Origin of the sequence: Dialister succinatiphilus (genome assembly GCF_928721695.1) — a bacterium.
Taxonomy (GTDB): domain Bacteria; phylum Bacillota; class Negativicutes; order Veillonellales; family Dialisteraceae; genus Dialister; species Dialister succinatiphilus.
Map to the genome: position 1 here is coordinate 62,672 of NZ_OV788641.1, position 57,671 is coordinate 120,342.

Here is a 57,671-nt window from a genome sequence, read left to right on the forward strand (position 1 = left end):
GCCTCATAATGCTCCCAGGCGGCATGGTAAATGTGTCCTATTTCTTCTAAAGTAAACTCATCCTGCAGAAAATGGCGCACTTCCTCTGCCAGGGCCTCCGAAAGGGCTTCTTTTTTCTCATACTTTTTAAAGGAAAGCATCACCGACGCCAGGATGGCAGCCCAGTCGATGGCAGGCAGCAGGGCGGAAAAGCTCTTTCCTGCCATCTGCCACAGCCATTCTTCATGGAGGGAGGAAAAAGCAGTTTCCAGACCGTCGGTCAGAATGCGGCTGAGTTCCTGCCGATGCTCCTTCAGCCAGCGCTCCACTACTGCTGACGGCACATGGTTCACCAGCAGCCTCTTCAGCCGCCGTTCAGAGAGGATTTCCTCCGTCACCATGTCTTTGGCCATGGCCACGATTTTATCCCGGCTTTTGGAGATGAGGCTGGTCCGAAAAGGTACGCCCAGGGGCTTTCTGAAAAGAGAAGTGACGCCAAACCAGTCTGCAAAGCCGCCTACGGAAGCGGCAAAGGAAAGGTGAAACAGGGCTCCTGCAGCCAGACTGCTTTCCTGGAAAGGCGCCGATGCCAGGGCGGCGGCAATGGAAATGCCCAGTATGCCGTCAGCCATCGTTTTTTTACGCATAAATCCTCCTTTCAGGAATCCAAAGTAAACACAGATGTATCCATAAATGAGCCAAGAGAAGAAACCCCATGCTCCAATGGCACCAGCGTCACCCACTCTCTTGTCATTTCGACCGCAGCCGGTCAGCCACCAATAGGAAAGCCTTTTATTGGGTAGGCTGGAGGCCAGCTTCGGCTGCCTTGGAGACTCCATGCAGAGTCTCCACAGAGTGGAGAAATCTCCCGCCCCCAATGACACCAGTGCCTCCCCAGGGCCTCCATGTTTCAATCAGCCCTTTCCTCGATTTCTTCCATGATGTTCCGGATTCTTTCCGCATTATCCCGATTCCCGGCGGCCCTGTTCAGCGCCAGGCACACAGAAAGATTGGCCAGGATATAGTCCTTTTCCGTCATAAAGGCGCGAAACCTTTTTTCATACATGACTTTCGTATGGCAGATAGCGGGACGGCTGTCATAGATACGGCATTTTCTGCTTTTCCTGTCATAAAAGGAGCACTGTCCTTTTTCATCAAGAAAGGGCCTCAGTTCTTTCACGTACCGGGCCTTTTCGCAGCAGAGGCCGCAGGCCAGGCAGGGGAAATCCATTATCCCTCTACCTTCGGCAGGAAGGCCTCCACCTTTTTATAGGCCGTAAGAGACTCCTCTGTCACCGCCCCCTCTTTGGTAAGAATAGGCGTATCAAGCACCGCCTTCACAGCACCGGCAGTGGCAAGGGTCATGGCAATGGTCTTTCTTTCCTCTTCACCGTAGTCCCGATAGTCTGTCCCCTTTTCCTTCACCACCGCTTCCATCTTTTCAATGAGCGGCCTGAAAAGCGTGTCTACCTGGGAAATCAGATCTCTGAACATATCCGCCCGTTTTCCGATGGCCCTGCAGGCGTCTCCTGCCAGTTTCATCTGCTCCTCCGCTTCCCGGGCTTTGGCCCGGTTGCTCCTGGCCATATCCAGATTCTTATCAGCCCTGGAATCCATCATGAACCCCATCACCGCAATGGCAGGGCCTGCCACCAGACCGCCCAGCACAGCGGTGCCTCCTGCAATGCCAAGACCTCCGGCCGCCAGAGTGCCGCCGCCTAAGAGGGCCAGGGTAGCATTGGTGGCCGCTGCTCCCGAAAGGCCTGCAATGGCAGCTCCCGTGCCGGCAGTGCCCAGAAGACCGGCAGCACTGTAGGCGCCAAAGGCCATGAGCCCTCCTGCCGCCAGTCCTTCCACGGTGCCCGAAGCCATCTTTGCAGCCAGGCTTCCCAGCTCTCCCATTTCCTTCAATGTATCCTCATTCACTTCAAACTCCGACAGCTCGTCCATGCCGACGGAATCTGCAAGTTCCACGTGATGAATCTTTCCGAAGGTGTCCACGAAACGGGTGACACTGCCATGAAGGATATCCACCTTCGCCTGGCCCAGATTTTCCAGGGCCTTTCCTGCCTCGTCCCGGGCAGCCAGGAGCTCCTTCTTTGCATTTTCAAAGGTCTCCTGGGCCCTGCGATTCATCCGTCTGGCCCGGGCATTTTTATCACTGGCATCCAGTGCCTTCTTCGCCCCCACAAGACCTGCCGCCACAGCAATACCGCCAAGAATGAATGGAATAGGCATAATAAACCTCCTTATAACTTAATAATGTCATCACTCTTCATTAAATCATCGAACTCATCCATATTTCTGAAGGAAACCTTCCCGCCCAGCCGGCGGGTGATTTGATTCGCCCCATGGATATAGCCGTCGGCATCCCCCAGTTTCAGGCCGGACACCATATTTCCCAGAGCTTCATCAAAGGCCTTCCAGTTTTCTTTGAAATATTTCTCCGTGATTTCATCCAGCTCCCGCCGGTACTCCTGTATCCGGCGAATGGATTCCCCGCATTCCTTTTCGATGCGGATGCGCTCCTTTCGGGCCAGCTTTGCCGAAGACAGGGCGCCGCTCAATGCGGTAAACACCTTTCCCGACAGCATATACCCCACCATGCCGCCGATGAGTGAACCGATGACAGGAAGCGGTATCAACACAGCTCCCGCATACATGCCGGCCGCCGCGGTGGACGTGGCAATCCCCGTTTCCCCCAGCTGGGCAATACACTCGGAAGCGGTGATATTTCCATAGATATAATTTTTAATAATCCCCGCCGTGGCAAGAACCGCCGCCACCACCTTTCCCGGCACACCTGCCTGTCCCAGCATGCGGGCCAGAGAATTGGAAGATGCCGAAAGGCTATGGGAAATGACACTCACTGCGCCGCCGGCGAAATAGGAAAGGGCTGCCGCCTTGCCCGTCGCCTTCACCAGGTCTTTGATGGCTTCACCGGGCTCCTTCTTCCCTTCAATCACTGCCACCATATTATCCACCGCCGCCATGGCACCCGAAAACACCGCTGCTCCGGCAGCGGCCTTTACACCGGCGTCATGAAACTCGGCGGCCAGATTTCCTGCTCCCTTCAAAGCAAGGGACCGGTCCACATGGCTGCGCGCCTGCCGGCCGTCCTCCAAGGCCCGCTTCTTCGCCTCTTTGGAAAGGTGGATATCCTTATCCGCTAGATACCTGTCATCGCCGTAGAAATCGGAATTTCTCCGATCCCGTTTCGCATTATTCAGCTTCCGGGAAATAGTCTTCAGATTCTCCGGGCTGTTCACCGCGTCCTTGATGTCGCTATTGGTGACCCAGGCATCGTCCTTATGGGCCTCAAAAATCCGGTGCACCGGTTCCACATGGTCCGCCTCCGCCAGATGCTCCGTCCACTTCTTCCCATAGGCCAGCTTCGCCTCCTGCTTCCGAAGAAACAGCTTCTTTCCTGTATAGGGATCCTTCACCGCCTTCCCCGAAGCAAAGAGATTCTCCTTCGCCAGCCGCTTCGCCATGCCGTCGTCAAAGAGCTTCCGGTTTCCCCTATACTCCAAAGGCTTCCGATATACCTCAGCCAGCCGCCGCACCGATTCATCCACCGAAACCCCCGCTGCCAGAGCCCCCAATGCATTCTCCGCCTGCCGCCGGCGCCTTTCCTCCTCGTCCATACCTGACCTCCCCATGAAATCAAAGACTGTGAGTATTGCGTATTGCGTGTAATGTGTTTTCTTCATTATAACCTATTTTCAAGGAGAAAGGTTCTTAAGATGGACTAGCCGTAAGTGGGATAGGAAGCGGTGGTGTTGGAATAAAATAAAACCGGATACATGCCGCTGTGTCCGGTTTTTGATTTCTGAGCCGTCTGGAAAGGGAATGCCTTAGACAGCGGAGGATAAGGGCGTCAGCTCTTTGCTTATTTTCGGTGTTCCTCAGGGCTCCGCCCAGCTCCTTTCTGAGAAAGGAGCCTGCGTTGCGGGACTGGCTTTCCTGTATCATATAGCATGATACACATTCTGCTGATTGGCTCACTTCGTTCGCCCCCCTATCCCGCTTCGCCGGACTTCCACCTAAAGGTGAAACGACTCACAATGATTTGTGCGTCGCTGGCGCTCCTTCAAATCATGTTCGCTGTGCATCCACGGGAAAGCATGTCACAGGATTCTCAGGTCGCTACGCTCCCCTACGAATCGTGTTCCCTTGCCACCCTATTCAGGAGAACAGAATAAATCGCTCTACGCTTTTCCATGGTATCATGTGGCACAATGCTGAGCACCCATAGTGCCACCGGGGCAAAGGTGTTGGCGCCAGCCGCCAAAAGGAGATATCGCCATTATCTGATAAATCTCATAAGCATCACAAGGCATAGTGCCGCTAAAAGGGGTGTATTTCTATCGCCCGACAGGGCGGTTGCAGGGTTTTATAATAACTGGCGGCGAAGCCCCCACCACCAGCGGTCAGCCTAATCTCTTCCATCTGGCACCTTTTTAGTACAGATGTCCAAACATTTCCTCATTGTGACGATTTTCACTTCCAAGTATAATAGGAGTAGAGAAAGGCGGTGCTCCAATAAACGAACAGACCTTATCGAATTTGCAGAAACGGCGGCATACGCTTGCCCTGCAGAATATCAATCGAATCATCGAAGAATTAAGCCGTCCCTTTAATGATGGAGAACATATCATTTATGTAAATGGAGACTATGGCGGATCCGATAATATAGGAAAACTGATGAATGATTTTCGTTCTTCCAAAGTGGATGATATGATTCTGGAACCGTTAAAGGAAACAGTCAATCGTTATAAAAACACCCCCAAGGAGGTGGCTGCCATGTGTGCCGATTTGGAAAAATGGAGTATGGATGAGCGTTCTGAAGGACGCGCTGAAGGACGTGCCGAAGGCGCTGAACTGCTTGCCCGGCTTTTGAAGCTGCTGCAGGCAGAGGGCCGCACCGATGATGTCCGGCTGGCTTTGGAAGATAAGGAAGCCCGGGAAAGGCTGTATAAGGAATATCATCTGGAATAAATCAGAACCGGACAAGGCTTGAGCCCTGTCCGGTTTTTGCTTTCCCTGCTGCATGTACGCAGGAAGGGGCTTAAGTTCGCTTACCATTGAATTGACATCATAGCCCTTTGTCCAGCATTGGAAGGCTCCTGGGTTATGGCTTTTCTGACAAATAAAAAAAGCGTCGAATCATCGACGCTTTTTTATGGCGGAGTGAGGGAGATTCGAACTCCCGCACCGGTCACCCGGTCTAACGATTTAGCAAACCGTCCTCTTCAGCCACTTGAGTATCACTCCACATAGCTGACTTGTATAAGGATACACTATGAAGGGCCTCATTGTCAAGGACTTATTTTTTATTCTCTCCTTTTACTGCCTGCTGCCTGTATTTTCATTAGCTTTCGCTTCCATGGTTCCATCAATGGTATGACTCATATTATCAGTAACGTTTTTAACAGCAGTAACCGTATTTTCTTTTCTTTTTCAGCATTTCTCCTTCATGTGACATCAGCGGCAGTTCATATCCCGGCTTCCTGCGTTTCTGTAGGCGGTCCCATATAGAAAAGAAAAGACCGGAAGCCCGGTCTTTTCTTATCGAATCAGATATACATTCACTTTGGGTTTCATACCCCATTTGTAGGCCTGGTCGTAGTTATCCACGCCCACATCGATAATATTTCCATGAATGGCGCCGCCTATATCATCGCAGATGGCATAGCCATAGCCTTCGATGTAGACTTCACTGCCCAGAGGGATAATATTGGGATCCACCGCTGCATGGCCTTTGCCTGCATAGGCACCCATGGCTGTCATCCCTCTTCCATCTCCGTCATTAGGCGTGTAGGCAGTAGCTTCCATACGGAATACTTTTTTATAGTTTCCTGTAAAGCGGGGTGCGCTGTCCAGTCTGTCCCATACATCACCGTCGGCAATGCCGGTTCTGGCCAGATTTTCTTCTGCCTGGAGCTGGCGCACTGCCTCAGCAGTCCCCTCCCCGTAAATACCATCGACACTGCCGGGATTATAACCGTGAAGGAGAAGTTTGTTCTGAAGACGGATAACTTTCTTCCCGGAGTCTCCCGGGGAAAGCACGGTTTCACCGCTCTGGGCCGCATACTCGGAGGTAATGCGGGACAGGGTGTCTCCATTCACCATGCCGGTGACGGAAAGGCCTTCGTCGCTCTGGAAGGCCTTCACTGCAGAAGCGGTATCGCCGCCGTAAATACCGTCTACCGCTCCATCCAGGTATCCCATTTTCTTCAGCTTCCGCTGAATCGATGAAACATCACTGCCGCTGTCACCGATACTGTAAAGGGAGGATCCTCTGTCGCCGCTTTCTTCCTCTTCCCTCTCTCCTTCGTAGGAAACAGAAGAGGTATCTTCATTTCTCAGGGCGCCATAGGTCATTTCATCAATGACACCGGAAACAGGAATGCCTTTGGCTTTCTGAAAAGCCCTTACGGCATTGGTAGTATCTTCACCGTATACGCCGTCAATGCCGCCTTTCAGATAACCTGCGGCCTGGAGCCGTACCTGCATGTCACTGATCATGCTGCCCCGGTTGCCCTCGGCGTAAACTACGCCGCCGCCGGGACGATAGCCCGCTCCGGCGGCCCGTTCAATCGCTGCCCGGGTATCATCATCAGCCCTGCCGGTAACAGGCAGGCCTTTGGCCTTCTGGAATAAGGCCACTGCTTCTTTTGTGGTGGAGCCGTAATCTCCATCTACTGTACGTGCAAGATAGCCTGCCGCTACCAGGTCGTTCTGCAGGGAAGAGACTTCACTTCCCGACATGCCGATAGACAGGGTCTGGGCAGACGCGGTAAGAGACGCCACCAGCCAGATGGCTGCGGCGCATCCCCATGTATATAAAGCACGCATTCATATCACCTCCATAGACTCCTGTATTTTACCATTTTCTGCCGATTTTGTAAAAAAAAGAGTAAAACCCTCATATTTCATACTGCAAATGATTCGTTTTTGAGGCTTGCTTAACCGGGCAGAAATACTGATTTTTTCGGTGGGAAATATCCTCTGAAAATACCGGAAATCGGGGGATTTCAGCCCAAGAGGAGAGCTGTTTTATCGGGGAATTGCATTTGAACAAATCTTTGGTATAAATGCCAAAAACCTCAAGGCGCCTTTTGCCTCCCCAAAGAGTCGGCCCCTTTTTATTTTCCCCTTTCCCGTCATATTTTTTGAATTGTCTAAATCTGGAAATCATATTATAATAATTATGTATGCATAACTTTCATTTCAAGGAGGAAATATGGAATCACTGAATCAACTGATTTCCACCATTAACGGATTTTTATGGTCATCTGTTATCATCGCCCTGCTGGTGGGAGCAGGCTTCTATTTTACTGTCCGCACCAGGGCTGTACAGATTCGTTACTTCGGACGGATGTTCCAGCTCATAGCCCATACGGCCGGCCGGAAGACCGAGGGAAATGAGGTTTCTCCTTTCCAGGCTTTCTGCGTCAGCACTGCTTCCCGAGTAGGTGTAGGCAACATTGCAGGCATCGCTATTGCCATCGTATCCGGCGGTCCCGGCGCTATTTTCTGGATGTGGTTTATTGCGGTTATCGGTTCTGCCACGGGCTTTGTGGAATCTACCCTGGCCCAGCTTTATAAGGTGCCAAGAGAAGACGGTAACGGCTTCCGCGGCGGCCCTGCCTATTATCTGAAAAACGGCCTCGGCCACCGTATCTGGGCTGCCCTCTTTGCTGTTCTGATTTCCGTCACCTACGGTATGATTTATAATTCCGTACAGTCCAATACCATTTCCCTGGCCCTGAACCATGCACTGGGTCTGGACCGTATGATGGTAGGCGGCGTGGTTACTGTGCTGGCTATGCTGGTCATCTGCGGCGGCATGGGCCGGGTGGCCCGGGTGACAGAATGGATGGTGCCTATTATGGCAGGCATTTACATCGTGGTTGCTCTGGGCATTATGCTCTATAATATTACCGAAATGCCCCATGTGTTCTACATTATCCTCCGGGATGCCTTCGACTGGCAGGCAGTATTTGGCGGCGGCATGGGCGCTGCTGTGCTCACCGGATTCAAGAGAGGCCTTTTCTCCAACGAAGCCGGCGAAGGTTCCGTACCAAATGCAGCAGCCACTGCAGATGCCACCCATCCGGTGGTGCAGGGCCTCATCCAGGCCTTCGGCGTGTATGTAGATACCCTTTTCATCTGCTCCGCTTCCGCTTTCATCGTTCTTCTTACCGGAGACTACAGCGCCACCGGCCTGACCGGCATCGAACTGATTCAGTGGGACATGTCCCAGTACTTCGGCAGCGGCGCTCCAAAAGCCGTTTCCTTCCTCATTTTCCTCTTTGCCTTCACTTCCCTTATTGGAAATTATTATTATGGGGAAATCAACATTGGCCATCTCACCCATAAAAAATGGCCGCTGAACCTCTTCCGCCTTCTCATTGCTGTCATGATTTTCTGGGGTTCCATTGCGGATCTGCCCCTTGTGTGGAACCTGGCGGACCTCTTTATGGCCTTTATGGTCTTAACCAACGTAAGCGCCATTATTCTTCTTTTCCCCCAGGCCCGGGCCTGCCTTCTGGATTATGAAAAGCAGCTGAAAAAAGGCATCCGGGTACCTCTCTTCCACCGGAATGTGCTGTCCGATACGAAGGGTATCGTATGGTGGGATGATGAAAACAATTCCAATCATTTGAAACGGATGGAGAAATAAGGATTTCCAAAGAAAGCACGGACTCATTTACAAGTCTGTTCTTATCTATTGCTTCGTCATGGGATTTCCTAAACAGATGGCTGTTCACATCTAGTCATTCCCTGACAAAAGAAAACAATTGCTGCATCCATACTTGTCTAAAGGACTGTGAGGAAAGAGGGGCATCCCTTTTCCCCCACAGTCTTTTTTGCAAAGGAAGAAAAAACGAGCACCTATCCCTCTCCTCTGAAAGGATTTCTTATAGAATAAACCATTTTCCTGTTTTATATCATTTTATCAAGGAGGAAATATGATAATCAAAGCACCCTGCGGAGCCATGGAAGGCATGGAAATCCAGGGCATACATCAGTTTCTGGGTATTCCCTACGCCAAGCCGCCAACAGGTGCCCTTCGCTTTATGCCCACAGAACCGGCGGAACCCTGGACAGGAATCCGTTCCTGCAGAAAACTGGGCCACGCTGCGCCTCAGCTCTATGTACCGGGACTTACTTTTCTGAAAAAAGAAGAGACCCTGGATGAAGACTGTCTTTATTTAAATGTGACCACCCCTGATACGACAGGAAAGCTTCCTGTGCTCTGCTGGATTCACGGCGGCGCCTTTCAGAAAGGATCTGCCACAGCAGGCATCAATCCGCCTGCCTTTGCCAGAGAAGGCATGGTGGTTGTCAATATGAACTACCGTCTTGGGGCCCTGGGATTTATGGATATGTCCGGTTATCTGGGAGATGCATACCGACAGTCCGGAAACAGCGGCCTTCTGGATATTATCGAAGCCCTCCGCTGGGTGCGGAAGAACATTGCTTCCTTTGGCGGCGACCCGGATAATGTAACCATTATGGGCCAAAGCGCCGGTGCCAAGCTCTGCGGTGCCCTAACCATCATGAAAAAAGCCAGGGGACTGTTTCAAAAAGCCATCCTCTGCAGCGGCGCCGTGCAGTGCATTCGAGATGTACATACCGCCCGGTGCATAACAGAGCAGTTTATGTCCCATGCAGGTCTTACAAAAGACAGGGCCCATGAAATCCTCACCATGCCCTGGGAAGCCATTTTAAAAGCCCAGGCTCCCATGTTCCGCGGATTCAACCTGCATGCGTCAGGCCCTGTATTTGACGGCATCAATTTTGAAGGAAATGACGCCCTTGCCCTGATCCGGCAGCATGCAGGTCAACATATTTCCCTTCTCATGGGAACAAACAGAGATGAAACAAATCTCTACTGGCATATCTATCATGTGCATGACATGGATGAAGGGCTGGCAGAAAAACTCTTCGGCAATCGGGCACCCATCGTTATGAAAAACTACAGAATAATTCCCAAAGACGAAAACTTCCATCAGCGTTTCGTCCACTTCCTGACAGAATATATTTACCGCGCCGGCGATATAGACATGGCGGAAACCGCTTCTGACGCAGGGCAGGACGTCTATCTCTACCGGCTGGACTGGGACCGGCAGGCTTATAAAGCCTGCCATGCTTCTGAGACCCAGTTCCTCATGGGTATGGGCTCTGTCATCCACGATGTGGACCACTCGCCTGCCCATGAAGAGCTGAAGGAAGAGATGCACGGCGCCTTTACTGCCTTTATAAAAAAAGGCATGCCCGCTGCAGAGGGCATGCCGTCATGGCCGAAATTTGACAGAGAAAACCGCCGTATCATGGTCTTTGACCATCCCTGCCATGTAGAGAGAGCTGCTGCATCGGAAACAGACCCGGCCATGCCATTCCAGGTATTTGCTCTGTAAAATCTGTACATCGAAAAGGGGCTGTGAAGAAATGATTTACATTTCCTCGCAGCCCTTTTTTGGCTGAAACAAATTTAGAAAAGTAAAAAGCCACTGACCTTCGACAGGTCCTGAGCAGCAGGAAGCCTGTCAAAAGGTCTTATCCAGATGGCCTACTACTTTTTTATTTCCTTTTTTCTCATCCCGTTCTTCCAGTTTTTGCATAATGTCGTAAAGATCTACGCCGGCATTTTCCCAGAGGACGAAGAGATGGTAGAGGAGATCGCAGGATTCATCTATGATTTCTTCCTTATCTTCGTGCTGATCAGCAATAATGACTTCAGAAGCTTCCTCGCCTATTTTTTTGTCGATTTTATTCTTACCTTCCTTCTGGAGGTAATTGGTATAGGATCTTTCCTGGGGATGAATTCTGCGGTCTTTGATTTCTTCAAAGAGCGTATGAAGGATGGTGAGGCTTCCTTTCGCTTTTGTATTATCCCACTGCGCAAGGCTCCGATAGAAGCAGCTGCGGTTTCCTGTATGGCAGGCAGGGCCTTCCGGAATGGCCTCTACCACCAGGGTATCGGCATCACAGTCCACGTAAATCCGCTTCACCTGCTGGAAATGGCCTGATTCTTCGCCTTTATGCCACAGTTTCTGGCGGCTGCGGCTGAAGAACCAGGTTTCGCCGCTTTCCACCGTTTTAGCCAGAGATTCGGCATTCATATAGGCCACCATGAGCACTTCGCCGCTTCTGGCATCCTGCACCACTGCCGGCACCAGTCCTTTTTCATCAAATTTGATATTTCCGATGTCTACTGACTCCATAAATCCTCCTTATATCCGCACGGGAATGCCGTGGGCTGCCAAATACTTTTTTAAATCGGGAATGGCGATTTCGCTGAAGTGAAAGACTGACGCTGCCAGGGCCGCATCGGAGCCTGCTTCAAAGGCTTTCAGGAAATCTTCCATTTTCCCTGCACCACCGGAAGCAATGACAGGAATGGAAAGCTGCTCTGACAGGGTATGCATGAGTTCCAGGTCATACCCCTTTTTCTCTCCATCGGTGTCGATGGAGTTCATGCATATTTCTCCGGCCCCCAGCTCCATGCCTTTCCTAGCCCATTCCAATACGGAAATACCGGTGTTTTTCCGTCCGCCTTCGATGTACACGTCCCATCCGCCATGGTCATTCCGTTTACCGTCGATGGAAAGAACCACGCACTGGTTTCCAAAACGCTCGGCACTTTCCCTGATGATTTCCGGATGCATGACGGCGGCAGAGTTGACAGATACCTTGTCGGCACCAGCCAGCAGCATGGTGCGGAAATCGTCAGCTTTGCGAATGCCTCCTCCTACGGTAAAGGGGATGGTCAGCTCTTCCGCAATGGCTTTCACAGTGTCCACAAAGGTTTCTCGCCCTTCATGGGTTGCGGTAATGTCATAAAAGACAAGCTCATCGGCGCCGGAGTCGGAGTAGTACTTTCCTAAAGCCACAGGATCATCTACGTCCTGCAGGTGATGAAATTGTTTTCCCTTGACCACCCTGCCATGGTTCACGTCCAGACAGGGAATGATTCTTTTTGCAAGCATAGTATGCTCCTTTGCGTTTTAGAAAAACAGGGGATGCTTCGCAGCCCCGGATTCAAAGGGGGCTGGGAAAAGGTTCTTAAGATTGACCGGCCTGTGGCCGGAGGGTTCTTAGGTTTGACGGGCCCCTGGGGCCCGAAGGTTGTGGACTGCCCTGTCGAAAAATGAGTATAAATTTCGCAAAGCGGTTCCTTCCCGCCGACTACTGTTTAATGCCTTTTGATTCAAACGCTGCACGTACCAAGATTCTTCGCCTGCGGCTCAGAATGACTGTGAGGGCGGGAAGGTAAGGCCGTAACGCTGAATTTATACTCATTGCCCACAAAGCAATCCACAACCCTCGGCCCGGAGGGTCGTCAAACTTACGCCCCTTCATCCGCGCAGCGGATGTCAACCCTCGCCTGCGCAGCAGGCGTCAACCGGAGCCACGCAGTGGCTCCGGTTGCGGTTCCCTTATTCCTGGATTTCCCGAATTTCTTCCATAGTTACTTTTCCCTCATAGAGGGCTTTGCCTGTAATGGCTCCGTACACTCCCATGGCAGACAGTTTCCGGAGATCTTCTGCGCCGGAGACGCCGCCGGAAGCAATCAGGTGGATGCCTTCCAGAGCCTGAAGTTTTTTCATCATGTCGAAGTTCGGACCGGAAAGCATGCCGTCCCGGCTGATGTCCGTATAAATCAGCGTATTCACGCCGTGGGTCAGGAGTGTTTCTGCAAAGGTCATGACCTTGCGGCTGCTGCCGTCCACCCAGCCGTGGGTAGCCACTTCGTCTCCCTTGGCATCTATAGATACGGCAATATGATCAGCGCCAAAAGTTTTGGCGGCCTGAATGGCAAAGTAAGGGGAAGCAGCGGCTTTGGAGCCGATAATGACCCGGTACGCCCCCATGTCCAGGTAGTCTTTAATGGCCTTTTCATTGCGAATACCGCCGCCCACTTCCAGAGGGATGGTGAGGACTTCACACATTTTTCGGATGATTTCCTTATTGACGCCGTCCCCTTTGAAAGCACCGTCCAGATCCACCACATGAAGGGCTTTGGCCCCTTCTTCCTGCCATTTCAGCGCCATTTTCACCGGATCATCGCCGTAAACGGTAAGGTTTTCTTTTTTTCCCTGCTGCAGACGCACGCAGTGCCCATCTTCTATATCTATTGCTGGAAATATTTTCATTTCATCAACCACTTTGCTAAACGATCCCAGATGGTCATCCCTACAGAGCCCGATTTTTCAGGGTGGAACTGGAATCCCAATACATTGTCCTTCCCCACCACAGCCGGTACGGTGACACCATAATCGGCAGATGCAATGACGTCTTCCGTATCTCCCGGTGTCTTGTAGTAAGAATGGACGAAATATACATAGGAATGAAGGGGCAGGCCTTCCAGCACTTCGTGGGGCCGGTGAATGACCAGTTCATTCCATCCCATATGGGGCACTTTTAATTTCCCTTCCGGAAAATGGACAATCCGGCCGGGAAGAAGGCCCAGGGCAGGAATATGTCCATTCTCCTCAGAGACTTCATAGAGCGCCTGCATGCCCAGGCATATGCCGGCCAGCTTTTTTCCATTTTTCACTTCTTCCCGGATAAGGCCAGACAAACCGTAGCCATCCAGATGCTCCATAGCATCCTTCATGGCACCAACGCCAGGCAGGATGAGGGATTTGGCGCTTCGGATAACTTCCGGATTTCTTGTCACTTCCACAGAAAGGCCGGCCCTTTCCGCCGCCCGGACCACATTGGCCAGATTGCCTGCGTCATAATCGATAATGGCTGTTTTCATCAGAGCACTCCTTTGGTCGATAATACCCTGCCGCCTTCCACGGTAACCGCTTCCTTCAGTGCATGGCCCAGCCCTTTGAAAAGAGATTCTACGATATGATGGCCGTTTTCGCCGTAAAGGCAGGCCATGTGCAGGTTCATCATACCGTGCATGGCAAAGGCCAGGAAGAATTCTCTGGTCATTTCCGTTTCAAAGGTGCCGATCCGCTCCACCGGGATTTTCACATCGTACACGAAATAGGGCCGTCCGGAAAGGTCCAGCACAATGCGGGACAGTGTCTCATCCATGGGGCAGAAGAAGGCGCCGTAGCGGCGGATGCCCTTCTTATCTCCCAGCGCTTTGAGGAACACGCTGCCCAGGGCAATGCCCAGGTCTTCAATGGTGTGATGGTTGTCCACTTCCAGGTCCCCCTGGCAGGTTATGGAAATATCCATGCCGCTGTGACAGGCAAGGAGGTTCATCATGTGGTCGAAGAAACCGATACCCGTGGTTCCCTCAAAGCGCCCTTCTCCATCGATGACAAGGGAAATGGCAATGTCTGTCTCCCCTGTTTTTCTATGAATCTCTGCCTGTCTCATGAAAGCTCCTTCCGAAATACTTCAAGGAGGGCATCATCCACATCCCTGGTGGTCACAGTAATGCGGTAGGCATTGGGCAGCTCTCCGCTATTCCGGTAAATCTTCACCAGAATGTCTTTGGCTTTCAGGGCTTTGAAAATTTCTTCATGTTTGCTTTCCACCTGGACCAGAAGGAAATTGGTGCAGGATGGATATACGGTGAGGCCGGGAATTTTCACCAGTTCATCAAAAAGACGGTTCCGTTCCTTCACAATGTCATCTCTCACCCTAAGAATTTCCTCCCTGTGTTTCAGTACGATGGGCGCAAAGAGCTGGGTAAAGGCATTGAGGTTGTAGGGCGCCTTGATTTTGCCGATGGCATCGATGATTTCCTTATCAGCTGCCAGATAGCCGCAGCGCATGCCTGCCAGACCGAAGGCTTTGGACAGGGTGCGGAGCACTACCAGGTTCGGATATTTTTTGATTAAAGGCAGCACGCTTTCCTTCTGGGCAAATTCCATGTACGCTTCGTCCACGAAAACAAGATTGTCAGCCGCCTTCAGCACTTCTTCGATAAAGGAGGCCGGCAGCAGGTCGCCGGTAGGGTTATTGGGGTTGCAGATGACTGTGATTTTCGGCTGATATTTCTTAACCGCTTCCAGAATGCCTTCCTTGTCCCGGCGATAGCCTGCCAGGTCCCTCACTTTGATGGCGCGGGCCCCCAGGGTTTCTGCTCCCAGTTCGTACATGTCGAAGGTTGGCGTATGAACCAGGATCTGGTCTCCCGGGTTTAGAAATGTGCCCAGAAGGTAGGTAATCATTTCATCACCGCCGTTACCGCAGATGATGTTTTCCGGAGCCTGACCGGTGTATTCCGCCAGAGCTTTTCGAAGGTCATCAGCCATGGGTTTCGGGTAAATCTGGGGTTTAAAGGTATCCAGCGCTTCCACCAGTTCCTTTTTCAGGGATGGAATGGAAAGAACGTTAAAATAGTTTTCATTGGCATTAATCACGTATTTTTCTGCAATAGGAGCCACATAGTAGGGTTCAAAATCTTTAATTGTATTTCTAAGCCATTCAGTCTTCATCACGTACCTCCATCGCATGAGCATGAGCGGTGAGCCCTTCTGCTTTGGCAAAGAGCTGCACTTTTTTAGAAATTTTACGGAACGCTTCCTCACTGTAGCATTCCACACTGCTGTGTTTTACAAAATCATAAACCCCAAGGGGCGAGGAGAAAGCAGCGGTACCGGAGGTGGGCAGTGTATGGTTGGGGCCCGCCATGTAGTCCCCGATTGGTTCAGAAGTGTATTTGCCGAGGAAAATGGCACCGGCATTATAAATAAGGGGCAGGTATTTTTTCGGGTCCGGCAGCTCTACTTCCAGATGCTCCGGCGCAATCTTATTGACGATATCAAAGCACTGTTCTGCATCTTTGCAAAGGAAAGCCTTGGCGTACTGGTCCACGGAGGTCTTCATGATTTCATAGCGGGAAAGCTCTTTCATCTGTTTTTCCATTTCCTTCTGCACCGCCAGGCCGAAGTCCTTATCCGGTGTAATGAGGAATACGGCAGCCCGGGGATCATGTTCAGCCTGGGAGAGTAAATCGGCTGCAATCCACTTCGGATTGGCGCTGCCATCAGCCACGCAGCATACTTCTGAGGGGCCGGCAATCATATCAATGCCTACCGTACCGAAAACAAGGCGTTTGGCCATGGCTACGAAAGCGTTGCCGGGTCCTACGATTTTAAATACAGGCTCCACCGTTTCCGTGCCGTAAGCCAGCATGCCGATGCCCTGGGCACCGCCGACCTTATAAATTTCCTTCACCCCGGCCACATAGGCAGCAGCCAGGATATTGGGGTTCACTTTTCCGTCTTTACCGGGCGGAGTAGCCATGGCCACGGATGGGCAGCCTGCCACCATGGCCGGCACCGTATCCATAAGCACCGTGGAAGGATAGGCAGCCCGGCCGCCGGGAACGTAAACGCCTACCCGCTGGATGGGGAGGAACCGTTCTCCCAGTTCCACGCCGTCCCGGAAGGTTTTGGACCAAGATTTCCTGACCTGCTCACGGTGGAATGCTTCAATATTTTCCTTTGCTTCCTTTAATACGGCGAGGAATTCAGGACCTACAGCCTTGACTGCCTCTTCGATTTCCGACTCACTCACCCGGAAGTCCGTAAGGTCTACACCGTCAAATTTCTTTGTGAGTGCACGAATGGCTTCATCTCCCCCCTCCTTCACCTGAGCGAGGATGGCGGACACTGATTTTTCCAAATCATCAGAGAGATTCACATTTCTATTAGTCATGGTCCTCACTTCACGGAGGGTCAGCCCTTTTTCCGGTACTTCAATCCATTCCATTTCTATGCCTTCTTTCTGTGGTCAATCCTTTTTGACCACCTGTATGAACTGATTCAATTCATCCTGTTTCATCTTGAAGGAGACCTTGTTGCAGATGAGACGGGCGGAGAAATCCATAAAATAATCGTAGGCCTCCAAGCCATTTTCACGGAGGGTCGTGCCTGTTTCCACAATATCCACAATCACATCGGAGAGTCCCACCAGAGGAGCCAGCTCCACAGAGCCGTTCAGCTTGATGATATCAATGGGCTGGAAACGGCCGGCAAAGTACTTCCTTGCAATGGAGGGATATTTGGAAGCCACCGTGAGGATGCGTTTATTCATCACATCCCTTTTCCCCTTGATACCGGACACAGCCATGCGGCATTTGCCGATACCCAGGTCAAGGATTTCATAGACATCCTCTTCACCGTCTTCCATGAGTACATCCTTGCCAACAATGCCGGCATCAGCGGCACCCCGCCTGACATAGACCGCCACATCCGGTGACTTCACCAGAGTCACCCGGATGCGGCCTTCCTTATCGGTAAAAATTAATTTTCTGCTGTCATCGGAATAATCGGGGAACTGATATCCTCCATCAGACAGGCTTTTCATCACTTTCCTGGCAATACGCCCTTTGGCGAGAGCTATATGAAGCATATCAAAGTCCTCCCAGTTTTCTTTCCATTTCCTCTTTAGACAGTGCCTCTTCCCCTATAAGGAAAGAGCCTTTCTCATAGGAAGCTATCATGCGGTAATCGCTGGGGATAATGCGGTTCTTCCGGCTCACTCCAAGGACGGAGTATCCTTTATGCCTCCAGTCCATCAGAGTCAGTATCAAATTTCTGTCCGCCTCCTCATACACCACGGCCAGATCACAGGAAGGAACCATTTCTTCCAGCAGATCCTCTTCTGCCATGACCTCGTAGAGAAGGTTCATGTTAAGGCCAAAGCCGCAGGCCGGGCGGGGCACCTGGAACTGGGCGGCCAGCGAATCATAACGGCCGCCGCTGATCAGGGAATACAGGGCGCCATCAGCGTAAATCTTGAACACCATGTCCGTATAATAACCCATGTGGGAAGTAAAGGCAAAATCAAGCTGCACAGAATCACTGTAGCCTGCTACATCCAGGTATTCGTAGACCTTCTGAAGACGGCTGAGTGATTCCATCATGCCGTGATTCAGGCACAGCCCTTCTGCCCGCTTCAAAGTAGATTCATAATCCCCAAAGAGCCGCGGCAGCTCCAGCAGCACATCCCGCTGGATTTTCGTAATAGGAAGCCCGTCAACCAAACCATCAAAGGCCACCAGATTTCTCTTCTCCATATATTCCCGCACCTGGGACAGCTGCTCCTTTGTCAGATGGAGCTCATCGAAAAGGGCGTCCATATAGGCCACAGTGCCCAGGTCGATGCGCATATCCCGGATGTCCACGGACTTTAAAAACTCCGCTGCCATGACCATGACCTCGCCGTCACACTCCGGCGTCTCATCGCCCAGCACTTCCACGCCGCTCTGGAGAAAATATTTCCCATGGGTGGACTTTCCATAATATTCACGGAACACCATGGACACATAACCAAACTTCAAAAGCTGGGACGGATCCGGATACTCCCGGGCCACCGTCTTCACCAGAGGCACCGTCACATCCGGCCGCATGACCAGCACCTCGCCGTCGGGCCCTATGGTCTTTATCATCTCCCGCTGGAGCTGGGGAAAATAGGTGCCGTAGGTATCATAATCCTCAAAGGTGGGAGTCTGGATAATCTTGCACCCGTGCCGCCGCATGACGGAAACCACAGCGCTCTCAATGCGGTCGTAATTCTTCATTTCTTCTTCATGGACCATTTTCAGGTCATCCATTGTACGAGCCATTTGCGCCCTCCTCTCTTTCTTATGGTTAATACATTACCACGCTAAAGTAAGAAAGTAAAGAAGGAAGGCAGTAAAAATTGTAAAAAAGTAGAAAAAGCGTCCTCTCCGGTGTGGGATATGGCGTCAGAGGACTGGCATTTGTACCTGCTGTGCTGTATATCGCAAAATAAAAGAAGCTGTGAAAAAATGATTTACATTTTTCACAGCTCCATGAGTCTATAGCCAGGGTTACGTAATTTCTTTCTTTATCATCAGTGCTGGCCGTCTGACGTCTACCTTCTCTCCAGTATCTTCTCCGCCCTCTGTATATCCTTCTGAATCTGCGCCGCCAGTGCTTCCGGCGAGGGAAAGCGGATTTCGCCGCGGATTCTTTCCACCCATTCCAGGGTGAAGGATTTTCCGTAGATATTGCTGTCGAAGTGGAATATGAAGGTTTCTATGGTCCTTTGTTTCCCTTCAAAGGTAGGATTTTTCCCAATGTTGGTAATCGAAGGATACCTTCTCCCATCAATCAGGGCAAAGGTGGCATAGACACCGTCTTTGGGAAGCACCCGGTTTTCCGCAAAAGACAGGTTGGCCGTAGGAAAGCCGAGAATATCATGGCCCCGGTGAAAGCCGTGGACCACGCCGCCCTGAAGGGTATAGTTCCTTCCCAGAAGGCAGGCGGCTTCTTTCATCTGTCCCTGCTGGATGAGCTGCCTGATGGCAGTGCTGGAAACGGTTTTCCCCTCTTCCTCTGTAAGACCGGCCACAGAGACCGGTATCTTTTTGAAGAGGAACCATTCTTTCAACAGACGGCTGTTTCCTTTGGCCTGTCTGCCGAAGGTGAAGTTTTCCCCTGCCGCAAGGCCGGACAGGCCGGGAAGGCTTTCCAGCTTTTCCAAAAATTCTTCGGGCTCCTCTTTGAGGAATTTCTCATCAGGCCTGAGGAAGAGGGCAAAAGCCATGCCCGCTTTTTCCATGGATTTCGCCTTTTCTTCCCTGCTCTGGAGAAGAGGCACCTGCACCTTTGGTGCAAGGACGGCCATAGGATGGGGCCAGAAGGTAAGAACGCCGGGTATGGCGCCTTCCCTATCTGCCAGTTTCCGGGCCAGGCGCAGCACTTCCTCATGACCCCTGTGGCAGCCGTCGAAGAAGCCCATGGCCAGCACGAATTTTTTATTTGTGGGAAGTTCTTCCCATGAATGATAGATTTCCATAAAAGCCTCAGGAAAACACTTTCTTCGGATGAATGATGCCCCTGGAAACAGAAGCGATACCAAGGAAACGGGATCCCTGAAAAACGGCTGTCGCTTCCCGGTCCTCTTCCCAGCAGCGAAGTCTTTTCCCCTGAAGAAAATCGGCTCCTTCCTTTTCGGAAAGCTCCAGTGCCGGAAGTTGGGAAAGAATGGGATGGAGGTCTTTGATCACCGCTCCCTCCGGATCCTTTTCTATGTCTTCCAGCGTCCAGGCATCCTGCAGGATAAAAGGCCCCATTTCCGTTCTGTTAAGGCCGCTCATAGTCAAAAGGCAGCCTGCCTCCTTTCCCAAATCCCGCCCCAGTGCACGGATATAGGTACCGGCCGAGCAGGTGACGGTCATAGAAAGGAAAGGCGGAGCGATTTCTGTGATTTCCAGTTTATAAATTGTTACGGGACGGGCAGGAAGGTCCACCTTTTTCCCTTCCCTGGCCAGTTTATAGGCCCGCTCTCCTTTGATTTTAAGGGCAGAATAGCTGGAAGGTACCTGCATGATAGGCCCCCGGAATTTTTCCGCTGCCTTTTCAAAGACAGAAAGGTCTTCTGGCAGGGGCCCCTCTTCCACCACCTGTCCGGTCATGTCTTCCGTATCAGTGGCAAGACCCATGCGGAAGCTGGCCTCATAGGTTTTGGTATGGATGGGAGCGTATTCGATAAGTCTGGCAGCCCTTCCCAGAAATACGGGAAGCACTCCTTCCGCCATGGGGTCCAGCGTGCCGCCATGCCCTATTTTTTTCTGGTGATATATACGGCGCAGTTTGGCAATCACATCAAAGGAAGTCCAGTCCTTCGGCTTTACCACATTGATAACGCCGTCCATCAGAGATATTTCTCCGCTGCTTTCACAAAGAGGGGCTCTGTGTCAGAAAAGCTTTCATGAATGGTGCAGCCCGAAGCCTTCCAGTGGCCGCCACCGCCAAATTCAGCTGCCAGATCTCCCACATTGGCATGTTCTGTAGAGCGAAGGGAAATCCTTGTTTCCTTTTCCCCTTTGTACTTGAAGAGTGCCGCAATCTGGCAGCCTTTGATGCAGCGGGGAATGGAGGCATAGTAATCCGAATTTTCGCCGTCCAGTTCCATGGCTTCCTTTCCCATATAGGCGATGACGATTTTTCCATCATCATAGGAATGCACCGTACCTGCCACCAGCTGATAGCATTTCATGGCTTCCTCGGTCTTTTCATCCAGCCTGTTGGCAATATAGTCCGGCTTGGCTCCCATGGCCACCAGTTTGCTGGCCATCAGGAGGGTATGGGCAGAGGTGCAGGAGAATTTGAAGAAGCCGCTGTCGGTACCGATAGCCATGTACAGGGCATTGCAGGTATCCTCGTCCATGGAAATACCGGCATCGAAGAACATTTCTGCCAGCATTTCTGCCGTAGCAGCGTATTTGTACTGAATGTAGAGATAGTCGGTGTAATGCTCGTTGGACCGATGATGGTCGATGCAGAGGCTGTCCACATCAGGGAAATTGAAATGTCCGCCGCGTTCCAGATTTCCCAGATCCGTAAACACCAGGGCGTCATAGTCCTTTCCCTCCGGCATTTCCGTATGCACTAGGGCAGCCGTTTTGATAAGGCGGTACACATGGGGCACCGGGTCCGGCAGCAGCATATCCGCTTCCTTTCCCAGCTTAACCAGCACGTTGCGAAGGGCGCAGATGGATCCTACATCATCTCCATCGGGATGCTCATGACCTACCAGAAGGAAACGGTGATGGGACATGAGGAAATCCCAGGCTTCCTTCTTGCCGATTTCCTTTGCATGATTCAGGGCAAGGCTCATTTTTCTTCCTCCTTGTGAATTTTCTTCAAAAGGCCGTCAATGTGCATGCCATAATCCAGGGATGTATCTTCGGCGAAGGAAATTTCCGGCGTGTAATAGATCTTCAGCCGCTGTCCCAGTTCCCGACGTACAAAGCCCTTCCCTTTGTTCAGCGCTTCCAGGGAAGCCGCCTTTTCCTCATCACTTCCGAAGAGGGACACGAAGATTCTGGCTTCCCGGAGATCACCGGTCACTTCGACTCCCGTCACCGTCACAAAACCGATGCGGGGATCTTTTAAATCATGAAGGAGCATATTGCTCACTTCCTGCTTAATAAATTCCTGGATTTTTCGTACTCGTAATTCAGACATGGGTCTCACCTCACGTTTTTATAAAAATATCCGCCTTCTATGCAGTTGGATAAAGGCGGATACGATGAAATCATTATATGTGTGGGGCCTTGCGGCCCCGGGTTCAGAAGGGTCAGTTGACAGTTGACGGGGCTTCGCCCCGAGGGTTCTTAAGGTTCTTAAGTTTGACGGGCCCTGTGGGCCCGAGGGTTGAAGTATCGCCGCCAGAGGCGGCGATGAACTTTTTATATACCGCTTCGCGGTTGGCCTGCTTTTCCCGGATGAAACCCGGTTGCAGTTATTTTATTAAACCCGGCGGCGAAGCCGCCCACCACAACCCTCGCCCCTAAAGGGGAAACGACTCACTATGATTTGTGCGTCGCTTTGCTCCTTCAAATCATGTTCGCTGTGCACGCCAGAGGCGCGTCAAACTTAAGCCCCTTCGCCTGCGCAGCAGGCGTCAAACCTCAGGCCGCAAGGCCTGTCAATCCTCACGCCCGAAGGGCGTGTCCTTACTTCAGTTCAGCAGCTTCTTCCTTCAGTTCGAAGGCTTCCAGCTGGTCCCCTTCCTTCACATCACGGTAGCTGTCAATGGAAATGCCGCATTCAAAGCCGGCAGCCACTTCCTTCACATCATCCTTGAAACGGCGGAGGGAATTGATCTTGCCTTCGTGGATGACGATGCCGTCACGAATCAGGCGGAGCTGGCAGTTGCTGGTAATCTTGCCGTCCTGTACGTAGGAACCGGCAACAATGACTTTCGGTGTATGAATGACCTGACGTACTTCCGCATGGCCCAGGAGCACTTCGCGAATGGTAGGCGAAAGCATGCCGGCCATAGCAGCTTTCACGTCATCGATGCAGTCATAAATGACGCGGTAAAGCCTGATATCTACGCCGTCTTTTTCGGCCATAGCCCGGGCATTGGCATCAGGGCGGACATTGAAGCCGATAATGAGGGCGTGGGAAGCGGAAGCCAGCATGACATCGGATTCATTGATGGCACCTACGGCGGAATGAACGATGGAAATACGGACTTCTTCACTCTTAATGCCCTGGAGGGACTGTACCAGTGCTTCTACGGAACCCTGCACATCAGCCTTGATGATGATATCCAGTTCCTTCATTTCCCCTTCCTTAATCTTTTCAAAGATGTTGTCCAGGGTGACTTTCTGTACGTTCCGCTGTTCTTCTTCCTTGGCTCTGGAAGCCCGGAGTTCAGCAATGGCTCTGGCCTTCTTTTCATCCATTACATAGAAATGGTCCCCTGCTTCCGGCACGCTGTCCATACCCAGGATTTCAGCCGGTGCGGAAGGTTCTGCATTTTTCAGCTTCCTGCCGTTTTCATTGGTCATGGCGCGGACACGGCCCCAGCTCTTGCCTGCCAGGATGCCGTCGCCTACATGAAGGGTGCCGTTCTGTACCAGCACGCTCATCACAGGGCCGCGGCCCTTATCCAGCTGGGCTTCTACAACTACGCCGTAGGCTTCGCGGTTCGGGTTGGCTTTCAGTTCCTGCATTTCAGCCACCAGGAGGATGTTTTCCAGAAGGTCATCCAGGCCGATTTTCTTCTTGGCGGAAATAGGGGTCATAATGACATCGCCGCCCCAGTCTTCAGCCAGCAGGCCTTCCTTGGACAGTTCTTCCTTGATACGGTCGGGGTTGGCACCGGGCTTATCAATCTTGTTGATTGCTACCATAATGGGCACGCCTGCATTCTTGGCGTGGTGGATAGCTTCAATGGTCTGAGGCATAACGCCGTCATCTGCTGCTACGATAAGCACTGCAATATCCGTAATCTGGGCACCTCTGGAACGCATGGCCGTGAAAGCTTCATGACCCGGGGTATCGAGGAATGTAATCTTGTGTCCCTTGTAGCGAATCTGGTAAGCACCGATACGCTGGGTAATGCCGCCGGCTTCGTGCATGGCCACATTGGTCTGGCGCAGAGCATCCAGCAGGGTGGTCTTGCCGTGGTCTACGTGGCCCATAATGGTAACCACTGCCGGTCTGGGCTTCAGGAAACGGGGATCATCAGGAGCCGGGGTGTATTCGGTGGGATCTGCTGCCGCTTCTGCTTCCTTCAGGGTGACGCCGAATTCTTCTGCCAGAATTTCGATGGTATCCCGGTCCAGATTCTGGTTGATGGTAGCCATGACGCCGTCCATCATCAGATGTTTAATGATTTCACTGACTTCGCGGCCAAAGAGCTCTGCCAGTTCCTTCACTGTCACACTGGGCGGCAGTTCCACTTCTGTAGGATAGGAGGCAGCTTTCTTTTCAGCCATATGCTTTTTCTTTCTGGTCTGGTTCAGGGAACGGGCCATCAAAGAACCGCCTTCCTTTTCTCTGCGGCTTCTTTCCCAATCCTTCTTGGATTTCTTCTTGGCCGGTTTTTCTCTTCTCTGTACAGCAGCCGGTGCTTCTTCCACAGGAGCAGGGCGGCTGTTTCTTTCAGCCGGCTTCCTGTCCTGGCGGGAGCGGTCATTCCTGTCCCGTCTGTCATTTCTGTTCTCGCTGCGTTCCCCGTTTCGGGAAGGTCTTCCGTTTTCGCTGCGGTTTCTGCCGTCCCGTCCGCCATGGTCGTTTCTGTCATTTCTGCCCTGACGGTCGTTTCTGCCATCTCTCTGACGGTTCTGGCGGTCATCTCTCGGGCGGTTTTCCCGCTTTTCCGTCTTCGGTGCCTGTTTGGCTTCTTCCCGAGCCGGCGCTTTGACTTCTTTATTTTCTGCTTTGGGAGCAGCCTTTACGGGCGCTTCCGCCTTAGGAGCAGGAGCCGGTTTCGGTTCTTCCGGCACTTCAAAGGAAGAATAGGATTTCCGTCCTGTTTCCTGTTTCTTCCGGTCCGTAGGACGGCCCTCGTGATCAAAGCGGACAGTGCGCATAGGCGGCCTTTTAGCCGGTCTCTTCTTTGCAGCAAAGGCCTTTTCCAAAATGGCGCATCCATTGTCATCTACGCCGCTCAGTCTGCTGGTCACATCCACATTGTGACTTTTCAGTACATCCAGCACCTCTTTATCTGTTTTGCCATACTGTCTGGCTAATTCATAGACTCTCTTTTTCTTCTGCATAAGCAGCCTCCCAACCTTTATGATTTCCGGTGGTCAATTTTTTCTGCAATTGCCCTGCCGAATCCTTTATCTGTAATCAGTGCTGCCGTCCTGACCCCTTTGCCCAGGGCCTGTCCCAGTCTTTCCTTTTCTCCGAAGATTCTGGAGGAAATGTGGTATCTTTCAGCAGCTTTTATATATTCATCCTTTGTCCGCGGGGAGCTGTCTTCTGTAACAATCAGCAGGACACCCTGTCCTTTCTTAAGTCCTTCCGACACCTGTTCATTCCCGGAAAGCAGTCTGCCTGCTTTCATGCAAAGGCCAAGCATCCTGTAAATCGGCTCATCCATTTTCAATCTGTGCTTTCAGCGCTTCATACACATCCTTGGACACCGGACGCTTCAGGGATTTTTCCAGGCCGTGATTTTCATAGGCTTTGTTGAAACAGTCCATGCTGTCGCACACATACACGCCGCGGCCCGATTTCTTGCCTGTCCTGTCCACTTCGATCACCCCGGTAGGGAGTACTACGATGCGGAGGAGTTCTTTCTTCGGCTTTAATTCCTTGCAGCCCACGCACATGCGCATGGGAATCTTCTTTACCTTCATTCTTTGGTTTCCTCCTCAGCCTCGCCGCCGGCTTCAATATCTCCCAGGATATCATCATCTTCTTCCTCAGCGGCCTGTCCGAATCCTTCTTCCTTCGCCTGGGTTTCGCTCTTAATATCGATCTTCCAGTTTGTCAGCTTCGCTGCCAGCCTTGCATTCTGGCCTGCCTTACCAATGGCCAGGGACAGCTGGTAATCAGGAACAATGACGTAGGAGGACTTTTCTTCTTCCCACACGGAAACGGAAATGACTTTGGCCGGGGAAAGGGCATTGGCGATATACACGGCAGGATCTTCATCCCAGCGGACGATATCAATTTTTTCATCATGAAGCTCGTTTACAATGTTCTGTACCCTCTGGCCCTTGGGTCCTACGCAGGCACCAACGGGATCCACCTTGGGGTCCATGGCATAAACGGCAATTTTAGAGCGGGAGCCTGCTTCACGGACCACGCTCTTGATTTCCACAGTGCCGCTGTAAATTTCAGGAACCTCCAGTTCAAAGAGCCGTTTCAGAAGTCCCGGATGGGTTCTGGAAAGGATGATTTCCGGTCCCTTGGTGGTCTTTCTGACTTCCAGTACGTAGCATTTGATTTTATCATTGGGATGGAATTCTTCCCCTTCAATCTGTTCCGCATAGGGAAGGATGCCTTCCACGCGGCCCAGATCTACGAAAATAGTGCGGGATTCGCTCCATTTCACGGTGCCTGTAATCACATCGCCTTCGCGGCCGGAGAATTCATCATAAATAGATCCTCTTTCTGCTTCACGAAGTTTCTGAATCATCACCTGCTTGGCGGTCTGGGCGGCCACGCGGCCGAAGTTCTTCGGTGTCACTTCGATGCGGAGCATGTCTCCTGCTTCATAGGACTTATCAATCTTCTTGGCATCTTCCACGGAAATTTCATTCACTGCATTTTCAGAGTCGGGGTCAATTTCTTCTACCACCATTTTTTCTTCATAAATATGGTAATCCCCGGTTTCCCTGTTCAGTGTGACAGAGGACTTGGCATTGCTGCCGGTTTCCTTCTTGTAGGCAGTGAGCAGCACCATTTCCAGTGCGTCAAAAACGATTTTCTCATCGACCTTCTTTGCCTTCACCAGGCCCTTGATTGCTTCGATTAAATCTAAATTCACGATGTCCATTTCCTCCCGGAATCAAAATGAAAAATGCAGTCTAACCTGCGAAATTTTATCTCTGCTTAAAGAAATCTCTCCCTCTTCTGTTTTCAGAAGAAGAGCGCCGTCCTCAGCAAGACCCAGCAGTTTGGCCGTAAATGATTTCACGCCCTTCTTCCCTTCCAAGGGGGCAAAAAGCTTCACATCCACGTCCTCACCGGTATAACGGATAAAATCTTTATCCTTCTTCAGCACACGGTCAAGGCCGGGCGAAGAAACCTCCAGCATGTAATTATCAGGAATCAAATCCGCCTCATCCAGAAGCATGCCTGCTTTTTCGCTCACAGTCTGGCAGTCATTCAGATCCACGCCGCCTTCCTTGTCAATGTAAATGCGGAGAATCCAATTTCTCTCCCGCACATATTCCACATCCACAAGTTCCAGGCCCTCTCTCTCCAGGCCGGGCTCCAGCAGTTTTTCCACTGCTTCTTCCACATCCCTGCGCGCCATATGCCCTCCTTATCCTTAATATAAGAAAGAGTGAGCCGAAGCTCACTCTACAGGAAACTCTATACACACACTTACGGTTTGATTATACCACACTATGTAAAGGGTGGCAAATCATTGAGCTCTTCGTCTCTCCGAGTCGTGGCGACGGCTTCGCCGCCGTTTTTATCTCATTTCTCGAGCAAATACTGATTTCATCAAAGTCTGCCTTTATTCCTGAATTTATAATGCCCTGCAGGAAGCGGGATAAACAGGGATGCAGGCTATACAGGTAGTTCCATGACGAAGCAGTGCATATAATTCTTATGAGAAAACTTTCTGAATGAATCAGTGCTTTCTGACGCCTGAACACCTGATAGAGCTTTCATCATTTGTCGCTGCTTCCGCAGGAGAGGCGGACAGCCGCCTGGATAACCCGGGCAAAGGCAGGCGGAATCAGCTCTTTTCCCAGACTCTTGCCCAAAGTCCTTCCAATGATGACCCCTTTATTTCCATAAAGCCAGGCGAAATAGTAGAACTCCAGGGCCTCCCGATTTCTTGGATTGATATTTTTCAGTTTCACCGGAGGATAGTAGCCCTTGGGCAGGCCCAGCTTGGCGCCCGCTTTTTTAATGAGGGACGTATTTACCGCATCGCCGGCGTCCTCCATGTCACCGATGACCTGGTCCAGCGCCTTTCGTCCCCGATGGGCAAGACAGGACTTCACCACATCCATTTCATAGCAGATGAAATCAGTAAAAAAAACATAGGGCGACTGCCGGGTTGTCCCCATGACATCCCTGTCGTAAAGACATACTGCCGGTATATGGAAACGCCGTACCAGCTGGGCAATTTTGGAAATAGAACTTTCTCCCCGGGCATTGATGAGGCATATGCCATGATAGTCGAAATTAACGCCCAGAGTCTTGGCGAAATAGCCAAAGGAGCCGTATTCCGTCTCCCCTTCCACCAGGATGGTGCACTTGGAATAAAGAGCTTCCTTCACTTCGGGGAAATGCATGATCAGGTGCTTTTCGATTTCCCTGTCAAAGTGGAAAGAGGCCCCGCAGGCAGCCTGCACCTTTTTCCTGTCGTCCCAGTAAATGCGGATAATCTGCCGATAATCGTTGACCAGGGAGTCCGTAGAATGGGTGACCACAAAAAGCTGCCCCCTCAGCCCATCCACGCCCAGTATGGTCTGCACCAGTTTCAGGAAAAAAGGCTCTTCATTGTTCAGGATAGAGCGGCAGAAAGCCAGCATGGCCCGCTGCAGATAAGGATGGAGATGCAGCTCCGGTTCATCAATGCTCACAGTCACCGGAAGGAAACGGCGCCCTCTGCTGTCAGTCACAATCATGTTTTCAAAAGAAATAGCCCGGCTTTCCTTTTTCCGAATCATCTTGATAAGAAGCGATACCCCTACGGCAATCATGAGCTTCATGGTAGAATCATAGGACGTACCAATGGCAATGGAACGGAAAATTTCATTGAACAGGACCAGGGTAGCCTTGCGGGCATCCTCCTTGGGCAGGGAAAGATGGAAGCCCTTCTGGTTCAGCAGATTTTCCACCTCTTCAATCACCTCGGGCCCGCCGGAAAGGTACCCCTCAAAAATGGAAATGGTTTTTGCAATGTCTTCCTCGGAAATCATTTTTCTGGGTACTTCATCCAGGGCGAAATCGATATAAAAGAGGCACCGCGTATACTCCAGAGGCAGCTCTTCTCCATTATCCAGATTATAAAGACGGGGCACCACCTGCCGTACATGCTGCCGAAGCTCCAGATGGGCCGTATCCTTCAGCCCGTCATCCTCCGACGACAGGGTGATTTGTACTCTGATAGGCTTATCGGGCTCCAGAAAATCATTTTCTTTGAAACCGTACCCGTGGGTAATGAATTTCAGAAGTGTCAGAAAATTACTTTTCCCGATATTATTATCCCCCACAATATAATTTACCCGGCTGTCAAAGTGAAGCTCCACATGACGGAAAGTACGGTAATTTTCCACCAGCATATGGGATATAAACATGGCCCTGCCTCCTTCTCATGAAAATGTTCCTTTCCTTTATTATATCATGGTCAAAAGGGGCAGAGAGGGTTCAAGCGGAAGAGCAAAAGCAGCAGGCAGGCTGGGAATCTCATGAGACCGGTACATTAAATTCGTATCAAAGCAGGCTCCATCAAGTGCCCTGGTCCATTCAATACAAAAAGGGGCTCCTTTTAAGGAACACCCCTTTTTATATGGACGCCTATCCAATGGAAGGCTGGGCTTTTTTATTTTTTCTCGAAAGGATCATCTTCCGGATTCCGATTATTCAGGATTTCATCCAGTGTCTTCATGGGGCACATGGAACCGCACATGGTACAGGTAAATTCATCTTCCGGTTTGCTGCTTTCCCGATACCTTCTGGCCTTGGCAGGATCGATGGCCAGCGGAATCATTTCTTTGAAGTCCACCTTTCTTCTGGCCCAGGACATTTTTTCATCCCACAGGGCAGCACCCTTCACGCCCTTTGCCAGGTCAGCGGCATGGCAGGCGATTTTGGAAGCCACAATGCCTTCATGCACATCGTCTACATCAGGAAGACGGAGATGTTCTGCCGGAGTCACATAGCAGAGGAAATCAGCGCCGCAGGATGCAGAAAGAGCCCCGCCAATGGCAGCGGTAATGTGGTCATAGCCCGGTGCCACATCGGTAACAATGGGCCCCAGCACATAGAGCGGCGCCCCATGGGTCAGCTTCTTGGCCACTTCCACATTCATGCGCACATCAGAAATAGGCATATGGCCCGGGCCTTCCACCATGACCTGCACACCAGCCCTGCGGGCACGGAGCACCAGTTCACCTAGGTTAATCAATTCGGAAATCTGGATGGCATCGGTGGAATCATGGCCGCTGCCGCTGCGGCAGCCGTCTCCTAAAGACAGGGTCACATCGTATTTCCGCAGAAGTTCCAGAAGCCGGTCAAACTGTTCATAGAAAGGATTTTCCTTCCCGTGCATGTACATCCAGGCAAAAAGGATGGAACCGCCCCGGGAAACCAGATTGGTAATCCGCTTGTTCCGCATAATGTGCTTTGCAGTCTCCCGATTCAGTCCTGCATGGATGGTCATGAAATCCACGCCGTCTTTGGCATGCCGTTCCACCACGGAAAATAAATCATCAGCAGTCATGTCTTTCAGCCCCTTATGGAGCACGCCCTTTACATCATACATAGGTACCGTACCAATGGCGGCAGGGCTGTTCTTCACCAGCCATTCCCGGAAAGGTGCCGTCTCTCCATAGCAGGACAGGTCCATAATGGCTTCTGCCTTCATTTCCCACGCCAGCTTCGCCTTTGCCTGCTCCGTTTCATAATTGCACACATCTTCCGAAATGCCCAGATTCACATTCATCTTTGTGCGAAGTCCCTTGCCGATGGCATAGGGATGAAGAGATTTGTGGTATATATTGGCAGGAATGACAATGGTTCCTTCTGCCACTCCCTGCCGGATATATTCTGCCGGCACCCCTTCATCCCGGGCTGCCGTTTCCATTTCCTTCGTTATGATTCCCTGTCTTGCCGCTTCCAGCTGTGTCATGATTCCTCCCATGAAAAAAAGCCCGCCATAGCGGGCTTTGAACAAACAGATTTCCTGCTTCCTTACGTCGGTATAAACCGCATCAAGTTCAAAGGGTCGGATTTCATCCTCTCAGTCCACTGACTCCCCCAGCATGTATGTATTATACCATAGGAGGGAAAAAGTTCAAAAGATTCAGGTTCAGGGAAGCGGCAGGCAAAGCATCCGGCTGTCTTTCTTACTTCTCTCCCATCTCCAGACACTAAAAAAGCCGGAACCTGAAGTTCCAGCTGAATCATCATGTGGTGCCGAGGACCGGAATCGAACCGGTACGAATCTCACGATTCGAGGGATTTTAAGTCCCTTGCGTCTGCCAGTTCCGCCACCCCGGCAGGTATATATGAAGATTATAATAGTTAAAATATGGAGGCGGCACCCAGAATCGAACTGGGGATAAAGGTTTTGCAGACCTCTGCCTTACCGCTTGGCTATGCCGCCATATGGAGCGGAAAACGGGACTCGAACCCGCGACCCCAACCTTGGCAAGGTTGTGCTCTACCACTGAGCTACTTCCGCACTGGCGACCCGGATCAGATTTGAACTGACGATCTCCGCCGTGACAGGGCGGCATGTTAGACCACTACACCACCGGGCCGCACGTAAGTTACTTAATTAGTATACCCACCATCCGCCTTTTTGTCAAGGGAATGATGACTTTTGTCATTTATGGGTAAAAACGGGAGAAAATGAAAGAGAATCATAGTATACAGGCCGATTTTCCCAAACCCTTTTTGAAACTTTTCCCTTTTTTATGAAAAAAGTTTCCTGCGTAAAAGAGCCAGGAAGTCCAGGTCCATGAAATTGTCTTATGCCATGGACATCCTCCTTAATTAAAAGTTTGCAGGAAAAGAACCGGGCTTTACCTTTTCCCCCTTAGGAACCACAAAGAAATCGTCGTCAAAGGTTCCCTTAGCCATCTTCCGCAAAATACCATAACCGCCATGAACCATATGAAGATCTGCTTTGAGCAGGTCCACCATAGGCTCGATGTACTTCTTCACCGGCTCCACATCATAGCAGCCGGTATCAATAATATAAAAATCATGAATTGGCGCATAAAGCTTCTTCAGATACCCATGAGCTTCGTCTCGGCCCATCTTTTTCTCCAGCTTTTCCATATCAATGGAGGATTCCTTCATGAACTCCATCCAACTTTCCGTAAGAAAAACGCCATGCATATCCCGCTTCAAATCGGCCAGGCTGTCTCCGGAAAGAAGGATATCGATGCAATCCCTGGTTTTCGGATATACCAGAGGCGCCGAAGACGCGGCGATTCCTATATTTCCTCCGCCGCAGCCTGTGGTGCACACCACGATTTTTGATACATTGTAAAAATGATCGATCTTATCCTGCACATAATGATGAAGCACCTTGGGGTCCCGGTGAAGACCGGGCGGCATGAAATAGACCACACTGTCTGACTGAGCCTCTTTCATCGCTTCTTTCAGTTCTCCTGCCAGTGTAGGGCAGGCAAGAATGACCGTCTGATTTCCCATTTCATATCACCTCAGCATATAAACAAAAGCTGCCCACATAAGAACCGTGACAGCTGCACCCAAAAACAGAATCATGCCCTTTCCATTCCCCCATCTGCCATCAGACACCGCTCTGCCAAACCGGGATTTTGCGCCATCCAGAAAAAGGAGAATGGCAAAAGCGGCTGCCTGGGCATAGAGAAAAAGAGAAAGGTTTTGATTTTCCCCCTCAGAAACAGTAATCAGAATACAGGGCGCCAGAATCACTGCCATGCAGAAGAGCTGCAGGCCCCGATACCACAGGGGATAGTGCCGCTCAGGCGCCTTCTTTTTGACTGCCATCCAGCTCCAGATCGTCATGAGGAAGCCCAGGGCAAGAAAGATAAAGTTAAATTCATCCATAAAAATCGCTCATTCCGATATCGCTTTCAGAAAAGAAATCAACATAGAATTTCCTGTCCTTATTGTGGCATACACTAAAAGATTTGTAAATGACAATTCATCCATGCTTTTCTAATGAAATCAAAGAAGTCCTCTGTCTTCATCATCTGAGCAGGGTCTCAGATGTCCGAAAGCCAAAGTCTGCATGTAGAAATTCTGCTTTTGCTGTGGGAAGACGGACTGCTTCCGGCCCGGTAAAGTCCGGTTGAAAGAGGGTTCCTTCCATAAGAAATGTCTGCTTTAAAAGGACTGCTTTTTTCCCTTCAAATTTCCAGCACAAAAAACTTCCTGTCATCCCGCGATTCACGCGCCAATCTTCAAGGGGCTTCATGAGCCTGCCCCTCAAGGGATGTCAGGAAGTTTTTCATTTGAAATTCGGCCGGCCTTTGAGGGAAGAATCATATTAGAATCCATAGGCCTCCTGTCTTCCATGGATTCGCGCCGACAGGAGGAATCGCCCATGTTTTCCGGGCCTTTTGTTCCCTCTGCTCATATAGTCAGAGATAAAGGAAGAAATTTCATTTCTCATCTTCCTGCCGCCCGAAACTCTTCATTTGACACCTCCTGTCTCCTATGCTATAGTTAGACTTAATTACAGACATGCGATGAAGAGAAGAGTAGGCAGATGACAAGGCCAAAGAGAGCTCCCGGTGGTGAGAAGGGAGTGCCAAAGAGCTGCTGAAGATGGACTCTGAGCAGGGAAGGCCGAATGATGAGGCATCCCGGGTGCGCCCGATACAGCGCTCAAGTATCAAGGCCTTATGGCTGGCGTACCTATAGAGGTTCATGCAGCAATGCATGGATAAAATTGGGTGGTAACACGAATCTTTCGTCCCTTTAGGGATGGAAGATTTTTTTATTTTAAGGAGGTTTTATGCCTTTCTATAATGGAACTTTATTTGAAATAGACCGGAAGGAAATGCTCCGCTATGCAGGCATGAATCCCAAAGGTAAGAATTTTCCCGAAGAAGCCGTACAGAGTGCCATACAGGAGGCGCTGGCACTGGCGGAGCCTAAAGGCATCTGGCAGGTGATCCCCTATTCTCCTTCTGAAGGAAAGATTGAAGGAAATCCGCCTCTGGTGCTGTCCGGAAACAGCATCCGTCACCATCTGGCCAATTCCTGGTCCACTGCCGTGCTGGCGGTGACTGTGGGTGATGAAATCGAAAAAGCATCGGATGCTGCCTTCAAGTCGGGAGACTATGTACGGGGTCTTCTTCTGGATGCGGCAGCCACTACTGCCACCGAGCATCTGGCAGACCAGGTGGACCGGCTCATCCAAAAGGAAGCTGCAAAGGACGGGCAGAAAACGGTATGGCGCTTTTCTCCGGGCTACGGAGACTGGCCGGTAACCCAGCAGAAAGACTTCTGCCGCCTCATCGAAGCAGATAAAATCGGCATCCAGGTGACAGACCATTCCATGCTGTTCCCAAGGAAATCTGTGTCCGCCATCATCGGCATTTCTCAATGCAGCCAGCGCCCTGCGCCGGCCAAATGCCGGACCTGCTCTCTTCTCACCTGTCCCTTCAGGCATTAAGTTAGAATAGAAAGTCCAGCGCCTGTCACAGCACCGGGATTTCGAAAATTATTTCTTGAAAATATAACTTTCATATTCCATCATATAATATAGAAAAATCATATGTCACAGAAAAGGAGTGCTTTATGATACTATTTGACGGCGGCATGGGTACCATGCTGCAGAAATTCGGTCTTGAGGCAGGAAGCTGCCCCGATTATTACAATATTTCCCACCCTGACGTGGTACAGCAGATTCACAGGGCCTATATGGAAGCAGGGAGTCAGTTTATCACCACCAATACCTTCGGTTCTTCTCCGCTGAAGCTGGCCGATTACGATCTGTCAGACAAGGTGGAAGAAATCGCTGCAGCTGCAGTGCGGAATGTGCGGGCTGCCTGCGGAGATAAAGTGAAAGTGGCCGGCGACATGGGCCCCACCGGAAAGTTCATCAAACCCATCGGCGATTTGTCCTTTGACGAAACCTGCGAAAATTATTACCGGCTGGCCAAAGCGCTGGCCCAGGCAGGAGCAGACTGCCTCATCATTGAAACCATCATCGATATCCAGGAAATGAAGGCAGCCCTGATAGCAGCCAAAGAAGCGGCCAGCCTCCCTGTGATCTGCCAGATGACCTACTCCGAAGACGGCAGGACTATTCCAGGCACAGACCCCGTTACTGCCACCATCCTTCTGGATGCCATGGGTGCGGATGTCATCGGAGCCAACTGCTCTGTAGGTCCTGACAAGCTGCTGGAGGCCGCCCGCCAGATGGTTTCCGTCACCAATAAGCCTGTGATTATCCAGCCCAATGCAGGCATGCCGGTACTGGAAAACGGAGAAACCCGCTTCCCCCTGGGGCCGGAAGAATTTGCATCCTATGCTCCGGAATTTGCTAAAATCGGCGTATCCTACCTGGGCGGCTGCTGCGGCACCACGCCGGACCATATCCGGAAAGTGGCAGAGGTGCTAAAAGATGTCCCCCTGACTCTGCCGCCGAAAGTGAAGCCCTTCACCGCCCTCACTTCCCGGACAAAAACCGTATTCATCGGTGACGACTATGCTCCCGTCAAAATCGGGGAACGAATCAACCCCACGGGAAGAAAGAAAATGAGAGCAGATATCCAGAAGGGCAGCTTCGTTTCCGTCAAGAAGGAAGGGCTGGCAGAAGTAGCTGCCGGTGCTGATGTACTGGATGTAAATATGGGTGTTCCCGGTATCGACCAGAGAGAAGCCATGGAAACAGTCATTTCCCAGCTCTCCATGCTCTGCCCGGTACCTCTGTCCATAGACAGCACGGACCCGGCGGTGCTGGAAAGAGCTCTGAAAGTATACCCCGGCCGCCCGCTCATCAATTCCGTCAACGGCGCCGATGATGAAATTCTTGAAAAGGTGTTGAAACTGGCCAAAACCTATGGTGCCGCCGTACTCTGCCTCCCTCTGGAAAAGGGAAATCTGCCGAAAACGGCGGATGAACGGATACGCATTGCCGCTGCCATCATTGACAAAGCCCTCAAAGCAGGCCTTCGGAAGGAAGACCTCCTGCTGGACCCCCTGGTGCTGACCATCGGCTCCTCCGACACCGGTGCCAGAGAAACGCTGAAAACCATTTCTTTATATAAGAAGGAATTCGGTCTTCCCTGCGTTATGGGCACAAGCAACGTTTCCTTCGGCCTTCCTGCCCGGCCCCGGATTAATGCAGCCTTCCTCACCATGGCCTTTGCCTGCGGCATGAATGCCCCCATTATCAACCCCCTGGACAAGGATATCCAGGATGCTTTCATCAATGCCAGACTGCTTCTGGGCTTTGACCCCGGCGCCAGGGATTTCATCAGGGCCGCTGCCCTTTCTGAAGAGCCGAAAGCAAAGAGCGCCCCCTCTGAAGACCTGCCGCCGCTGGAAAAAATCAAAGCTGCAGTAAAGAACGGAGAAAAAGAAGAATCGGCCGCCCTCATCAAAACACTGCTGGACAATGGAATTTCTTCGGAAACCATTATCAAAGAAGGCCTTACCGCTGCCATGACGGAAATCGGAGACGGCTACGGTGCCGGAAAAGTATACCTGCCCCAGGTCATGATGGCGGCAGAAGCCATGCAGGCCGCTTTCAAAGAATTGAAGAAAATTCTTCCTGAAATGAACAGCTCCGCCAAGGGTACCCTGGTCATCGGCACCGTCAAAGGCGATATCCACGACCTGGGCAAAAACATTGTAGCCGCTCTCATGGAAAACAGCGGATACCGGGTCATTGACCTGGGAAAAGACGTGGATCCAGAGGTCTTCGTTCAAGCAGTCAAAGACCATCATGCAGATCTGGCAGGCCTCTGCTCCCTCATGACCACCACCCTGCCGGAAATGGAACATACCGTGAAAGCATTAAAAGAAGAAACCCCCGGCGTTAAAATTCTCGTAGGCGGCGCCGTGGTTACCCAGGATTATGCCAGTCGCATCGGCGCGCCGAACTACTGCAGAGACGGCATTGCCGCCGTTAAAATAGCAGACCGGCTGACAGGAAAAGAGGAATGATTGATGAGTACATTAAAAGAAAAACATAATCAGCATATATTTACCATCACTACGGAACTGGACCCGCCCAAAAGTGCCTCTTCCTCGGTCACAGAAGCGCAGGTAGTCAAAGTCGCCCCCTATGTGGACGCCGTAAACATTGCGGACTGCCCTATGGCTAAAATGCGCATGAGCCCCATTGCCCTTTCCTCCATCATCCAGAGCCGCTATCAGGTGGAATCCATTTTCCACCTCACCTGCCGGGACCGAAATGTCATCGGCCTGCAGGCGGAACTGCTGGGCGCCTACGCCCTGGGAGTCCATAACATTCTCACCCTCACAGGAGATCCGCCTTCCATAGGCGACCACCCCGATGCCAAGGGAGTCTTTGAAGTAGACTCCACGGGCCTCATCGAAATCGCCAAAGCCCTGAACGAAGGCCATGACATGATGGGCCATGAGCTGGGAGAAGCGGCTGACTTCTACATCGGCACCACTGCCAACCCCGGCGCCGATGATTTGGACAAGGAAATCCGGCGGCTGGAAGGAAAGAAGAAGGCCGGCGCCCAGTTTATCCAGACCCAGCCAATTTACGACATCCGACAGGCAGAAAATTTCCTTGCTGCCGCCAAAGACCTTTCCCTTCCCATCCTCTTCGGCATTGTCCCCTTAAAGAGCTTCAAAATGGCCAATTACCTGAACAGCCATGTGCCCGGCATCTTCATTCCGCCGGCGGTGATGAAGGCCATGGAAACGGGAGGCCGCGAAACGGGCATCGCCCTTTCCAGAGAGCTGGTACAGGCTTTAAGAGACATCCACGCCGACGGCGCCCATCTCATGCCGGTAAATGATGTGGATGCGGTGGCAGAAATCTGCCGAACCCATAAATAAAATATCCGTAAACCAGAAAAGCAGCATCTCCCAGGATGCTGCTTTTTCATATCCACCTCAAAGGTTCTTCTTTTTCTTCTTATTGTAATACCATATACCACCATAAATCAGCGTAATCATAATGATGAGAATCGTCAGGCGGAAAGCATGCTCCTCCATATTGACCACATCATGTCCCAGCACCACTTCCATAGCCGTGGATGGCAGCTTGCCGATGAGACAGCCCAGGGCGTAGGAGCGGAAATGCATGCTGGAAAGGGCCGCAATAGCCGTGACCAGACCATTGGGCATATAGGGAATGGCTCTGGCAGCCGCCATGGCCTGCCAGGAATCATAGGAATCCAGTTTTTTCAGCGTTTTACTCTTATTGATAATATTCATAGCCATGCCCCGGAAAAGAGTACGCATGACATAGAAGGAAATAAGGACTCCCACTGTTTCCGCCAGCCAGGAAATGATAACACCCCAGAAAAGGCCGAAAATCAGTCCATTCGCCGTGGAAATAAAAATGGATGGAAGAAATCCGACGATATTGATGACCACATCAATGAAAAAGCTCATGAAGGCAGCATAAATACCAAAGCTGTGCAGGTACGCAATGGTGCCTCTCAGATCTCCATCCTTTGACAAATGATAAATGGTAGGGTAAAAAGTAGGATCAAAGAAATGGATAGCCGCCAGCACCAGTATCAGCAGCGCAAGAACAGAGAGGCGGAATTTCCGCTCCCCCTTCTCATTCCAATTTCGATATCTCATAAAAGGCCTCTGTTATATACAGAATACGCAAAAAGCAGAAGGATAGCCAGCCTCTAAAGCAGAAGAGATTCACCTTGACAAATCCTCCTCTCCATAAAGGCAGAAAGCTCTTTCCCTATTTTTATATTATCTGCTGTTTTATAAATATATAATACCATTGTTTTAAATAAAATTAAATCCCAGGCTTCCGGTAAGACCCCTTCCATCATAGGGAAAAGCTCCCTGCACAGGCTCCCTTAGGGCAAAAGAAAAAGCAGACCTTTGGCGTCTGCTTTTTCACTGCTCCCGAAAGTTCGGTCAATGACTGCTTCCACAGATTTCGTCCGCATAGCTGCGGATTGTATCAGCCATATCTTTCCGGTCCACTGTCTCCATAAACCGTTTCGGACGATTTTCCAGCTCTCCCAGCTGTTTAGGAACAGGAATGCCCGTTTTATCTGCAATTTCACGGAGCGTATCGTAGGGACTTTCCATTTCTTTAAGACCCAGTGCTTTGGCTACTACGCCAGGGAACTTGTATGGATGGGCCGTACTGATAATGACAGTGTGGGAATGACGGGGAATCTCCCCTTCCCTTCTCAAATGGTCATAAACCGCATAGGCCACAGCGGTGTGAGGATCCATGAGATAATCATAGTTTTCGTACACCTCGCTCATGGCATGGGACATATCTTCCGGAGAAGCCCAGCCGCCCATCATTTCCATGTCTGCCTTGGCAAAGGTCTCTTTGGAAACTTCATACTTTCCTTCCTTCTTCAATCTGTCCATACTTTCCCTCACCTGCTCTGCCGATCCGGTAAGGTAGTAGAGGAACCGTTCAAAATTGGAGGAAATGAGAATATCCATGGACGGTGCTTCGGTCATGTAGAAAGGACGGTTGATATCATATACACCGGTTTCAAAGAAGTCCGCCAGTACTTTGTTTTCATTGGAAGCGCAGATCAGCCGGCCAATGGGTGCTCCCACCTGCTTTGCCAGCCAGGCAGCCAGAATATTGCCGAAATTGCCGGTAGGCACTACCACGTTGAAAGATTCATGTTCGCCGATGGAACCATTTTTCAAAAGCTTCAGCCAGATCCATACATAGTACACCACCTGAGGCAGAAGACGGCCGATATTAATGGAATTGGCGCTGGAGAAAAGAACACCCTTTTCTGCTTCCTCTTTCCGAAGTCTGCTTCCGAAAACCTGCTTCAGCGTTCCCTGGGCATCATCAAAATTGCCTTCAATACCCACCACCTTCACATTGCTGCCCAGCTGCTTCTGCATCTGATCCTTCTGCAGCGGGCTGACACCATGGGAAGGATAGAAAACCATAATATGGACGCCCGGCACATCGCGGAATCCTTCCAGTGCTGCTTTTCCCGTATCGCCGGAAGTGGCAGTCAGAATCAGGATTTCCTGATCATCCTTTTCCTCTTTCTTTGCATATACAAGAAGATAGGGGAAAAGAGACAGCGCCAGATCTTTGAAAGCACAGGTCCTGCCATGGAACATATCCGCCATGGAAAATGCCTGAGACAGGGGCTTAACCGGTACAATGTCTTTTGTTTCAAAAGTACCGGTATAAGCACTGTGAGTCAGCTTTTTCAGCTCCTCTTCCGGAATATCCGTGAGGAAATGGGACAGCACGAACGCTGCCAGCTCCTCATAGGTCATATCTTTCAGTTCATCTGCATGAAGAAAAGGAGCCGGGAGAAATTCCGGTACATACAGGCCGCCGTCATCAGCCAGCCCTTTCACCAGCGCCTCTTCTGCCGTTACTGTTTCATTACTTCTGGTACTTCTGTATTTCATAGGACACCTCCGAAGAATTTTTCCCGTTTGCACCTATTCTATCATAAATGGCAGGGGAGAGACAGGGCCTTCTGTGGGGCCCTGCCTTCCCCATGAGAGTTTTCAGGTGCAATGGCCCCTGGGCAGCCGATGGGGAAAATTGCTGTTTTACAGCAGCAGTTATAAAGCAGCCGCGCCGTCACTTTCATCGGTACCCCGCTGCCAGTCCAGTGGAGCCAGGTATGACAGGCAATAAAAAATCCCACGAAAACTCGTGGGATGTAAGTTCTTGGTGGACCATCAGGGTTTCGAACCCCGGACACCCTGATTAAGAGTCAGGTGCTCTACCAGCTGAGCTAATGGTCCGTTCAACGGAAATGATTATATCATTTTCTTCATCATCTGTCAAATCTTTTTTTATTTGATTTGAAAGATTTTTCAGATGACTGCCTTCATCGGGCAACAAAGATACTATACCATAAGATGCCTGTTTTTTCAAATTAGATATTGATGAGAATTAATAATGAATGCCATATTTCTGTTTCAGTTCTTCAATATCCGCCCTCATATCCCGGTCGCAGGCTTCCAGCGCCTCTTTCAGATGGGGCAGGTGCTGACGGGCCATGAACGCTTTCTTGGCACTGGCCATTTTATAGATATGGGCCAGCTCCCTTTTATAGGATGCCATGAACTCCTGCAGTTCTTCTTCCGTCAGTTCTCTCTCTTCCGGAGAATCGATTTTTTCGTCCTTATCCATAGGTCCTCCTTATCAAAAAATCCTTATGCCGGATGAAAGGCATAAGGATTTCAAATTTCTGGTGCGTCTAGAGGGATTCGAACTCTCGACACCTGGTTCCGGAGACCAGTGCTCTATCCACTGAGCTATAGACGCCTAACAAGGAGTATTATAGCACAAAGGGTGGATAAAGGAAAGAGGTTTTTATTTTTCTACAAAAACCCGGGGAATTCTCTTGAGGTCACAGGTGATTTCATGAGGAATGGTACCGGCGGTCTTTGCCACTTCGTCCAGGGTGATTTCCCCTTCTCCCTGCCGGCCCATGAGGATGACTTCATCGCCCGGTTTCACAGAATCATCTACTGCCACCATGAACTGGTCCATGCAGATGCGTCCCACAATGGGGCAGCGTTTTCCACCAATGAGAACTTCTCCCTTATTGGAGAGGCAGCGGGGATAACCGTCAGCATAGCCGATGGGGACGGTGGCGGTCTTCATGTCTTTATCAGCCACATAGGTGCCGCCGTAGCCGATGGCTTCTCCTTTATGCAGTGTCTGTACATGGGTCACATGGCTCACGATGCGCATGACATACTGGAGATCCAGTTTATGTTCCATTTCATCAGAAGGCTGGGGTCCATAGATAATAATGCCCGGGCGGGCCAGATTATGCCAGCTCTTAGGAATGTCGATGACGCCGGCACTGTTGGCAGAGGAAATGACGAAATCATCGGTGACCGACATCTGGGCAATGGCTTCATCGAAGCGGTCCAGCTGCTTCAGGGCTGCTGACTTATCTTTGCAGTCTGCTGTAGCCATATGGGTCCAGGTGCCATGGAGATGAAGATGGGGATAACCGGCCAGTTTTTTCAGGAAAGGCTTCACATCTTCCGGATGGGTGCCGATGCGGTTCATGCCCGTATCAATCGGCATCATGACTTCCACTGTTTTACCGGCGCCTTTGGCAATATCTTCAAAAGCGTCAAGGTCTACCGTATCGTCCACCGGAAGGGTGAGGTCATATTTTACACCCATGAGCATATCTTCCGGAAGGGGAAGGCCCAGTACATAAATGGGGCAGGTAAATCCGGCTTCCCGGAGCTTCGCGCCCTCTTCTACCCTGGCTACTGCAGCTGCCGTATATCCTTCTTCCATTGCAATGCGGAGTGTTTCCACAGCGCCATGACCATAGGCATTGGCTTTAACCACGGCCAATACATTCACTTCCTTGGGCAGGTGCTGGCGAATGACTCTCAGATTGTGGCGAAGTGCATTCAGATTGATTTCCATGTAAGAAACAGGCATAACAAAATCTCCCTCCAATAAAAAAAGTCACCGCAGCTGAAATTCACGGGTTTTCCCCGTCAGAAAGCCGCGATGCTTCGTAGTCCTTATGAAATTGTATTCCAAAGGGTTACCCTTATCATAATGCAACGGCGCTAAAAAGAAAAGGGCCTGACGCAAAATTGTAAGTGAAGAGAAAGGGCAAGTCTCATTCCTTCACCTTTTCCCGTGGCTATTCATCTCTCAGAAACTGCTCAAACACATAATTTCCCAAAGCCGCTCCATGGTAAGTGAGGAAGAGATGACGGTCCTCCTCTGTAAGCAGTTTCTGTTTTTTCAGCATTGCCACCTGTCTGCCATACCAGAAGGAGAGAGGATGGCCGTAGCGGTGCTCGAAGTCATCCAGCGGAATGCCCTCTTTCATGCGCAGGTGAAGGAAACAATATTCTTCCATTTCATCCTTTTCCGTCAGCTCTTCTATCTCTTCTGCCGGAGCGCTGCCGGTCAAAAGATCTTTTTCATACATCCTCACGCCGGGGCTGATGGTAAAGCGGGTACGGCCGATGCGGGAAGACGCCGCCGGTCCCAGTCCCAGGTAGTCAGAAAGTTCCCAGTATTTCCGGTTATGCCGGGAGCGGTATCCTTTCCGGGCAAAGCTGGATATTTCATACCGTTCAAAGCCGTAATGAGGAAGGATGCGGCACATATCCTGGTACATGGCCCAGCTTTCCTCTTCGGTAGGCCTTGGAAGCTTTCCTTTGTCTGCCAGCTGGGCAAAGCGGGTGCCCTCTTCCAGGATAAGGCTGTACACGGACACATGGGTAATGGGCAGGTGCACTGCCCAGAGAAGAGATTTTCTGAAATCCATGACACTCTGCCCCGGCAGTTCATACATGAGATCTACACTGATATTACGAAATCCCAAGTCCCAGGCCCTCTTCACCGCCTTTTCCGCTTCCGAAGCAGTGTGAAGACGGCCGATTGTTCTAAGAAGCCTGTCGTCATGACTCTCTACGCCTATGGAAATGCGGTTGATGCCGAGAGCCCTGGCATGGCGCAGGTAGGAATCCGTCATATCGCAGGGATTCATTTCCATGGTGATTTCCGGATGGTCCGATATATGGAACCGGCGCCGGATATTGTCCATCACTTCTGCAAGCTGATTTTCCGAAAGGGATGAAGGTGTACCGCCGCCAAGATAGATGGTATCGCAGAGATAATCCTGAAAGGCGGGGCTTCTCATTTCCATTTCCTTTGCCAGGGCTTTCAGAAAAGAGTCATCCGGTTTCCTCCCAATGGAATAGAAGCCGCAGTAGGCACAGCGCCTTCTACAGAAGGGTATATGAATATAAAGTCCCAGGTCAGTCATCTTTCAGAACCGCCATGAATGCTTCCTGCGGAATTTCTACACTGCCCACCTGTTTCATGCGCTTCTTTCCTTCCTTCTGCTTTTCCAGAAGCTTTTTCTTACGGGTCACGTCACCGCCATAGCATTTGGCCAGTACGTCCTTCTTGTAAGCCTTAATGGTTTCCCTGGCAATAATTTTGCTTCCGATGGCAGCCTGGATGGGCACTTCAAACTGCTGACGAGGAATAATATCCTTCAGCTTCAGCGCCAGAGCCCGGCCCCGGGCAGGCGCATTGCTGCGGTGAACAATGATGGACAGGGCATCCACCAGATCCCCGTTCAGGAGGATATCCAGCTTCACGGCATCGGTCTTCTGATATCCGTCCAGCTGATAGTCCAGGGACGCATAGCCTTTGGTGCAGGATTTCAACTTGTCAAAGAAATCAAAAATAATTTCAGAAAGAGGAATCTTATAGGTCAGATCCACCCTGGTCTCATCCAGGTATTCCATGGTCTGGAATACGCCGCGGCGGTTCTGTACCAGTTCCATCACGTTGCCTACCATATCCGATGGCACCAGGATATCCACCTTGGCCACCGGCTCTTCGATATGTTCGATTTTCGTCATAGGCGGCAGTTCTGCCGGATTATCCACCGGTACCATGGTGCCGTCGGTTTTGAAAACATGGTAAATAACGGAAGGCGCCGTGGTGATAAGCTTTAAGTGGTATTCCCTTTCCAGTCTTTCCTGTACCACATCCATATGAAGAAGTCCAAGGAAGCCGCAGCGGAAACCGAATCCCAGGGCCTGGGATGTTTCCGGTACAAATTCCAGCGCTGCATCGTTGAGCTTAAGTTTTTCCAAAGCTTCCTTCAGATTATCATAGTCCTTACTGTCAATGGGATAGAGGCCGCAGAAAACCATGGGGAGAGCCTTCCGGTATCCCGGCAGGGCCTCGGAAGCCCCGTTTTCCGCTGTGGTAATGGTATCCCCCACTTCGCAGTCCTGGACATTCTTGATACTGGCAGCCACATAGCCTACGGAGCCGCAGGTCAGGATATCACAGGCCTTGGGGAAAGGGGAGAAATACCCCACTTCCGTTACCGTATACACCTTGCCGGAGGCCATCATGCGGATATTCATGCCCGGCTTGATTTCTCCATCCATAACACGGACATAGGCAATGGCTCCCTTGTAAGAATCGAAGATGGAATCAAAAATAAGGCAGCGCAGCGGCTTTTTCGTATTGTCCGGAGGCGGCGGCACCTGCTCCACAATCCGTTTCAGCACCTCTTCCACATTTTCCCCGGTTTTGGCAGAAACTGGAATGGCATCAGACATGTCGAGACCGATGATATTTTCTACTTCCTTCTTTACCCGGTCAATATCGGCACTGGGGAGATCGATTTTATTAATGACCGGAATGATTTCCAGGTTGTGATCCAATGCCAGGTACACATTGGCCAGGGTCTGGGCCTGCACGCCCTGGGTGGCATCAATGATAAGGATGGCCCCTTCACAGGCAGAAAGACTGCGGGATACTTCGTAATTGAAGTCCACATGGCCTGGGGTGTCGATGAGATTCAGCTCGTAGGTATCGCCGTCTTCATACTTGTACATGAGGCGTACGGACTGCTCCTTGATAGTAATGCCCCTTTCCCTCTCCAGATCCATGGTATCCAGAATCTGGGCTTCCATATCTCTCTTCTGCACCGTGCCGGTAAGCTCGATGAGCCGGTCCGCCAGGGTAGACTTGCCATGGTCGATATGGGCAATAATTGAAAAATTTCTGATATGTTCTGTATCCATAATGACTCCTGTAAAAAAGAATGGTCTGTCTTCTATCATCAATTTATATTTTACTATAAATATCTCTTCTATGAAATACTTCTGCGCCCTGGCGGGCAATAAAGCCTCGGCAATAATTTCCTGCTGACATGGACTGCCTTCGTGTCATGCCGAGTAGGTACCCCTTCACTCATACTTCACTTCTCCTGTCTGCTTCCCTGTCTTCCCACAAGACCCGGTGCGGCAATGGCAAGGATAACGAGCAGGATGCCCAGGGCCTGGAGAGAGTCAAAGCGGACGTCAAAGAGGAAAAGGGAGGCAATGACAGATACTGCCGGTTCCACCGTAGCGGTGACGGAGGCCTGGGCCTCACTGAGGTAATGAAGACCCGCATTATAGCAGGTAAAAGCCACCACGGTGCCGCAGATAACGATCCAGAAGGAATCAAAGAGCACCGAACGCTGAAAAAAGCCGGAAAAATCGGTGACCGGATCAATCAGCCAGGCAGAAATGGCACCGGTAAACATGCCTATAGCCAGGATAAAGGAATTGTCCATGACTGTCATCAGGTGCTTGGGATACACAGCGCAGACTGCGAAGAAAAGTGCTGAGGCCAGTGCCAGGTAGACGCAGGCTGCCGGTACGGAAATGCGATGGATATCACCGCCGGTAACAAGAAGAAATACACCGGCTATGGCCAGCACCACTGCCAGCAGTTCCCCCCGGGCCGGGAGCTTTCTATTTTTCAGAGAAACCCACAGGATCACCATGGCCGGGCAGGTATACTGGATGACTGTGGCAGCAGCCGCATTTCCTGCCGCAATAGAAGCAAAATAGGTATAGTGCATAAGCATAAGCCCCACGATGCCATAAAATATCAGCTCCAGAAAAAGTAGGGGCTTTCTCTTGACGGCCCTTACCCCTGCCTTCCACTGCCCTTTCATCAGGGATACAAGAAACATGATGATGCCCGCAGAAAACATGCGGAACACCGTGAGATCCATGGCATCAAGGCCGCTCTTCCTGAAAAAATCCTGAGCTGCCAGCCCTGTCCCTGCCCACATGGTGCCGGCAATCAAAACCATGATGACTGCAAAGAGCTTCATTCGGCTCCCCTCTTTTCATTTTCGAAATCCACAGGCTCCATGGAAATCCATGAGGAAGCTCGTATAAAAAAAGACTTCATCAATGATTCAGTGCTTCCCCAATACACAAAAACCCGCCATCACGGCGGGTCATACAATCTGGTGGGACTATTTGGATTCGAACCAAAGACCTCTTCGATGTCAACGAAGCGCTCTGACCAACTGAGCTATAACCCCGGATACTGAGGTCATTATATCATGGGATAAGAGAAAAAAGCAAATATTATAAAAGGTGACGCGCTGCGGCCCCTTTCCAGTCCAAAGGAGCTGCAGTGCGCTCAAAGTACAAAAGGACAGGGCTCTGGAAGGGGCTGTATTTCTTCCCTCAAGAGGAGAAGAAAAGTTTTAACCGCCCATTCTTTGAGTCGTCCCTGTCCTTCCTCTTAGAAGTCAAAGAGGGACATCTGCTCTTCGTCAGGCAGGTCCTTCAATATGCCCATGTCATCCATAGTATCAATAATGGTCTGGCTCACCTTTCCCCTCTTCCGGAGGTCTTCCTTGGAGGTGAAGGGATGGTTGTCCCTGGCTCTTACGATTTCCTTGGCTACGGAATCACCGAGGGCAGGAATGCAGTTGAAAGGCGGCAGCAGTTTCCCGTCCACCATTTTGAATTCGGAGGCTGCCGACTTGTCCAGGCTGATAGGCAGGAATTCCAGTCCCCGGAGATACATTTCCGCCGCCACTTCGATGACTGTGGCATTGCCTTTTTCCACAGCCGTAGGATGTTCCAGGGACGCAATGCGGGCCAGTTCCTGTTTCTGGGATTCCAGTCCCTTCAAAATGACCGGCGCATTGAAAGATCCCTCGGCGCGGATGGTAAAGTAGGCAGCGTAGTAGGCCAAAGGCTGGTACACCTTAAACCAGGCAATGCGGAAGGCCATCATAACGTAGGCCACCGCATGGGCCCTGGGGAAAAGATAGCCGATTTTCAGGCAGGAGTCGATGAACCACTGGGGCACATGGGCCGCATCCAGTTCCGCCTTGTTGTTGGAACCATTCTTTTCCAGGCCTTTCCCTTTACGCACATTCTCCATCACCTTGAAGGAGGTGAGCGGTTTGACGCCATGCTTGATGAGATAGTTCATAACGTCGTCACGGGTGGAAATGGCATCTTCCAGTTTGACTGTGCCGTTCTTGATGAGGTCCTGGGCATTGTTCAGCCACACGTCGGTGCCGTGGGAGAAGCCGGAAATTCGCACCAGCTCGGAGAAATTTTTAGGCCTGGTGTCTTCCAGCATGCCCCGGACGAAGGGGGTGCCGTATTCCGGAAGTCCCAGGGCGCCTACCGTCACCCCTTTATTTCCAATCACCGACGCCAGCTGCTGGGGTGTAATTCCCAGCGCTTCAGTGGAGCTGAAAAGGGAAAGGGTCTTCTTGTCATCAAAGGGAATGGACATGGGGTCGATTCCCGTAATATCCTGGAGCATACGGATAACTTTCGGATCATCGTGACCCAGAATGTCCAATTTCAGCATACGGCCGGAAATGGAATGGTAATCAAAATGGGTAGTAATGGTGCCGGGAATGATATGACCGTCTTCATCTTTCAGGTATTTTTTATTGGCTGCATACTGAAGGGGCGTGAAATTGTGGATGTCCATGTCGCGAGGACATACCATAATGCCCGCCGGATGCTGACCGGTGGTTCTCTTCACCCCGGCCACTCCGGCAGCCAGCTTTTCAATGAAAATATCATTAAAGGTGAGGCCCCGGTTTTCTGCATATTTCTTTACAAATCCATAGGCCGTCTTATCCTGGATGCCTGCAATGGTACCGGCTCGGAATACATTGTCCCTTCCGAAAAGCTCTTCCGTGTATTTATGGGCCACACCCTGGTCATCGCCGGAAGAGAAATTAAGGTCGATATCAGGCACCTTGTCTCCATCGAACCCAAGGAATACGGCAAAGGGGATATCATGACCATTCTTGCTCAACGGCGTTCCGCACTTAGGGCATTTCTTGTCCGGCAGGTCGAATCCGCCGCCTACGGAGCCATCTGTGAAGAACTGGCTCCAGTGGCATTTGGGGCAGACATAGTGAGGCGGCAGTGGATTGACTTCCGTAATGCCTGACATGGTGGCAACAAAGGAAGAACCTACGGAGCCTCGGGAGCCTACCAGGTATCCCCGGTCGTTGGAATGTTTAACCAGTTTATGGGCAATGTAGTACAGTACGCCGTAGCCGTGCTTGATAATCGGCGTCAGTTCCAGAGTAAGCCGGTCTTCCACGATTTTGGGAAGGGGATCCCCATAAATGGCGTGAGCGTTGTCATAGCACATTTTCACCAGTTTGTCATCGGCCCCTGCAATCTTCGGGTTGTAAGATTTCCATTCTTCTGCCAGGGGCTTTAAAACTTCACACTGCTCTGCTATTTTCCTGGTATTGGTTACCACGATTTCAATGGCCTTGTCTCTGGGGAGGTAGGAAAATTCATCCAGCATTTCCTGGGTGGTGCGGATATAAACCGGCGGATGGGATTCGATTTTCCCCGGTTTTTCCCAGTTGGAGAGCAGGATATCCCTGTTCCGCTGGTCTTCGGCAAACATATAATGGGCATCGGAAGTGGCACATACCGGACGGCCTGCCTTTTCCCCGATTTCGATGACTTTCCTGTTCAGGTCCTGCAGGTCCTTTTTCGAATTCACATTGCCGAATTTATCTTCATTGATAAGGAATTCATTATTTCCCAGCGGCTGCACTTCCAGGTAGTCATAAAATTTGGCTTTTTCAATAAGCTCTTCATCGCTTTCCCCCGCCAGAACGGCGCGGAAAAATTCGCCCATCACGCAGGCGGAACCGTAAATCAGTCCCTCATGGTATTCTTCCAGAATGGGTTTGGGAATCAAGGGCCGTTTCCGATAAAATTTCAGATGGGACAGGGTGACCATGCGGTACAGATTCCTAAGGCCTGTAATGTTTTTGGCCAGGATAATGATATGGTTGTACTGCTGGCGGTCCGTATCCGGATCTTCCGGGATTTCATCAATCATGTACCCTTCCATACCGTAAATCACCTTCTGGTGATATTTCTCCGCCAGGTCCTGGATTTTGGGAAATGCCTGAATCACGCCGTGGTCCGTAATAGCTACGGCAGGATGATGCCATTTGGCAGCGGTCTTGATGATTTCTTCATTATCAATGAGGCCATCCAGACTCATTTTGGTATGAAGATGGAGTTCCACCCGGGGCGTGGGATAAGTATCCTCATGGTCAATGACCTGGGCTTCCCCTTTTTCCATCTGCTGCAGTTCCAGAGTCAGACCGCCGGAGTACTTGTCAAAGCGTACGTTGCCTCGCACCTTCACCACAGTGCCTGGTTTCAGTGACTCCACCCCCTCCGCATCCTCGGGATGATCAAAAAATTTCTTGCAGGGAATGCCGTTGCTGTCATCAGCCAGCCGCATGAGGAGAAGCTTCTTTTTGCTTCGAAGTTCCCTCACTTCAGAGCTGATGACGGTACCCGTGAAGATGACACCATCTGCTTCGTCTGTAATGGTTCTGATTTCCACAGGATCTCCGGTAATGTGCTTTCTGCCCAGATAGATGCCATTGGAGGCCCCCTTCTTTCCCCCATCTTTAGGGGAAGGAACGAAGGCGCTCTTTGGGAGCACGCTGGTCAGGTCTGGAAGTATGTCAGGCATATCCATTTCCGGCACACTTTCTGCTTCCGGCGGCAGCGGCGCTGCTTCCGGAGGAATATCATCCAGCGAAGGCAGGGGCACATCATCAGGAGGGAGCGCATAATTTTCCAGGGGTTCTTCATCGGGAAGGGGAATACTGTCCATACCAGCCTCGCCGGAAGGCATGGGGTCTGACGGCCCCTGATCCACAGGGGCGCCCATGTGAATGGCAATGGATGAAAATACTTCATCTGATACGTCTTCTCCATTGATATAAATAGACTCCACCGGCAGGATTTCCCTTCCCATATCCCTGAGAGCCCGGATAGCCGCATTCCTGTCATCGGCCTTGATGTACCAGGCCCTGCATTCTGTATCTACCTCCATCAGTGTAATCATGGAATTCTTATTCCGTGACTGCAGACGGTATTTTCCCATGTATGTACTCCTTTCGTGATAAAACCGGCCCCAGGCGGAAAGGTGCTTTCCCGCGATGATTCAGGCGGAAAGACTTTTCCTTATTCTTTCGGCAGGTCCTCCTTGTTCTTATAGGTAATCACCGTATCCACGGCTTCGTAGTCCGATTCAAAAAGGTCATGATAGACTCTGCCATCGGCCCATTTCACGCTCTGTTTGACGGTCACATTTTTTCCTTCATGACCTTCTTCTGTTTTTTGTTCTTCCTTCTGGGAAGGATCCACGCGGTTTACGGTTTTAAAAGGCACCGTTTCTTCCTTTGTTTTGGAAATATCTACATAGGAAGGCTTGTCTTCCTTATTTCCCAAAATCCAGACAGATATGGAGCCCGGCGCATATTCCGCATAAATATAAACGCCGTGTTTCAGATGATTTCGGAAACAGAAATCAATGACTCCCTCCGCCACCGTGGCATCCCGCCCCAAGGGGACATAGGATACGGGGGAGAAGTGGCAGGTACGCTGCGTCACTTCCAGCCCTGCAAGAAGTACGGCATTGAAAAGGGTGGAACTCACCTGACATACGCCGCCGCCGGAGCCCGGTTCCAGTTTGCCGTTAATAATGACCGGTGCCTCTTTATACCCATTGGCTGCAGAGCGGGAACCGGTGGTGCGGTTGTAGGAAAAATCGGCGCCGGGTTTCAGATAGGTGCCGCTGATTTTTTCCGCTGCCAGGGAAATATTACTGTTCCTGTTGGCATCTCCTCCGAAAGAGGTGCTGTATCGAGCCAGCACTGTATTGATTTCCTCTGCTTCCTTATCGGACATGTTCGGCTTCACTTCTTCCGTCACGGGGATCTCCATTTCTCCCCCTCTGCCTGTTTCCAGCATGTCCTTCACCCCCTGCATCAGGTCTTCTTCCTGAATAGCCAGATGGGGCCGTCCTTTGGAAAAGGTAATGGAGCCGTCACTATGGAAACGGGGCATGGCGTTCTGCGGCGGTTTGCTGTATGTCTTGATCAGCTGGTCGGCCTTCTTTTTCACCGCTTCCTCATCAAAGGAAGCATCTATATGGGCCGCTTTCCCCGAAAGAAGGGCTGCCCAGCGGTCTTTCCACTGCTGGAAAAGGCTTCCCTGTCTGCCGATAGCCATAGCTTCGTCCAAGCTGTGTTCATCATAGGAGACGTGCAGGTCCTTATAATTCCAGGTCTCCTTCACCGAATCCTTCACCAGATTCAGATTCTCCTCCTCCATGGCTTTATTTTCTTCCTGCAGGAAATCCATCATCTGCGCTTTGGAAAAACCGCCTGCCGAAACGCCGTTAATTCTCACGCCCGGAATCACCGAATCACCTTTCACCCAAAGAAAGGGGGCAGCAGCTCCCGTGAGGAGCGCCACCAGTGAAATCATGCCAGCTATCCGTTTAATTCGTAATTTCAATGACCGGTTACCTTCATTTCATACAATATGTCAGAAGCAGGTCTTTCAATTCCATTTCAGAAGAACCCTGCCTTGTTTTCATCTGATAATTAAAAATCTGGAGCAGAAACCATTCTGCTTTCTTTTCTCCCACTTTGGCTGCTTCATTCTGCATATTCCGCCACATCCAGGAGCTGCGGATGCCCAGAGCCTGCCTGATTTCTCCCTCAGGGCGGCGGTTCCTTTTCATTTCGTGAAAAATCTTGATTTTCCTGAATTTGGAGGAAAGGAAGCCCAGGTTCTTAATGGTAGTGGAAATATCTGTGAAAACGCGGTCCGTGCTTTCCAGCACCACACTGGCCTTCCTATCCAGAAGGGCGTCGGTAAAGCGGAAAATCCCCTGGTTCATATAATCCGGAAGGGCCGCTTCCAGCAGTTTTCGACTCACTGTGTCCCGATTTCCGCACATCAGCACAATTTTATCACATTCCGTCTGGAGAAGGGGAGCAGAAATCTGCTCCCAGGAAGACAGAACGGTCTCCAGATACCCCCGGGCCTCGTAATCCACCCGTTTCCCTGCATCCGCCAGCATCCGAATCATGGTGCCTGCCGCATCTCTGGGATTCATCAGACTGTATTCCTCGCTGCAACAGACAGAAAGGAGGTTTTTAATGATTTTCGTCCTTTTATCGGGCTTCCCATCCAGCAGGATGATGAGGAGGATATCTGGAGAAAGGTCTTTCACCGTTTCAAGAAAACTTTCCTCCCTGTGATCCTCCTTTTCGGACCGCCTTTTCAGAAAGGGCGGATTATGGAGGACCACCGCCGTTTCTGCAGTGAAAAGGGACTGCCCTTCCAGCGCATTCTGATAGGCTTCAAAAGTGCCGCTCCCGTCAAACAGGGTCACCTCCGGCGCCTTTCCATGAAAATAGGAATCAATGATCCTGTTCTTCCGTATATTGGCGGACACGGGATCATCGCCGTATAAAAAGAAGCAGTTGCTTTTATTTAATTTCTTCATAACCATGATGTATTTTCCAGCTCCCACTTATGCCGGAAGGATGCGGTCTGCATGCCTTCCCTGTACACATTGGCTGCCTGATAATTTTTGAATTCAAATAAATCCACATCCTCAAAGGACGAGGAAAGACGGCTTCCGCCATAAACCACTGCCTCCGCCTTGACCCGGTCCATTTCCTCCTCCCTGATACCTGCTCCATTCTTCCGACCGGAAGCAATCCAGAGGGTATGGACAGGAAAGGACATTTTCTCCATTCCCCTTCTTCCCGAAAGGTAGACGCCCCTGTCCTCCTCTGACAGAAGCCAGCTGCTCCCATTGGTGACAAAGGACAGGCGCCCCAGACGGAGGCGGGATTTGGAAAGCGCCCGGATCTTTCCCTCAAACCCCTGAAGAAGGCGGGGCGTCTTTTCCTTTGCCCTGCCGCCGGTCACCCAGATTTCTTTCACCGGCACCGGCAGCGTTAGAGGAAGCGGTTCCTTCACGTCTTCCAGATTTAAAATGAGAATATCCGCATCAAAAATCCCTTCATAGCCAAGAATCGACTTCCATTCCCAGTCCGACGTGTGGGAGGGAATGCTGCCGCCCTTATAGTATAAGATTTTATGCTCTCCTGTGACAAGTACCGCTCCCTGGTCCGGGCCAAGGTCAGGGCAGTATACCACCCACTCCGGTCTGGTTATATAAAAGAAAAAGGTCAGACCCAGAAAAGAACACCACAGAAGAAGCGCTCCATACATCCTTTTGGGAACGGAAAAGATTTCTTTTTTGAAATAGCAGATTCCTACCGTGACATAGTACAGAAGAATCTGTACCATGGTCAACCCGCCGGTTTGGACCTGGGCCCCCGGCCAGGAAGACAGATGAAGATTCAGATGAAGCCCTGCCCAGAGAAGATAATCGGCCCCCTGGAGTATGCCTCCGGAAAGGGGCAGACACACCGGTGCCGCAGCAGCCGCCACCAGACCTGCTATGATCACCCATTCCAGAAAAGGGGTGACAAAAAGATTGGCCGGAATGAAATAGAGGGGAAAGGTATGAAAATCATAGAGCATCACCGGAATGGTGAGCACCTGGGCTGCCGTGGACAGAGCCACTCCTTCCTTCACCCACCGGGGCAGGAAGGAAATCCTTGAAAGCTCTCCCATAAGAGGTCTGTAAAAAAGGAGAATACCTGCCGACGCCCCTACAGACAGCTGGAAACTCACATCATAGAGGTAAAAGGGATCCCACAGCAGCATGCCTGCCACCGCCGCCCCCAGGAGGTTGAGAGAAGTCTTCTCCCGCTCCAGGAATACACCGCCTACGGAAAGAATACCCATCACCGCTGCACGGATGACCGGAGGCACCAGACCGGACAGGAGGGCATAAAAAAGAACTAGCACAATGGATCCGCCTACCACCAGCTTTTTAGGCAGGTGAAGCCATTTGCCAAGAAAATAGAGGAAGCCGAAAAGAAGGGCCACATGAGATCCTGAAACAGAAAGAATATGGATGATGCCGGTGGCGGAAAAAGAAGTCATGATATATTCCGGTATTTCATTATAATTTCCGCCAAAGAGCAGGGTCATAAGGATATGGAGCCTGAGAGGATCCATGTAGGGCTTAAACCAGGACTCCACCTTTCCTTTGATTTCGTCGGCCAGTCGGCCGGCCCTGTACTCACCGCTTTCTCCCAGAAAATGGATTTTTTCCGGTTCCTGCGGATAAATCCTTCCCATGAGCCGGCGGCTCCGATAGCGCCCTTCTAGATCGATTTTACCGGGATTCTTATAAATCCTCACAGCCGTCATCTTTCCGGTGACGGAAATGGAATCTCCCGTGCCATAAAGCTTTTCCGGATGGGTATCATAAACAAAGGCCGTACCGGAAAGTGATTTTTCCACGCCGTCGCTGTAGGTGATAGATTCCAGTTCCGTGTAGTAGCGGGCATAGGCATCACCATCCCGGTTGACCGATGGCGCCTCCTTCACAATGCCAATCCAGCGCCCTTCGCTCCCTGCCGCCCAGGATGACTGCTGCTCGTAGTACCGGTCAGCCAGAAACATACGGCCCATACCGGCTGTGAGGATACACAGGAAAACCACCATCGGAAAAAGTCCCTTTTTCCTGCGGAAAAGGAAAGATAAAAGAAGAAAGCATCCCGCTGCCAGAGGAAAAGCCCAGGGCCAGCGCATGAAAAAAGAAGGGAAGGTGTCATAAAGCACCACTCCCAGCGCCAGAGAAAGGGCACTCCAAAGCAGGGGATACTTGGTATTCATAATGTGATTTTATCCGCCAGTTTTTTAAACTTCCCATCGCTGATAGATGGTACGTGCTTCAGATCCTCTTTTGTCCTGAAGCTTCCATGTTCTTCCCGGTAGGCCATGATTTTTTCGGCTGTCACCTTGCCGATGCCGGGCAGTGTTTCCAGCTCTTTCGCACCGGCCGTATTAATATTCACCAGTCCCAGGGCACCGGGGTCTTTCATATAGGGATCCAGGGGAATCCATATTTTCATACTTTCCGTCACCGGTTCAGCCATGTTCACAGCAGTCATGTCGGCATAGGGCAGCACATCCCCTGCCGCCTTCACGGCATCATAGTAATGACTGCCCTCCGGTATTTCATAGACTCCCGGATTCTTCACAGCCCCTACCACATAAACAAGGATTTTTCCTTTTTTCCCCTCTTCTGCCTGACTAACCGGGAGAGAGGGCTTCTCTTTTTCCTGCCTGAGGGACAGGGGATCCAGCACAAAAAAGGACAGTCCTATGAGAATACAGGCAATGCATGCGCAAAGAAGAATGGCTCTTCTTTTGTCTCCCTCGGTTCCCATAGGCCTGTCCCCCTGTTTCAAAAAGATTCAGAAAGTAAGGTAAAGAATCAACGATTGATTATACGAGCAGCGGCCAAGGCCTTTCTGCCTTTATTATTTTTTCTGTTCGTCCTGAGGCTGCTGTTCCTGCTGCTGACGGGCTGCAGCGGAATTGGAATCAATCAGGCTCTGCCGGTTTTTCTTCAGGCTGTCCAGCACGTTTTCCATGTTTGTTTCCACGTACTTCAGTACATCAGTGGCATAGGTCACAGAGCTGGTGCGCAGTTCATCGGCCGATTTATTGGCAGAGGAAATCACTTCATTAGCTCTTTCCTGGGCCTGTTTGACCAGTTCGCTTTCTTCCGTAATGCGGGCAATATAGTCCTTTGCCTGCGCTACCGTGTCTTCCGCCTTCTTTTCGGCATCCAGCATAATCCGTTCCTTATCGGCAACAATTCTTCTTGCACTTTCCAGTTCATTAGGCAGGGACTGGTTGATGGCATCAATCAGCCGTTCCACCTCATCCTTATCCACCATTTTCTTATTGGTGAACGGCACCTCGCTGGCATTGTTAATGACATTTTCAAGTTCTTCAAGAAGTTTTCTTGTATCCATAATCGGCAGCCTCATTTCTTAATAGAATTTACTTTCCTTTTTATCATTTCCTGGACAAAGGGCGGCACCATGGAGGTCACATCTCCATTAAAATGAGCCAGCTCCCGGACGCCGGTAGAAGAAAGATAGGAATAACGGCCGTCCGTCATAAAAAATGCTGTTTCCAGGGTGGGATCAATCTTTTTTATCATCAGGGCTCTCTGGAATTCATATTCAAAATCGCTGAATGCCCGGAGTCCCCGGATCAGGAGATGGCAGTTCTTTTTTGCCGCATATTCATTGAGAAGCCCATCAAAAGCATCCACTTCCACATTGGGGATATCCTTCGTGGTTTCCTTCAGCATGGCAATGCGTTCTTCCGTAGTAAACATGTAGTGCTTTGTGGGGTTTAAAAAAGCCGCCACAATCAGCTTGTCCACAAGGCCGGCGCTTCTTCTGATAATGTCAAGATGACCATAGGTGACCGGATCAAAACTTCCGGGGCATATAGCTAATTTCATTCAAACCTTCTCCTCATTATCTGCACTGCAGATAACTTACAACAATGGCCCCCACTTTTTTCTCTTTCCACAACTGGCATTTTCCCTGGAAAAGAGACAAATCAGGCGGTTCGGATACAGAGTGTTCTGCAATAATGATGGCTTCTTCTGCCGGAAGGTCACAATCGAATACCTCCTGCAGAACCTCATTGATATATCCCTTCCTGTAAGGCGGGTCCATGAAAATATAGTCAAATTTCTGTCCCCGGAGCGTTTTCAGGGAGGAAGAAACATCTCCCTTCAGTATACGGCTCCGGTCTGCCACATGGCAGCGAAGCGCATTTTCCCTGATGATGGCACCGGTAGCTTTATCCAGGAATACCGCTTCTCCGGCGCCCCGGCTCAAAGCTTCCAGTCCCATGGCTCCGGTACCTGCAAAAATATCAAGTACCTTTGTCTCCAGGATGCCTACATTGGCAAGTACGTTGAAAACGCTTTCCCTCACCCTTCCCAGGGTGGGTCTGGTATTCCGACCCTCAGGAGACGACAGCAGCGTGCCCTTGGCGTTTCCTCCGATAATTCTCATGTGTTCTACCTCATTTTCATCATGCAGAAAAGAATTCCTTCTTTCCACACTTATGTTCATTATAGCATAAACGGCTATGTAAATCGCCGGTGAGTTCAAATTTTTTATGGCTGAAATAGTTCTCTATCCGACTTGATGCCGCTGTGTATCATGGCGGCAGGAAATTTTTCGCTAATAGTTTCCTGCCGGCCTGGCACTGCTGTTTCTCATCTCAATAGGTTTCGGACTCCGCCTTTTTGGCTCGGGTCATAAGAATTTCCAGAGCTTCCCTGGCGTTATGGTC

Annotated in this window: 51 protein-coding genes, 8 tRNA genes, 1 riboswitch and 1 other annotated feature (2 of these 61 running past the window's edge); of the genes, 6 read left to right on the forward strand and 53 right to left on the reverse strand. The window is 50.9% G+C overall.

The window, feature by feature from the left end; all coding sequences use genetic code 11:
- The 4 genes from NW747_RS00280 to NW747_RS00295 form a co-directional block, all read right to left on the reverse strand.
- On the reverse strand, positions 1–626 hold the 5' portion of the coding sequence (locus tag NW747_RS00280) for a DUF445 family protein (RefSeq protein ID WP_273187429.1). Its footprint begins 592 nt before the window's first position; 626 of the gene's 1,218 nt are visible here — the first part of the coding sequence; its start codon is at positions 624–626; the stop codon falls past the left edge of the window.
- Between the two features lie 263 nt (positions 627–889).
- Complete coding sequence (locus tag NW747_RS00285) at positions 890–1,210, reverse strand: YkgJ family cysteine cluster protein (RefSeq protein ID WP_273187430.1); 321 nt, start codon at positions 1,208–1,210, stop codon at positions 890–892.
- Positions 1,210–2,217, reverse strand: coding sequence for a hypothetical protein (locus tag NW747_RS00290; protein WP_273187431.1), 1,008 nt, complete (start codon positions 2,215–2,217; stop codon positions 1,210–1,212). Before NW747_RS00290 ends, NW747_RS00285 begins: the two co-directional genes overlap by 1 nt.
- 11 nt (positions 2,218–2,228) lie before the next feature.
- A complete protein-coding gene (locus NW747_RS00295; RefSeq protein WP_273187433.1) occupies positions 2,229–3,626 on the reverse strand; it encodes a hypothetical protein in 1,398 nt (465 codons plus the stop codon).
- Positions 3,627–4,548: 922 nt separating this feature from the next.
- Between NW747_RS00295 and NW747_RS00300 the strand changes: the two genes are divergently transcribed.
- Positions 4,549–4,980 carry a hypothetical protein gene (locus NW747_RS00300; protein ID WP_273187435.1) on the forward strand — a complete coding sequence of 144 codons (432 nt, stop codon included), beginning with the start codon at positions 4,549–4,551 and terminating at the stop codon, positions 4,978–4,980.
- Positions 4,981–5,165: 185 nt separating this feature from the next.
- Here NW747_RS00300 and NW747_RS00305 read toward each other — a convergent pair.
- Positions 5,166–5,256, reverse strand: a tRNA-Ser gene (locus tag NW747_RS00305).
- 294 nt (positions 5,257–5,550) lie between these two features.
- Positions 5,551–6,840, reverse strand: coding sequence for a peptidoglycan-binding protein (locus NW747_RS00310; protein WP_273187437.1), 1,290 nt, complete (start codon positions 6,838–6,840; stop codon positions 5,551–5,553).
- A gap of 388 nt (positions 6,841–7,228) precedes the next feature.
- On the opposite strand from NW747_RS00310, the gene NW747_RS00315 reads away from it, so the two are divergent.
- On the forward strand, positions 7,229–8,671 hold the full coding sequence (locus NW747_RS00315) for an alanine/glycine:cation symporter family protein (protein WP_273187439.1): 1,443 nt from the start codon (positions 7,229–7,231) through the stop codon (positions 8,669–8,671).
- A 289-nt stretch (positions 8,672–8,960) separates the two neighbouring features.
- A complete protein-coding gene (locus NW747_RS00320) occupies positions 8,961–10,412 on the forward strand; it encodes a carboxylesterase/lipase family protein (protein WP_273187441.1) in 1,452 nt (483 codons plus the stop codon).
- A 129-nt stretch (positions 10,413–10,541) separates the two neighbouring features.
- Here NW747_RS00320 and hisIE read toward each other — a convergent pair whose 3' ends face one another.
- The 27 genes from hisIE to NW747_RS00455 all read right to left on the reverse strand — a co-directional run bounded on the left by hisIE (position 10,542) and on the right by NW747_RS00455 (position 33,027).
- Positions 10,542–11,219: a bifunctional phosphoribosyl-AMP cyclohydrolase/phosphoribosyl-ATP diphosphatase HisIE gene (gene hisIE, locus NW747_RS00325; protein ID WP_273187443.1), complete on the reverse strand. Its 678-nt coding sequence runs from the start codon at positions 11,217–11,219 to the stop codon at positions 10,542–10,544.
- 9 nt (positions 11,220–11,228) lie between these two features.
- Entirely contained in the window at positions 11,229–11,984 is a 756-nt protein-coding gene (hisF, locus tag NW747_RS00330; protein WP_273187445.1) for an imidazole glycerol phosphate synthase subunit HisF, read from the reverse strand.
- A gap of 450 nt (positions 11,985–12,434) precedes the next feature.
- Entirely contained in the window at positions 12,435–13,151 is a 717-nt protein-coding gene (gene hisA, locus NW747_RS00335) for a 1-(5-phosphoribosyl)-5-[(5-phosphoribosylamino)methylideneamino]imidazole-4-carboxamide isomerase (RefSeq protein WP_273094876.1), read from the reverse strand.
- Entirely contained in the window at positions 13,148–13,762 is a 615-nt protein-coding gene (gene hisH, locus NW747_RS00340; RefSeq protein WP_273187446.1) for an imidazole glycerol phosphate synthase subunit HisH, read from the reverse strand. Before hisH ends, hisA begins: the two co-directional genes overlap by 4 nt.
- A complete protein-coding gene (gene hisB / locus NW747_RS00345; RefSeq protein ID WP_273094873.1) occupies positions 13,762–14,340 on the reverse strand; it encodes an imidazoleglycerol-phosphate dehydratase HisB in 579 nt (192 codons plus the stop codon). Before hisB ends, hisH begins: the two co-directional genes overlap by 1 nt.
- A complete protein-coding gene (hisC, locus tag NW747_RS00350) occupies positions 14,337–15,407 on the reverse strand; it encodes a histidinol-phosphate transaminase (protein WP_273187448.1) in 1,071 nt (356 codons plus the stop codon). The genes hisB and hisC overlap by 4 nt, the downstream gene beginning before the upstream one ends.
- The gene (hisD, locus tag NW747_RS00355) at positions 15,397–16,686 is read right to left on the reverse strand and encodes a histidinol dehydrogenase (protein ID WP_273187450.1); all 1,290 of its coding nucleotides are present in this window, start codon (positions 16,684–16,686) and stop codon (positions 15,397–15,399) included. Before hisD ends, hisC begins: the two co-directional genes overlap by 11 nt.
- A 21-nt stretch (positions 16,687–16,707) precedes the next feature.
- Complete coding sequence (gene hisG, locus NW747_RS00360; protein ID WP_008860130.1) at positions 16,708–17,328, reverse strand: ATP phosphoribosyltransferase; 621 nt, start codon at positions 17,326–17,328, stop codon at positions 16,708–16,710.
- A gap of 1 nt (position 17,329) precedes the next feature.
- Complete coding sequence (locus NW747_RS00365; protein WP_273187452.1) at positions 17,330–18,544, reverse strand: ATP phosphoribosyltransferase regulatory subunit; 1,215 nt, start codon at positions 18,542–18,544, stop codon at positions 17,330–17,332.
- Positions 18,545–18,816: 272 nt separating this feature from the next.
- Positions 18,817–19,743, reverse strand: a complete 927-nt coding sequence (locus NW747_RS00370) for a bifunctional riboflavin kinase/FAD synthetase (RefSeq protein WP_273187453.1) — start codon at positions 19,741–19,743, stop codon at positions 18,817–18,819.
- A gap of 7 nt (positions 19,744–19,750) precedes the next feature.
- Positions 19,751–20,602, reverse strand: coding sequence for a tRNA pseudouridine(55) synthase TruB (truB, locus tag NW747_RS00375; protein ID WP_273187455.1), 852 nt, complete (start codon positions 20,600–20,602; stop codon positions 19,751–19,753).
- A complete protein-coding gene (locus NW747_RS00380; RefSeq protein ID WP_273187457.1) occupies positions 20,602–21,567 on the reverse strand; it encodes a DHH family phosphoesterase in 966 nt (321 codons plus the stop codon). Before NW747_RS00380 ends, truB begins: the two co-directional genes overlap by 1 nt.
- A complete protein-coding gene (gene rbfA, locus NW747_RS00385; protein ID WP_273187459.1) occupies positions 21,564–21,917 on the reverse strand; it encodes a 30S ribosome-binding factor RbfA in 354 nt (117 codons plus the stop codon). The genes NW747_RS00380 and rbfA overlap by 4 nt, the downstream gene beginning before the upstream one ends.
- 491 nt (positions 21,918–22,408) lie before the next feature.
- On the reverse strand, positions 22,409–24,967 hold the full coding sequence (gene infB, locus NW747_RS00390; protein WP_273187461.1) for a translation initiation factor IF-2: 2,559 nt from the start codon (positions 24,965–24,967) through the stop codon (positions 22,409–22,411).
- A 17-nt stretch (positions 24,968–24,984) separates the two neighbouring features.
- A complete protein-coding gene (locus tag NW747_RS00395; protein WP_273188261.1) occupies positions 24,985–25,296 on the reverse strand; it encodes a L7Ae/L30e/S12e/Gadd45 family ribosomal protein in 312 nt (103 codons plus the stop codon).
- Positions 25,289–25,555 carry an RNase P modulator RnpM gene (gene rnpM, locus NW747_RS00400; protein ID WP_008860121.1) on the reverse strand — a complete coding sequence of 89 codons (267 nt, stop codon included), beginning with the start codon at positions 25,553–25,555 and terminating at the stop codon, positions 25,289–25,291. Before rnpM ends, NW747_RS00395 begins: the two co-directional genes overlap by 8 nt.
- On the reverse strand, positions 25,552–26,691 hold the full coding sequence (gene nusA / locus NW747_RS00405) for a transcription termination factor NusA (RefSeq protein ID WP_040380386.1): 1,140 nt from the start codon (positions 26,689–26,691) through the stop codon (positions 25,552–25,554). Before nusA ends, rnpM begins: the two co-directional genes overlap by 4 nt.
- 21 nt (positions 26,692–26,712) lie before the next feature.
- Positions 26,713–27,183: a ribosome maturation factor RimP gene (locus NW747_RS00410; RefSeq protein ID WP_273187462.1), complete on the reverse strand. Its 471-nt coding sequence runs from the start codon at positions 27,181–27,183 to the stop codon at positions 26,713–26,715.
- A 364-nt stretch (positions 27,184–27,547) separates the two neighbouring features.
- A complete protein-coding gene (locus NW747_RS00415; RefSeq protein ID WP_273094844.1) occupies positions 27,548–29,188 on the reverse strand; it encodes an ATP-dependent nuclease in 1,641 nt (546 codons plus the stop codon).
- Between the two features lie 245 nt (positions 29,189–29,433).
- A complete protein-coding gene (thiC, locus tag NW747_RS00420) occupies positions 29,434–30,741 on the reverse strand; it encodes a phosphomethylpyrimidine synthase ThiC (RefSeq protein ID WP_273187464.1) in 1,308 nt (435 codons plus the stop codon).
- A gap of 42 nt (positions 30,742–30,783) precedes the next feature.
- A riboswitch (TPP riboswitch) is annotated at positions 30,784–30,881 on the reverse strand.
- Positions 30,882–31,023: 142 nt separating this feature from the next.
- Positions 31,024–31,112 (reverse strand) — tRNA-Leu (locus tag NW747_RS00425).
- A 32-nt stretch (positions 31,113–31,144) separates the two neighbouring features.
- Positions 31,145–31,218, reverse strand: a tRNA-Cys gene (locus NW747_RS00430).
- A gap of 3 nt (positions 31,219–31,221) precedes the next feature.
- A tRNA-Gly gene (locus tag NW747_RS00435) sits at positions 31,222–31,296 on the reverse strand.
- Between the two features lie 2 nt (positions 31,297–31,298).
- Positions 31,299–31,375, reverse strand: a tRNA-Asp gene (locus NW747_RS00440).
- A gap of 235 nt (positions 31,376–31,610) precedes the next feature.
- Entirely contained in the window at positions 31,611–32,276 is a 666-nt protein-coding gene (locus NW747_RS00445) for a DUF1638 domain-containing protein (RefSeq protein ID WP_008860116.1), read from the reverse strand.
- Between the two features lie 6 nt (positions 32,277–32,282).
- Positions 32,283–32,657, reverse strand: coding sequence for a hypothetical protein (locus tag NW747_RS00450; RefSeq protein WP_273187466.1), 375 nt, complete (start codon positions 32,655–32,657; stop codon positions 32,283–32,285).
- Positions 32,658–32,799: 142 nt separating this feature from the next.
- A complete protein-coding gene (locus NW747_RS00455; RefSeq protein WP_008860114.1) occupies positions 32,800–33,027 on the reverse strand; it encodes a hypothetical protein in 228 nt (75 codons plus the stop codon).
- A gap of 265 nt (positions 33,028–33,292) precedes the next feature.
- Positions 33,293–33,536 (forward strand) — a binding site (T-box leader).
- Positions 33,537–33,570: 34 nt separating this feature from the next.
- Here NW747_RS00455 and NW747_RS00460 point away from each other — a divergent pair.
- The 3 genes from NW747_RS00460 (at position 33,571) to NW747_RS00470 (ending at position 37,604) form a co-directional block, all read left to right on the forward strand.
- Positions 33,571–34,233 (forward strand): vitamin B12 dependent-methionine synthase activation domain-containing protein, encoded by a 663-nt coding sequence (locus NW747_RS00460; protein ID WP_273094834.1) that lies wholly within the window; start codon positions 33,571–33,573, stop codon positions 34,231–34,233.
- Positions 34,234–34,358: 125 nt separating this feature from the next.
- Positions 34,359–36,734, forward strand: coding sequence for a homocysteine S-methyltransferase family protein (locus NW747_RS00465; protein WP_273187468.1), 2,376 nt, complete (start codon positions 34,359–34,361; stop codon positions 36,732–36,734).
- Positions 36,735–36,737: 3 nt separating this feature from the next.
- Positions 36,738–37,604 (forward strand): methylenetetrahydrofolate reductase, encoded by an 867-nt coding sequence (locus NW747_RS00470; RefSeq protein ID WP_008860111.1) that lies wholly within the window; start codon positions 36,738–36,740, stop codon positions 37,602–37,604.
- Positions 37,605–37,661: 57 nt separating this feature from the next.
- On the opposite strand, the gene NW747_RS00475 is transcribed toward NW747_RS00470, so the two are convergent.
- From NW747_RS00475 to NW747_RS00570, 20 genes are all read right to left on the reverse strand, one after another.
- Positions 37,662–38,360: a TVP38/TMEM64 family protein gene (locus NW747_RS00475; protein ID WP_008860110.1), complete on the reverse strand. Its 699-nt coding sequence runs from the start codon at positions 38,358–38,360 to the stop codon at positions 37,662–37,664.
- Positions 38,361–38,413: 53 nt separating this feature from the next.
- A complete protein-coding gene (locus tag NW747_RS00480; protein WP_273187470.1) occupies positions 38,414–38,569 on the reverse strand; it encodes a hypothetical protein in 156 nt (51 codons plus the stop codon).
- An 88-nt stretch (positions 38,570–38,657) separates the two neighbouring features.
- Positions 38,658–40,157, reverse strand: coding sequence for a threonine synthase (thrC, locus tag NW747_RS00485; protein WP_273187472.1), 1,500 nt, complete (start codon positions 40,155–40,157; stop codon positions 38,658–38,660).
- Positions 40,158–40,426: 269 nt separating this feature from the next.
- Positions 40,427–40,502: transfer RNA gene (locus tag NW747_RS00490), tRNA-Lys, on the reverse strand.
- Positions 40,503–40,653: 151 nt separating this feature from the next.
- Entirely contained in the window at positions 40,654–40,893 is a 240-nt protein-coding gene (locus NW747_RS00495) for a hypothetical protein (protein ID WP_273187475.1), read from the reverse strand.
- 59 nt (positions 40,894–40,952) lie between these two features.
- Positions 40,953–41,028 (reverse strand) — tRNA-Arg (locus NW747_RS00500).
- Positions 41,029–41,076: 48 nt separating this feature from the next.
- Positions 41,077–42,177 (reverse strand): alanine racemase, encoded by a 1,101-nt coding sequence (alr, locus tag NW747_RS00505; RefSeq protein ID WP_273187477.1) that lies wholly within the window; start codon positions 42,175–42,177, stop codon positions 41,077–41,079.
- Positions 42,178–42,388: 211 nt separating this feature from the next.
- Positions 42,389–43,525, reverse strand: a complete 1,137-nt coding sequence (gene hemW, locus NW747_RS00510; protein ID WP_273187479.1) for a radical SAM family heme chaperone HemW — start codon at positions 43,523–43,525, stop codon at positions 42,389–42,391.
- On the reverse strand, positions 43,518–45,314 hold the full coding sequence (gene lepA, locus NW747_RS00515) for a translation elongation factor 4 (RefSeq protein WP_008860105.1): 1,797 nt from the start codon (positions 45,312–45,314) through the stop codon (positions 43,518–43,520). Before lepA ends, hemW begins: the two co-directional genes overlap by 8 nt.
- A gap of 176 nt (positions 45,315–45,490) precedes the next feature.
- The gene (locus NW747_RS00520; protein WP_273187482.1) at positions 45,491–46,399 is read right to left on the reverse strand and encodes an EamA family transporter; all 909 of its coding nucleotides are present in this window, start codon (positions 46,397–46,399) and stop codon (positions 45,491–45,493) included.
- 139 nt (positions 46,400–46,538) lie between these two features.
- A tRNA-Val gene (locus NW747_RS00525) sits at positions 46,539–46,615 on the reverse strand.
- A 206-nt stretch (positions 46,616–46,821) separates the two neighbouring features.
- Complete coding sequence (locus NW747_RS00530) at positions 46,822–50,496, reverse strand: PolC-type DNA polymerase III (protein ID WP_273187484.1); 3,675 nt, start codon at positions 50,494–50,496, stop codon at positions 46,822–46,824.
- An 80-nt stretch (positions 50,497–50,576) separates the two neighbouring features.
- Positions 50,577–51,914 (reverse strand): VanW family protein, encoded by a 1,338-nt coding sequence (locus tag NW747_RS00535; protein ID WP_273187485.1) that lies wholly within the window; start codon positions 51,912–51,914, stop codon positions 50,577–50,579.
- Between the two features lie 13 nt (positions 51,915–51,927).
- On the reverse strand, positions 51,928–52,920 hold the full coding sequence (gene holA / locus NW747_RS00540) for a DNA polymerase III subunit delta (RefSeq protein ID WP_273187488.1): 993 nt from the start codon (positions 52,918–52,920) through the stop codon (positions 51,928–51,930).
- Complete coding sequence (locus tag NW747_RS00545) at positions 52,911–55,172, reverse strand: ComEC/Rec2 family competence protein (RefSeq protein ID WP_273187489.1); 2,262 nt, start codon at positions 55,170–55,172, stop codon at positions 52,911–52,913. The genes holA and NW747_RS00545 overlap by 10 nt, the downstream gene beginning before the upstream one ends.
- Entirely contained in the window at positions 55,169–55,729 is a 561-nt protein-coding gene (locus NW747_RS00550) for a ComEA family DNA-binding protein (RefSeq protein ID WP_273187491.1), read from the reverse strand. The genes NW747_RS00545 and NW747_RS00550 overlap by 4 nt, the downstream gene beginning before the upstream one ends.
- A 93-nt stretch (positions 55,730–55,822) precedes the next feature.
- Positions 55,823–56,323, reverse strand: a complete 501-nt coding sequence (locus NW747_RS00555) for a hypothetical protein (RefSeq protein ID WP_008860098.1) — start codon at positions 56,321–56,323, stop codon at positions 55,823–55,825.
- An 11-nt stretch (positions 56,324–56,334) separates the two neighbouring features.
- The gene (gene coaD / locus NW747_RS00560) at positions 56,335–56,823 is read right to left on the reverse strand and encodes a pantetheine-phosphate adenylyltransferase (RefSeq protein ID WP_273187493.1); all 489 of its coding nucleotides are present in this window, start codon (positions 56,821–56,823) and stop codon (positions 56,335–56,337) included.
- Positions 56,824–56,839: 16 nt separating this feature from the next.
- On the reverse strand, positions 56,840–57,388 hold the full coding sequence (rsmD, locus tag NW747_RS00565; RefSeq protein ID WP_273187495.1) for a 16S rRNA (guanine(966)-N(2))-methyltransferase RsmD: 549 nt from the start codon (positions 57,386–57,388) through the stop codon (positions 56,840–56,842).
- Positions 57,389–57,599: 211 nt separating this feature from the next.
- A protein-coding gene (locus tag NW747_RS00570; protein ID WP_273187497.1) for an NAD(P)H-dependent glycerol-3-phosphate dehydrogenase crosses the window boundary here: on the reverse strand, positions 57,600–57,671 show its 3' end. It continues 933 nt past the right edge of the window; only the last 72 of its 1,005 coding nucleotides appear in the window; its start codon lies off the right edge, out of view; it ends in the stop codon at positions 57,600–57,602.

Bases quoted from the DNA above. Each gene is read 5' to 3' on its own strand.
- hisA (WP_273094876.1), bottom strand. From the start codon at position 13,151: ATGAAAATATTTCCAGCAATAGATATAGAAGATGGGCACTGCGTGCGT.
- holA (WP_273187488.1), bottom strand. From the start codon at position 52,920: ATGGTTATGAAGAAATTAAATAAAAGCAACTGCTTCTTTTTATACGGC.
- NW747_RS00545 (WP_273187489.1), bottom strand. From the start codon at position 55,172: ATGAATACCAAGTATCCCCTGCTTTGGAGTGCCCTTTCTCTGGCGCTG.
- NW747_RS00295 (WP_273187433.1), bottom strand. From the start codon at position 3,626: ATGGACGAGGAGGAAAGGCGCCGGCGGCAGGCGGAGAATGCATTGGGG.
- thrC (WP_273187472.1), bottom strand. From the start codon at position 40,157: ATGAAATACAGAAGTACCAGAAGTAATGAAACAGTAACGGCAGAAGAG.
- NW747_RS00410 (WP_273187462.1), bottom strand. From the start codon at position 27,183: ATGGCGCGCAGGGATGTGGAAGAAGCAGTGGAAAAACTGCTGGAGCCC.
- NW747_RS00475 (WP_008860110.1), bottom strand. From the start codon at position 38,360: ATGAGATATCGAAATTGGAATGAGAAGGGGGAGCGGAAATTCCGCCTC.
- NW747_RS00285 (WP_273187430.1), bottom strand. From the start codon at position 1,210: ATGGATTTCCCCTGCCTGGCCTGCGGCCTCTGCTGCGAAAAGGCCCGG.
- hisG (WP_008860130.1), bottom strand. From the start codon at position 17,328: ATGCTTCATATAGCTCTCGCCAAAGGGCGTATTGCCAGGAAAGTGATG.
- lepA (WP_008860105.1), bottom strand. From the start codon at position 45,314: ATGGATACAGAACATATCAGAAATTTTTCAATTATTGCCCATATCGAC.
- NW747_RS00310 (WP_273187437.1), bottom strand. From the start codon at position 6,840: ATGCGTGCTTTATATACATGGGGATGCGCCGCAGCCATCTGGCTGGTG.
- NW747_RS00530 (WP_273187484.1), bottom strand. From the start codon at position 50,496: ATGGGAAAATACCGTCTGCAGTCACGGAATAAGAATTCCATGATTACA.
- NW747_RS00415 (WP_273094844.1), bottom strand. From the start codon at position 29,188: ATGTTTATATCCCATATGCTGGTGGAAAATTACCGTACTTTCCGTCAT.
- NW747_RS00380 (WP_273187457.1), bottom strand. From the start codon at position 21,567: ATGAGCCTTGCCCTGAATCATGCAAAGGAAATCGGCAAGAAGGAAGCC.
- NW747_RS00520 (WP_273187482.1), bottom strand. From the start codon at position 46,399: ATGAAGCTCTTTGCAGTCATCATGGTTTTGATTGCCGGCACCATGTGG.
- NW747_RS00320 (WP_273187441.1), top strand. From the start codon at position 8,961: ATGATAATCAAAGCACCCTGCGGAGCCATGGAAGGCATGGAAATCCAG.
- hisIE (WP_273187443.1), bottom strand. From the start codon at position 11,219: ATGGAGTCAGTAGACATCGGAAATATCAAATTTGATGAAAAAGGACTG.
- hisH (WP_273187446.1), bottom strand. From the start codon at position 13,762: ATGAAAACAGCCATTATCGATTATGACGCAGGCAATCTGGCCAATGTG.
- NW747_RS00555 (WP_008860098.1), bottom strand. From the start codon at position 56,323: ATGGATACAAGAAAACTTCTTGAAGAACTTGAAAATGTCATTAACAAT.
- infB (WP_273187461.1), bottom strand. From the start codon at position 24,967: ATGCAGAAGAAAAAGAGAGTCTATGAATTAGCCAGACAGTATGGCAAA.
- rbfA (WP_273187459.1), bottom strand. From the start codon at position 21,917: ATGTCTGAATTACGAGTACGAAAAATCCAGGAATTTATTAAGCAGGAA.
- rnpM (WP_008860121.1), bottom strand. From the start codon at position 25,555: ATGAAGGTAAAGAAGATTCCCATGCGCATGTGCGTGGGCTGCAAGGAA.
- thiC (WP_273187464.1), bottom strand. From the start codon at position 30,741: ATGACACAGCTGGAAGCGGCAAGACAGGGAATCATAACGAAGGAAATG.
- NW747_RS00450 (WP_273187466.1), bottom strand. From the start codon at position 32,657: ATGGATGAATTTAACTTTATCTTTCTTGCCCTGGGCTTCCTCATGACG.
- hisF (WP_273187445.1), bottom strand. From the start codon at position 11,984: ATGCTTGCAAAAAGAATCATTCCCTGTCTGGACGTGAACCATGGCAGG.
- coaD (WP_273187493.1), bottom strand. From the start codon at position 56,823: ATGAAATTAGCTATATGCCCCGGAAGTTTTGATCCGGTCACCTATGGT.
- truB (WP_273187455.1), bottom strand. From the start codon at position 20,602: ATGGACGGCGTTATCAATGTGGTAAAGCCGAAGGACTGGACTTCCTTT.
- alr (WP_273187477.1), bottom strand. From the start codon at position 42,177: ATGCCTGTTTCTTACATGGAAATCAATCTGAATGCACTTCGCCACAAT.
- hemW (WP_273187479.1), bottom strand. From the start codon at position 43,525: ATGACTGACCTGGGACTTTATATTCATATACCCTTCTGTAGAAGGCGC.
- NW747_RS00365 (WP_273187452.1), bottom strand. From the start codon at position 18,544: ATGGCTCGTACAATGGATGACCTGAAAATGGTCCATGAAGAAGAAATG.
- hisD (WP_273187450.1), bottom strand. From the start codon at position 16,686: ATGGAATGGATTGAAGTACCGGAAAAAGGGCTGACCCTCCGTGAAGTG.
- hisC (WP_273187448.1), bottom strand. From the start codon at position 15,407: ATGAAGACTGAATGGCTTAGAAATACAATTAAAGATTTTGAACCCTAC.
- hisB (WP_273094873.1), bottom strand. From the start codon at position 14,340: ATGAGACAGGCAGAGATTCATAGAAAAACAGGGGAGACAGACATTGCC.
- NW747_RS00290 (WP_273187431.1), bottom strand. From the start codon at position 2,217: ATGCCTATTCCATTCATTCTTGGCGGTATTGCTGTGGCGGCAGGTCTT.
- rsmD (WP_273187495.1), bottom strand. From the start codon at position 57,388: ATGAGAATTATCGGAGGAAACGCCAAGGGCACGCTGCTGTCGTCTCCT.
- NW747_RS00455 (WP_008860114.1), bottom strand. From the start codon at position 33,027: ATGAAGCCCCTTGAAGATTGGCGCGTGAATCGCGGGATGACAGGAAGT.
- NW747_RS00315 (WP_273187439.1), top strand. From the start codon at position 7,229: ATGGAATCACTGAATCAACTGATTTCCACCATTAACGGATTTTTATGG.
- NW747_RS00460 (WP_273094834.1), top strand. From the start codon at position 33,571: ATGCCTTTCTATAATGGAACTTTATTTGAAATAGACCGGAAGGAAATG.
- NW747_RS00480 (WP_273187470.1), bottom strand. From the start codon at position 38,569: ATGATGGAAGGGGTCTTACCGGAAGCCTGGGATTTAATTTTATTTAAA.
- NW747_RS00465 (WP_273187468.1), top strand. From the start codon at position 34,359: ATGATACTATTTGACGGCGGCATGGGTACCATGCTGCAGAAATTCGGT.
- NW747_RS00370 (WP_273187453.1), bottom strand. From the start codon at position 19,743: ATGGAAATCTATCATTCATGGGAAGAACTTCCCACAAATAAAAAATTC.
- NW747_RS00495 (WP_273187475.1), bottom strand. From the start codon at position 40,893: ATGGATAAGGACGAAAAAATCGATTCTCCGGAAGAGAGAGAACTGACG.
- NW747_RS00395 (WP_273188261.1), bottom strand. From the start codon at position 25,296: ATGGATGAGCCGATTTACAGGATGCTTGGCCTTTGCATGAAAGCAGGC.
- NW747_RS00445 (WP_008860116.1), bottom strand. From the start codon at position 32,276: ATGGGAAATCAGACGGTCATTCTTGCCTGCCCTACACTGGCAGGAGAA.
- NW747_RS00550 (WP_273187491.1), bottom strand. From the start codon at position 55,729: ATGGGAACCGAGGGAGACAAAAGAAGAGCCATTCTTCTTTGCGCATGC.
- NW747_RS00470 (WP_008860111.1), top strand. From the start codon at position 36,738: ATGAGTACATTAAAAGAAAAACATAATCAGCATATATTTACCATCACT.